Here is a 57,671-nt window from a genome sequence, read left to right on the forward strand (position 1 = left end):
AATCCTGATCGCCGAGGTCGAAGCCATGAAACGAGAAAAAGCAGAAAAAGAAGCCCGTGAAAAGGCCCAGGCTGTACAAGCCGAGAGCGCCGTATTGCCCACAATCCAGGCAACTATTGAAGACATGGGTGCCTGGGATCATCCCACTCAACAACGTTTAGACCCAAACCTAATCCGGATAAAACGCCGTAATCTCCGCCGCATATTTTTCATTCACAACGCGCCTCTTCAACTTCAGGCTCGGCGTCAGTTCGCCTCCGGCGAGCGACCACTCTTCCGGAACCACGCAAAATCTCTTGACCGTCTCAAACTGCGCCAGCGTTCCATTCACTTCGTCGACGATTGCCTGATACTTCGCTGTCACCGCCGGATCGGACACCAGCTCACGCCGCGTCGGGGCGCTGATTCCCTGCTGGCGCGCCCATTCTTCCAGCGCGGCAAAGTTAGGAGAAATCAGCGCGCTCAGAAATTTGTGCTTGTCACCCACCACTGCCGCCTGTCCGACAAATAGAAACGCCTTCAGCTTGTTCTCAATCGGCTGCGGCGCCACCAGCTTGCCGCCGGACGTTTTCAGCAGTTCCTTCTTGCGGTCGGTGATAAACAGAAACCCGTCTTCATCGATGCGCCCGATATCGCCCGTGCGAAACCAGCCCTCGGCATCGAAGACCTCAGCCGTCTGGTCGGGCTTGTGCCAGTAGCCGGAAAACACATTCGGCCCGCGCACCAGCAGCTCGCCGTCTTCAGCCATGCGGCACTCGATATTCGGGAGCGGCTTGCCCACTGATCCGATCCGGTAGGCCGCCGTCGTATTGATCGCCAGCACCGGCGAAGTCTCCGTCAACCCGTAGCCTTCGAGGATACGGATGCCGACACCGGCAAACCAGCTGGCCGTATCCATGCCCAGCGGAGCGCCACCGGCAATGTAGTAGCGCACGCGTCCGCCGAAGCCGCTCTGAATCTTGCTGAAGACCAGCTTGTTAGCTAGCTTCCAACCCAGCGACGAAGGCGTGTCGCCGCGCAGAATTTGCTCGCGATGCTTCTGGCCTGTCTTCACCGCCCAGCCGAAGATGCGCTTCTTCACGCCGGAAAGCGATGCCTGTCGCTCCGCTTCCTGTCGCACCTTTTCAAAGACGCGCGGAACAGCGACGAGCACGGTTGGCCGAATCTCCTTCAGCGCAGCCGGAAGCTTGTCGAAGTTCGGACAATACGCCACCGTGGCTTGCCGCGTGTAAATCGCATAGTCCAGATGACGCGCCGTGATGTGTGACAGCGGCAGAAATGAGATGCACGAATCATTCTGCGAAATCTCAAATCCGGCGAGCGAGTAGTTCACGTTCGACGCGATGTTCCCATGCGTCAGCATCACGCCCTTCGGCTCGCCCGTCGTGCCTGACGTGTAAATCAGTGTCGCCAGATCATCGGGAGCAACGTCATACGCTGCGCGATCAAACACCGCATCGCGTTTGGTTCCGTGGCTGTCCGCGTCCTTCAGCAGCGACGACATCAACACCGCATCGGCCACTCCCTCGTCATCCATCAGGACGATCTTCTCGACGACCGTCTTGCTGCGTACCGATGCGACCTTGTCATACTGCTGCTTCGACGAGACCACGGCCACTCGTGTACCGGAATCAGCCAGCAGCGCGCCGATCTGCTGCGCCGTCAGCGTCGGATAGATAGGCACATCCACCACGCCCATCGCCAGCGCGGCAAAGTCAGCAACGGCCCACTCCCAGCGGTTCTCGCCAAGAATGGCAACGCGATCGCCCTTCTTGATGCCCCATCCCGCCAGCGCCTCCGCAAACGCCCGCACCCGTTGATACATCTGCATGCCGGAGAACGCCTGCCACTTCCCTGCCGCATCCATGTAGAGGACGCATCGCGGCTGCGAACTCGTGGCCGTCAGGAAGAAAATGTCATTCAATGTTTTGAGCTGAAGCATCGTTCCGGTTGCGCTCCTGTGCTGACCCGACCAATCTATCGGAGCGGCAATCAATTGCCAAGCATGGCGGAAGACTCTTTACACAGAACGACAGCTGACGAAACCGTAGCGCGCAGATGCCGTTTCGATGATCCATTAATTATGTTGGATACAAGGACGATTTTGAATGAACCAATACCTTTTAGTGATGACGGCATGTATAGATCCCAGCGCTGGACAATATCCACTCACGCGCGCCGATCCCAAAATACGGCTCGAGGATTACAAAGCCGCTCTCCGGTATTGGCTCGATTTTTCCGACAACCGCATTCAAAAGATCCTCTTTATCGAAAATTCCGGATCTCCGCTTGACAGCCTAAAGACCATTGCAACGGAAGAGAATCCGAAGAAAAAGGGGGTTGAGTTTATCAGCCTTGATTGCAACTGGTACCCTCCGGGAGGCCATTATGGGTACGCGGAACTGCGCATGCTGGACTTGGGATTGAGAGAGAGCCGGCTTCGGACTTCCACATCACATATGATCAAAATATCCGGCCGGTTTAAGTTTCCGGCACTCACAAAACTGCTGAACCGCCTCCCTGAAGATTTCGACGCAGCGGCAGACACTCGCGTTTGGCAAAACCTATATCACCGGCATACTTATCCAAATGTAACGACCCAGATTATTCTCTTCAAGCATGACTTCTACAAAAAGCATCTGCAGGAGTGTTATCGAGACCTTGAATCAGGCATCGAGACCCACATGGAGTGGGTCTATTATCACAAGCTTGCCGGGTTATCCCCAACTCACAAAGTAATCTTCCGTTTTCCCTGCAACGTCAACCCCGTTGGTTTTCCAGCCCACCGCGAAAAATCGTACAATCATCCATCTCAACTCGCCATAAATGCGATTAGAGGGGCCGCGCGATGCGTGTTGCCGAACTGGTGGATATAAGAGCAGGTAGGGTTTTGTTAGATTTCCCTCAACAAAGTAATAAGCCTGCTAAATGCCTGATCACGAGCAGTCTTGTTGGCAGGGTTGGTATTCGTTGGATCTTCACCGGCGCGCATAAAGCCATGACCTGCTCCGTCATAGGTCACAGGCTCGTACTTCTTGCCGGCAGCCTTCATGTCCGCAGTAGTTGCCGGGATGGTCGCCCCGATGCGCGAATCGTTGCCGGCGTAAAAGCCATAGACAGGAGCGGTGATGGTAGACACGTCCGCGGGGCCGGGGCCATAGAAGACGAACGCGGCGGAAAGGCCTTTGCGATGCGCAGCGAAGGCAAATGATTTTCCGCCGCCCCAGCAGAAGCCGGTGACAGCAATTTTGCCGTTGCCTGCGGGAATTTGCTTCGCGTAGTCGGCTGCGGCATCGAGGTCGGCCATGACTCCGTCGGGATCAAGTCCTGATACAGCCTTGACTCGCGCATCCTGATCTGCAAACTCAGCAGAGCCGCCGCCGTTGGGTCCGAAACCGGAGAGCAGGTCGGGGGCGACCACAATGTATCCCTGCGCTGCTATTTCGTCAGCCATCTCCTTGGCCCAATCGGTAAGCCCGAAGATCTCGTGAATCAAAATCACAACCGGGACCTTGCCCTTAACCTCGGGATAGACGACGAATGCCTGCACGGTGCGATTGCCATGCTTCAGCGGCACATATTCGTGGTGACGTGGAGAGGCGTCTAGACGGGCCTTCGCCCACTCCTGCGCCTGGGTGGATATGGCGGCGGTCAGCAACACAACAGGAAGAATTTTGAGGACACTAGAGGCTGTTAATTTCATGGGGAGAAGTGTAGTAGCAGAACGGTCGCGCCACAAGATAGGAGTTACAGAACATTGCCTGTAGTCAAAAACGGCTGCGCGCTTATGGCAACAAGCCGGGAAAGAGATACGCCTGCACGCATGCAATCAGCCCAATCACCACCGCCATCAACACGCTGTGCCAAAATGTGCTGTACAGTACTTTCCCTTCCTGTCCAATCAGACCTACGGTCGTTACTCCCACCGCGATGTTCTGCGGCGAGATCATCTTGCCCGCAACTGCGCCCGAAGAATTTGTAGCAGCCAGCAGTATCGGACTCAAATGTAATTGGTGCGCCGCCGCGACCTGTAAATTGCCAAAAAGCAGGTTGGCAGCAGTGTCGCTTCCGCTGAGGAAACAGGCAACCCATCCCAAATAACTGCTCACCAACGGGAAAATGGATCCGGCTCGCGCGAGAGCGGCTCCCAATGTGAAGGCCATTCCTGAATAGTTGTAGAGATACGTCAAACCGACGATGAACAGTACGGTAAGACCGGGCACCTTCAGTTGTTGCAGCGTTCTGGCGCCTGACTCCAAAACAACCTTCGGCTTTGCCCGCAGGCAGGCTGCGGTCAACACAGTGGAAACCAGAATTCCGGTTCCTGCCGCCAGTGGCTGAAGCGCATAAACCGCCGCGTAAGATTTCTGGTAGAGCGTGATAAGCGCCCCATTGTGGAGTTTCGGAATCGGAATCAGAATCTGGCCAGTCTGAAACAGCTTGAAGTACGACCAGAACACCATCACAACGGATAGTAATGCCCAAGGCAGCCAAGCGAGAACGACTGATTTTGCGGAAAGCTTGTTTTCACCCGTGTCCCTGCTCTTTTGCGAGCCCGCAACTATGCGCCTGTATCCGACCACGGCGACGATGGAAACCAGAGAACTGAGAAGGTCGGCTGCATAGGGGCCCCATAGGTTTGCAACCAGGCATTGGACAATCGCAAAGCTACCGCCTGCTATCAACGCTTCCGGCCAACACCTTCGCAATCCTTTGCGGCCCGCTACCATCCAGGCCAGATATGCGGGCAGAATGAAGGACAAGAACGGCAACTGCCTACCGATCATAGCCGAGAGCTTGTTAATGTCGAGCCCGGTCGCGCCGGATAAAGCAATGATTGGGACGCCTATTCCGCCAAAAGCCACTGGCGCCGTGTTGGCAAGCAAGGAAAGCATGACCGCCTTGCGTGGCTCGAAGCCGAACCGCACCAGAAGAAAAGCAGTCACCGCGACGGGCGCTCCAAATCCTGTAGTGCCTTCAAGCAGCGCACCGAAACAGAAGGCCACAAGCATTGCCTGAATACAGGGGTCGCCGGATGCATGGTTTTCCATCCATTGACGCAACAAATCGAAGGATCCTGTTGCTACTGCCAGGTTGTAGAGGTACAGCCCTCCGAAGACCATCCACAAAATTGGCAAGACGGCATACGCTAGGCCAAAGAGGATACTCCAACTCAACAATGATACAGGCATGCGCCATACACCCAGCGCCAGAACGATGGTGCCAGCTAGCCCACAAGCAGAAGCCAACAAACTGCTCTTCCGCAGTCCCCCCATTAGAATAAGAACAACAATGAGGGGAATTGCCGCAACCAGTGCCGACAGCAGGAGTGAGTGGAGGGGATCCAATGGCTGCGGCCAAATCATCACAACTGCCGGAATAGATTGAACCGTTGGCAAACTCACCAGCTCCGCATTCGAGGGAGTAGTATACACAGCGCTGTTCGCATGCCTGTTAATGTCTAGTTCGGAAGCATCGAAACGGTTACATTCGAGCAGGCTATCTTACGCGGAAGCGCCGTCAATCATTCGGAGGATTTCGTCGGCTGCGTCAGCGGCTTCGCCTCTGCATCCTGTGTAACAGGCTGCCTCAGAAACGGTGCGTTGGAATGCATCTACCAATCCTGGAGACTCAGGTAGAACGTGTGGCGTGTTCTGCAATAGAGTCAAAACTGCCTCGCTTTGCGTGACAGGCGTAATGCGGAAGCTGCATTCCGGCGTATATTGGAGTGCCATAATCCAGCCTACTCGCGCAGGCGCATCTCCGATCGGAGCATCGCACTCGTCAGCGAGCATGGGATGCTGCTCAGGATGACCATTTCGGAGGAGCAGAGGCCGCGGATACGGATGCACGCATCCCCTTGCATCGACCAACGCATACTCGTCGGAAAAGTAGATGGCGCCTCTCCGCAACAACTCGGCGACCAGCGACGACTTTCCTGCATGGGACATGCCAGGTAGTAATAATGCCCGTCCCTTCCATTGCACGACGCCTGCATGCAGGGCGCGCAACGTCGTCAGGCGCTCGATCACGGCATCGTCAAGTATCTGTACCAGGCTTGTTACAAGATCGCTTGCCTGATCTGCCGAAGCGATATGAGCGTTATTTGCCTGCAACTGAAAACGATCAGCAGCTCGGTCCACGCGAAGATGAATGTCAGGCCAATCCACCATACCGGCTGATCGCGGCAAAGAAGGGAGTATGTAACGGTTGAGCATGGCGAGTGTTTCCAGAGAGTCTGTGGCCACCTGAATGTCGCAACCATAAGCATGCACTTCGAAATCGTAGTTACTGGACATGAGGCTGAATTGAACAATGCGCCATCGCGCGTGCAGCTATTAGTAACTTAGTTGTTGTTATGAACATAAATCTGCACAGGTCGCAATGTTTTGCAACCTGTCGTAAATGACACTGGAAGTGGGCTAACGAAAATGCCTGGAAAGCAATAGCTTGCCTCCCGGCACTCACGGACAAAGCGCTGTTTATTTGAGCCCCAGCAAGTGCAGGAGCCAATCAAGTAGGCTTCGCCCGCCCCCACTGCCACCATTTCCGCTGGGAGGCGCAGACTTAGCATGCTGCGCATATGCCCGCTGTTCTGTAACCGGCAAGGACGTGACAACAGGCAATGCGGCAATAACACCCAGCGCCGCGATGAACTGACGTCGGTTCGGCTGCCTTCCCAGCGTCCTCACCAGGTTCTTTTCTCGCAATTGCAGGACTGCCTCTTCAGCGAATTGCTCGGTGATCTTAGAATTAAGCGATCCTTGCATTTGTTGTGTTATCTGGGAGAGCGTTGTTGGGTCGCTGCATGCGTCCCAGGCTGCGGCAGCTGTCGCGTTCAATGCGAAAACCGTCTCGTTCTTAGCATCGACAATAATTGTTGAACCGTCGGGAAGTTTGTTTACTACCAAGGCATCTGAACTGATTCGCTCTACCTGCATCCTGACCTCTCTGTAAGCTCTTTGGCGGGGGAGGTCGCTTCACGTGCACTTGATATGTTGAAGTATTACATGTGTGTGTCTTTTATCAAGATACATCTGGGTAACCGGCTCGTACTTTCTAGTAATCAGCGTGTTAACTAAATTTCGAAATAAAAGTTGCAACTTATTGCAACTTTGCAGTAACGCTACGAGAGATAGGATGCCAGTGGATTTCGAGCTGCGTGAACTGTTGCGAACGATCATCCGCAAGGCGAGCGATGCAGAACAAATCCATCGCCTCGCAAAGCGAATCCGCGACTGGGACTCAGTCCTCCTTCTCGCGTGGGAGCATCGCATTCTGCCTATGCTTTACTCCAGGCTAGCGGGCAGCGGCTCTGCAGTTCCATTGATCGTGCAGGAACGCCTGCGGACCGAGTACGAGCGCAATCTGTTCCACAACATGGCGAATGCCGCAGAATTGCTAGCCGTGCTCAAAGCATTTGAAGACGAGAGCATTCCGGCAATGCCCTTCAAAGGCGTCGTATTAGGCGCAGTTGCCTACCACGATCTTACGGCGAGGACCGCCGGCGATTTGGACATACTTATCCATATTCATGACCTCATTAGAGCCATGACGATTCTTGTAGAAAGAGGTTATGAACGAATTACAGCAGCAAACGTCGACGGAACTCCGATTCCAGGCTGTTACGAATACCGTTTTGAGCGGCAAGTGGACGGGATGGTGCTCGAGCTTCGATGGAGGCTCGCACTTACTGAGCCGAGGTATGGACGCAACCTAGGCTTGGACTGGGTATGGTCACGGCGGCGCACGGCAACGCTTGCAGGCGCCGAGGTTCCGGACATAGATCCTGAGCTTACGCTGTTTATTCTCTGTATGCACGGAAGCCGGCACTTCTGGTCACGTCTTCTCTGGATTTGCGACGTTGCCCAACTGATTGAGTCATCGCCTGAGCTTGATTGGGAAGAAATTATCAGTGAAGCCAAAAAGCAGGGGCTATGGCGATCTCTCGCTCTCGGGGTTCTCTTTGCGCACAGAATCGTTGGCGCAACGGTCGCTCAGAGTGTTCTATGGCGCTTTGAGTCGGATGCTGTCGCATGCAAGGTGGCGCAACATATCGAGGATCACTTGTTTGACGTGCCGGGCAGTAGTCCGCCTGGATTCGTGCCTTACAATTTTCAGCTACTTGACTTCAATGATCGCGTCAGAGCCATTCTCTCGTTCGATTTTCTTAAGCCAAATGACAGAGACCGCGCAGCCCTTTCACTGCCGAAACCGCTCCATTTCCTCTATTACCTGATACGTCCCTTCCGGTTACTGAGCGATCGATCGGCTCGGTGAGCGGCGCTGCCTCATGCAGCGATTTTACGTGACAGGGCCGGCAAAAGATGCAGATGGACGGGTCGATTTTCTTCAGCCTTCACGCATTGTGAGGGTGCCTGAAGGCCATAGCATTCTGCTCAATCGAAATCTAGTCGGCTAAAAATTTCGACATAGCATATTTCACCGTGGTTAACTTGTTGTGATGTCACAAGAAATCACAGTTTCAAAAGAAGACTACCTCAAAGCCATTATTGAGGCTGAGAGCGAAGGACATACAGTAATTCCAGCTCTTTTGGCGCAGTGGCTGGATGTATCTCCTCCGGCAGTCACAAATGCAGTAAAGCGCCTGCGGCAAGATGGGTATCTTGATTCAAACCGGGAAGGCGCCCTAAAGCTGACCGCAAAAGGGCGAGAGGCGGCGCACCGGACAGCCTTGCGTCACCATCTGGTGGAACGCATGCTCACAGAGATTTTCGGGATGGAATGGCACCAGGTACACACCGAAGCTGAGCGACTGGAGCATGCTATTTCGCCAGCGTTCGAAGCCAAGCTCATTGAAAAACTTGGTAAAACCGGCGATTGTCCGCACGGCAATGGAGTTCTGCCCCTGACACCAACGCAAATGCAGCGTCGCGGATTTCAGTCTCTTTCAGAGGCGGCTGAGGGTGCGGACTATGTGGTTTCCAGCCTTTATGAGCGGGATTCTCGTCTGCTGGAGTTTTTTCATCAGCTTGGAATCGGGCCCAAGGTTCCCGTTCGGGTTTTGCGGCGGAACTACGATGAGACAGTGCTGGTGCGGACACCGAACGGACCAGTAACGCTGGGAAAATCGGCAGCCAGCAGGGTTTGGGTGCGGGCTTTAACCGCACGTGAACCGCGGCATAAAAATCTTACTAACTATAGTTAACATCTTGTGGCATACTGCATCTAAGGCGAGCCAGCCTTACAGAAGCAAATTATGCCATCCGTCGAAGAACTCGACCAACAACGAAAGCCGTCGCTGCCGGATGTCTTTTCGTCCGTCAAGCTAACGAAGTCGCCCGTTTTCTGGCGCCGGGTGCTGGGGTTTGCCGGACCGGGGTTCCTAATCTCTGTTGGCTATATGGATCCGGGAAACTGGGCGACAGATCTCGCTGGCGGATCGCGGTATGGATACACGCTGCTGTTCGTCATTATGCTCTCAAATCTGACGGCGATTCTGCTGCAAAGCCTTGCTCTTAAGCTTGGGGTGGCGACAGAGCGGGACCTGGCACAGGCTTGCCGGGAGAACTACAGCCGTCCTACGACGATTTTTCTGTGGCTCTTTGCTGAGGTGGCTATTTGCGCCTGCGACTTGGCCGAAGTCATCGGTTCAGCCATTGCCCTGGAACTGCTGTTCGGCATTCCCCTGCTGCTGGGCGTCATTCTGACGGGTACGGATGTGCTACTCATTCTCCTGCTGCAGAACCGTGGATTTCGGTATCTGGAAGCACTGGTGATTACGTTGATTGGAACAATCGCCGTGTTGTTCGGCATCGAGATTGTTCTGTCGCGCCCTGAATGGGCCGCGATGGTCTACAAGATGTTCGTGCCGTCGCCGTCGATTATTACGAACCGGGAGATGCTCTATATCGCTATTGGCATTCTGGGCGCTACGGTGATGCCACACAATCTTTATCTTCATTCGTCCATTGTGCAGACGCGTGATTATGCGCGCACACCCGAAGGCAAGCGCGAGGCGATTCGCTTTGCCAACATTGATTCGGCTGTCGCCCTGATGCTTGCATTGCTGGTAAATGCAGCGATCCTTGTGCTTGCGGCGGCGGTCTTCCATCGTGGAGGCCACTTTGAAGTAGCCGAGATTGGAGACGCATATAAGCTGCTTACGCCCATGCTCGGTTTCACTGGCGCAAGCACGATGTTTGCCTTGGCGCTGCTGGCCTCAGGCCAGAACTCGACCATTACAGGCACACTCGCCGGTCAGGTAGTGATGGAGGGCTTTATCGACATACGGCTGGCGCCGTGGCTGCGCCGTCTGATTACGCGGACGCTGGCGATTATTCCGACGGTAATCGTGACTTTTTTTTATGGCGAACAAGGTACAGCTGATCTGCTCATTCTGAGTCAGGTCATCCTCAGCATGCAGTTGAGCTTTGCGGTATTTCCGCTGGTTGCATTCACCAGCGATAAGGACAAGATGGGCGAATTTGTTAACCGACGTTGGCTCAAGAACCTGGGCTATACAGTTGCTTGTTTTATCGCGGGACTGAATGCCTGGTTGCTCGTACAGATCTTCCGGGGACATTGAACGGCAGCACTGATCACGAAACATCGTGATAGAGGCGGTATTTCTCACGCCCGATCACCCAGAAGGGTTTGAACTCTACATCGCTCATCTTCCATGTATCGGAGCCTTGCGAGAGCTGCTGAACGGCAAGTATCTGTGCGCGAGTTGTATGGATCGGTTTGTCTCCCATGGCAAAGAGCGTGAGCGGGCCGTGCATGAGCGCAACTGTGCCCGGGTGCTGCGGGTCCACGGCATCGAGACGCGTGGGCATGTCGAATTGGATCTCGATGCGATCACCATTTTTCCAGCTCCGTGAAACGGGCAGGAATTTGCCGGGTTCAAGCCCTTGCTGCATGGCCTTGCCGTTGACGGTTATGCGTGTCTTCGGACCGGCCCATGCAGGGATACGCAACATGACGGTGAAAGTCTCAGAGCGATCCAGTTGGAGTTCGATGCTGGTTTCGGGAACGAGCGGATATTGGGTGCGCTGCGTGAGGACACAGTTTGCGCTGCCCTGTTTCCAGGTGAGCTTTGATGGTACATACAGGTTGGCGTAGACTCCGCGTGGACTGCGGAAGTAGGAACTGATGCCGTAGTCGGCGGTGACTTGCGGAAAGGTTCCGGAGCAGCAGGGCCACTTGTCTTCGTGGAAAAACTTGCTGGCAGAGTCGTTGTAGTCCGAGTAGTAGAAACTGTGGCCGTCTTCCCGGATGGGCAAAGCTCCGAGAATGGTGTTGTAGAGGACCTTCTCCATGCTGTCGCCATAGCGGCTGTCGCCGGAAGCGCGCAGAAGGTAACGCGAGACCTTGAAGTGGCCGTAAGCGCCGCAGGGCGTCTCAAAGCTGGCATGTGTCCTGATGAGGCTTGCACCCATATCACCGCTGTCGGGTTTGCGGAAAGTCTCGTCTGGCCCCCAGCCGCCTGTGGCAAAGCTCTGTGTAGTGAGGACGAATTCGAAGCCATTGCGCGCGGCGCGCAGGTGCTTCTCGCTGCCTGTAGTGAGATAGCACTGAAAGGCGGAGCAGAGCGCGTTCACGTGGCTATAAGCATGCTCGCCGGGAAGTATGTTTTCGCGGGCTGCGAGCGGATCGAAGTAATCGTGGTCCTGAAGAAAGCGTGTGGCGAGCTGGCGGTAGCGGTCGCCTGCTCCGCGCTTGTAGGCAAGGTAGAGATTTTCCGGCAGCGTGTATGTCTCGTCCCATGTGAAGGCGATGTTGGGGTGCGGACGAGTGGCCTGCTCTGCGCGAGTGAGCGCTTTCTCCGGAAGGAATGGCAGGACGGCATCAGTGGCGTGATTGAGAACGGCAAGAGCTTCCGGGTCGGCTGCGAATTCGTGCGCATCGATCAAGCCGCAGTTTGTCTTGTCGAACGTGTAAGCGGGAAGGCAATATCCTTCATAAAATTTAGGAGTGACGGTCTCAGCAAAGCCGCGCACCAGCCGCTGCACCTTTTCCTGAGTTGGTTTCGAGCCGGTGACGGCATAGGAGCGAGCAAGTCCGGAGAGATATTGGCCGAAGCTATGCCCGGGAATGTAGCCAGTCATATTTTTAGGAGGATCGAAGTCGGGAGAAAAGTTGTACCAGCCGCCCATGTCCTCGCCCGGAGCAGGCAATCCGGCGCGCTGGCGGAACGGCTTGAGCAGACGGTCATCATCGAGCGCGAGAAAGAAGGCGTGATTGCGATTGAACTGGTCAAGCATAGGGCCGTCGAGCAACTGGACATTGGCATAGGCGAATTGAGAAATCTCGGGAACGACGGCGTCTTTAACCGGAAGATCGGCGAACGCACGCGCCGAGCGTCCTAGAGCAACGGCAGTTCCCACCGCCGCTCCGGTTTTCAGAAATTGTCTGCGGGATGTTTTCACTAAGAGTTATCTCCTGTGTGGCTCAGCTTTCGATGTAGGGTATCCAGACCTGCATGGACGAAGACGCGCGATTTGCCCACGCATAGTAAGGAATCAGCTTCAGCGAGGTACTGCGCGCGCTTCTTTTTATCTGACCAGCGCTGTAGAGTGCGGCTGTAGAACTTGTTTCTTCGATGGCGCCGGAATGTTCAAGAGTACCGACTCCGTCCAGCAGATTCGGCTCATATTTATAGGAGGTGTCCCCGGCCAGTTTGGCTGACATAAGCGGGAACTGATCGGGAGCCTCTTCTGCCTGATCAAGCTGCTCCATGCAGAAAATGATTGGCCCACGTTGCATGGTGATTCGTCCCGTGTCGTCGGCTACGGCGGGGTTGGCGTGGATGACCTGCGGCTCCATATCGAAGCTGATCTCAACCAGGTCATTGGCTGTCCAGGTGCGGCGCAGAGCGAGATACTCGCCTGCGACCGGCTGTCCGGCAAGCTTGCCGTTGACCTTCACTGAAGTGCGCCGGCTCCATCCTGGAATTCGCGCGGACAGTGTGAATTCTTCAGGCAGTGCCAGCGAGACGCGCATTGCTATATCGCCTTCCCACGGGTAGCGGGTGGTCTGGGTGATGGTGATGGGGTTGCCGCTGTCGAGCTTCCACCGCAGCTCAGAATTGTCGTAGAAGTGGACATAGATGCCGTCGCTGGCCGTGCTGTAGAAGTAGCCGGGCAGACTGGCAAAGGTGCGCTCAAGGTTCGGCGGGCAGCAGGTGGTGTCATACCATGGATTGCGAATCCTGCCGCTGGGCGTGTGACGGTCTCCAGCATCGGCAATGGGATCATAGGCCAGCGGATTGCGGTAGCAATACGTGCGGCCATCGAGTGACATTCCCGAGTTGATGCCGTTGTAGAGAGCACACTCCATCACGTCGGCGTGGAGGGCTTTCCCGGTTGCCGCGAGCATCCTGGCATTCCACATCATGTTGCCGATGGCGGCGCAGCTTTCCCCATAGGCACGGGCATTGGGCAATTCATAAGCGTCGCCAAAGGCCTCGCCTTCGCTGCGCGCCCCAACGCCTCCGGTGACATAAAGCTGATGCTCGATCAGATCATCTGAAAGTGTCTGCAATGTTTTGAAATAGGATGGATCGCCGGTTTCGAGGTAGTAGTCGGTGGCGCCGCAGCAGGCATACATCGCGCGAACGGCATGGCCTTCAAGATGCGTGCGCGAAGTGAAGGGAATTCCGCAGAACATGTATGTGATCTGGCGCGGATTAAGAGGCACACGCGGATCGCCTTGCAAAATGTATCCGGCGAGATCGACATACTTGTGATTGCCTGTAGTGCGGTACAGCTCGATCAGAGACATCTCGATCTCCGGATGTCCAGCGACGATAGGCTTCTGGTTCTTGCCGGGGCCGTAATTCGGCAGCAGGAAATTATCGACAAACCGCATTCCGGCTTCGAGCAGCATTGGATCGCCGGTTGCGCGATAGTAGGCGATGGAGCCCTGCAGCAGATGTCCGATGTTATAGAGCTCGTGGCCGGTGGTCTGTGTCTGCCAGAGCATCCGTTCGCTGACGCGATCCTGCACATAATAAGTGTTGAGATAGCCGCTAGGCTCCTGAACGGCGACGATTTCTCGGATGTCGGTCTGGGCGAGTTGGCGAAGCTGCGGCTGGTCTTCGGACTGCAGCACAAACCCTACTGCCTCAATCCACTTGTACATGTCGGAGTCGGAGTAAACGGGGCCGCGTTGTGGCGCGCTCGATTTGCCCGCGAGGCGCAGGAAGTTGTCCATGCGTCCGTGCTCAATCAGCTCGGCGTGCATGCTGGGAATGCTTGAGTTAACGTTCGTCGCGCGCCGCTTTGACCAGAAGCCTTCCTGAATGGTGACAGCGCGTACAGGGACTGTCTTAAGTTTTGCGTGGGGCGACGAGGCCAGGTTTATCACCCCTTGATCGCGCCAGGAATCGGCCGGCGCGTCGGAGAACAAGCCCAGAGCGCCCACAGGTGAACCGAACAATGGCCGTGCCAGATATGAGGCTCCTGCAAGGGAAGCCGCAGAAGATATGAACTGCCGCCGGGAGAGGGGGCGCTGGAACCACATGCGAAACCTCCGTTCGCGATTCCGCTGGAAACGGAACGGGTATTATAGTAGACGTTTTCTCAGGATAGCTACATACCTTTGCGTGCGGGTTTTTCTGAAACGGGTCTTGCCCCAATGATGCGGAGATGTGACAACCTGCTTGTGGAGCGGGTAAGAACCACGGTATCGAGCATACGGTTGATGCGCTGCGCATTGTTTGTGCTTTTGCTCTTTTTCATTCCCAGCACCCGGGCGCAGACCTCAGACGATCCCACCTCTTCCATCATTACCGCCCTGCGCGCTCAACAATTTGAGCAGGCTTTGCGGTTGCTTCAACCCGCGCTGGAGCGGTCTTCCAATGATCCCCGTCTGTGGTCTTTGCAGGGGGTTGCTCTTTCTGGAGAGGGACATAAGAAAGAAGCGCTGGCGGCCTATCAGCATGCATTGAGCCTGGCGCCGAACTATCTGCAGGCGCTGGAGGGAGCGGCGCAGATCGAATACGACACAGGAGGCGAAGCCGCCATTCCGCTTTTGCATCGCGTCCTGGAGCAGCGCCCGAACGATCCGACAAGCCATGCAATGCTGGCTGTTCTGGAGTACCAGCGTGGCCATTGTGAACCTGCGGTCGCCAACTTTGAAAAGGCGGGAAGCCTGCTCGACTCGCAGATTGATGCGCTCCACGCCTATTCCACCTGCCTGATGAAGCTGCGCCGTTTCGACGAGGCGGCAACTGTATTCCAGCGTGCGCTCGCCCTTCATCCCGATGATCCTGGCGAGCGTCGCCTGCTTGCTTCCATTCAGCTCACGGCACACAAGCCGCAGGATGCCCTGGCTACGCTGCAGCCGCTGATGGCCGTGAAGGATTCAGATGCTGAGACGCTGGAGCTTTTCTCATCTGCCAGCGAAGATTCCGGCGACACTCCCCGGGCGGTGAGCACGCTTCGGCAGGCCATTATTCTTGATCCGCACAATGTGAATCTCTATCTGGACTTTGCGAACCTTGCCTATAACCACCAGTCGTTTCAGGTCGGCATTGACGTCATCACGGACGGCATGGCTGTGCTGTCCACGGCATCTCCGCTCTATCTGGCGCGTGGAGTGCTATATGTGCAGTTGGCGGATTACACCAAAGCGGAAGCCGATTTCGAGAAAGCCTATGAATTGGATCCCAGCCAATCTCTGAGTTCCGCGGCACAGGGCCTGGCAGCCGTGCAGGAGCATGATTACAGCCGCGCTCTGACAACAGTGCAGGCAAAGCTGGCGCGTAAGCCCAACGACCCGCTTCTGCTCTATCTGCAAGCTGATATTCTCGTCGAGAACGGAGCAGACCCCGGCACGCAGGAGTTTGAACTGGCTATGCGTTCGGCAAAGAAGGCAGTCTCGCTGCAACCCAGCCTGGCGGATGCTCATGACGTGTTGGCGAAACTGTACCTGATAATCGGTCAGAACCAGGCCGCTGCCGAACAGTGCCGTCAGGCCATCAGTATTAATCCAAAAGATCAGACAGCCGTCTACCATCTGATTCAGGCGCTGCGCAAGAGCGGCAATACGGCCCAGATTCCCGACCTTCTCAAGCGGCTGGCGGAGTTGCGGGCCGAGAGCACAAAGGACGAGCGGGAACATAACCGGTACATGCTCGTCGAAGATAGTCCCCCCACACGGAACGCCAGCCGGCCCTCAAGCGAGCCATAATCTATGAACTCCTGCTTCTATTCTGACTGCTATGAAGGACACACTTGCGGATGACCCCCACACGGCGCAGCTTTCTGCAGTCTTCTCTCAGTTCTCTGGTCGCGTTCAGCTCGGGACGCCTGTTCGCGCAAGGCGTGGTTGACCACAAGGCCAAGCCTCTGGCCCGGCCCGCACCCTCGGGCCGCCCTTTCGATGCGCACTTTGTGGACATTGCGGCATCTGCGGGGTTGAAGGCGCCGGTGATTTACGGCGGAGACACCAGCAAGAAATATATTCTGGAGGCGACGGGCTGCGGCTGCGCCTTCATTGATTACGACAATGACGGATGGATGGATATTTTCCTGCTGACCGGTACCCGTCTGGGGGAAAACCAGCCCGACGCAGTCGCTCGTCTTTACAAAAACAACCGCGATGGAACCTTTACTGACGTTACGGAAAAAGCTGGGTTGCAGGCGACCGGCTGGGCGTCCGGAGTATGTGTAGGGGATTACAACAATGATGGCTTTGAAGACATCTTCTGCACTTACTACGGCCAGAACCGTCTCTACCGGAACAATGGCGATGGCACTTTCACGGACGCGACCAGCGCCGCAGGACTGCTGAGCAAAGAGCCTCGCTGGGGCGCGGGTTGCAGCTTTGTAGATTACAACCGCGATGGCCATCTCGACTTGTTTGTCTCCAATTACGTGCGCTTCTCTTTCGAGCACGCTCCGGTGCCGGGACAAAACGTAAATTGCAACTGGAAAGGCATTCCTGTGGAGTGCGGTCCGCGCGGCCTTCCCTTCGGTCACCATTCCCTCTACCGCAACAATGGAGACGGAACATTCACGGATGTGAGCCGGGAGGCCGGGGTCGACAAGGCCACCGAAAGTTACGGCATGACCGTAGTCGCCGCAGATTTGGATGAAGACGGATGGCAGGACATTTATGTAGCCTGCGACTCCACCCCTAGCCTTCTATTTATGAATAACCGCGACGGCACGTTCCGCGAAGAAGGAGTTGTACGCGGAGTGGCCCTGAGCGATGACGGGGCCGAGCAGGCGGGCATGGGCGTGGGCATCGGAGATTACGATCTCGACGGTCACCTGGACCTGTTCAAAACGCACTTCGCCGACGATGCCAATGGCCTCTACCACAACGATGGAAAGGGCAACTTCGACGAAGTGACCCGTTCCACCCGAGTCGGCGTCGAGACCCGCTATATCTGCTGGGGTACGGGGATTGTGGACCTCGACAACGATGGCTGGCCGGACATCTTCATTGCGACCGGCAACGTATATCCCGAGGTCGAGCGGAAGCTGCCGCAGTACCCCAATAAAATGCCGCGCGTGATCTTCCGTAACCTTGGCAATGGGCGATTCGAAGAGCTGCTCAATAAGGAAGCAGGTCCAGCCATTCACGAGGCGCATTGCAGCAGGGGTTGTGCATTTGGCGATTTCGACAACGATGGGGACCTTGACATCCTGATCGTCAATCTCAACGAGCCACCGTCACTTTTACGCAATGACATGGCCGGGAAGCATAACTGGCTCAAAGTGAAACTCGAAGGCGTCAAGTCCAATCGCAGCGCGGTGGGAGCGCGCGTGATCGTGCGCTATGGAGGCAAAGCGCAGGCGCAGGCATTGACCAGCCAATCCAGTTTTTACTCCGTGAATGATCCGCGTCTGCACTTCGGTTTAGGGCCATCAACGTCGGCAGATATCGAAGTCTTCTGGCCAAATGGCCTGCATGAGAAATTTGCAGGCGTCGCTGCAAACCAGCTTCTCACTTTGCGAGAAGGAGTCGGCGCGGTTCCCGGCAAAGGCTGGCAGAAGACGTGATGCTGAGAACTTGTAAGGCTCACGAAAGCTTTTTGTAACTATGCTGTAAACGGCAAATCAGCAATCCAGAAAGTTCTTGACAGTGAGGATGTTGGCACAGTATATGTGTTTCTCCATCAGAGTAAACGTTTGCTAGGAGGCCCGATATGCGAGGCCGTCTTTCCCCTCTACTCGTTTGCGTCCGTCTGCTGCTCTTCCTCCTATTTGCCTCCCCTGTCTGCTTCGCGCAGTTCTCTGGCAGCATCCAGGGTGTGGTACGCGACGAAACCGGTGCGGTTTTGCCGCACGCCAGGATAACCCTCGTCAATCAATCCACCGGGGTCACCGCCACGACTACTTCAGACGAGTCAGGGAACTACCGTTTCGTGAGTCTTGCTCCTGACCCATACAAGATCACGGTGGAAGCGTCCGGTTTTGCCAAAACCGAGGCCGAAGTCAATCTGCTTACAGAACAGAACCTGAGCATTCCATTGACGCTGAAAGTCGGCACGGCAACGGAAGCCATCACTGTGACTGGAGAAACGCCAATAGTTGATACGGCTGACAGCCGCAACCAACTCACACTCGACAACAGTGCGGTGAGCGAACTACCGATCCCCGGCCGCAACCTCGTCACTTTGACGACGCTGGCTCCCGGCGTTTCCGGCCTTGGCACTATGGGCGGCGGACAACCCGGCAAAGCCGGCACTCCAGGTTCGGGCGTGGATAACTACTCCACCGAGACTCAGGTCGATGCGAGCGCCAATGGCCAGGGGCAGATGTCGAACATGTATGTGATTGACGGCCTCGATGTCACCAGTGGAATCCGCCAGGGCGTTCTGAATCTCACTCCGGATCCTGCATCCATCCAGGAAACAAGCGTCCAGGTCAACACTTATTCAAGCGAATACAGCCGCGCCACCGGCGTGCAGGAGGTAATGACTACCAAGTCGGGCACCGACACGTTCCACGGTTCGGCCGCCGATTGGTATTACTACCAGAACATGTTCGCCACCACACACTTCACTGGTCACAAGTACCTGCCGTTCCACGGCAATAACATGTCATTCTCTGTTGGCGGACCGATTATTCCTCACCACCAGTTCTTCTTCTTCTTTTCCATCGAGCCTTTGCGGTCTTCGCTGGCCACGAATTCGCTGATTACCTTTGCCGATCCGCAATTCATCACCTGGGCAACTCAGAATTACCTAAATACCGTAGGCACACATGTGCTCTCCACCTATTTGCCGACCAATGTAAGCGGCATAAGCGCGATATCCACGGGATCGAGCATTCCGGGATGCGGCACACCTTCCACGAACAACCTGCCATGCGATTTGCCCCTTGTCGATCAGGGCAGTTTCAGCGCACCTCAGGTCCGCAATGGGACCCAGTATTTCGTGCGAGCCGACAAGTATTTCCAGAACGATCGCATCTATGGCAGCTTTTACCGCACGGTGTTGACGTATGGCGCGGCGTCCGCTATTCCGGATTTTTCAGCGTTAAACAATAACTGGCAGCGCGCTTTCCAGGTCAACTGGACCCACAACTTTTCCGCCACAACGGTCAATGAGGCGATCTTTGGCGCCAACCGAGTAGAAGGTGTTCTGGGCAGCGGAGCAAAGGATTACTCCATTCCCTCCATCGGCGTAACCGGCATCAACACTGAGGGCGGCCAGGCGTTCGGCGTAGGTTTTGCGCAGGGCGATTTCATCCAGCATAACTATCACTGGCGCGATGTGCTGACCCATGTGCGTGGCGCGCACACCCTGAAATTTGGCTATGAAGGCTGGTATGGCGATGACGTGGAGCCCTTCCAGGGGCCCTGGTCTCAACCCACGTTCAGCTTCAACAATTTGCTGACGCTTGCCCAGGATGCTCCTACGAGCGAAAACCATGTAATGTATGACCCGATTGCAGGCAAACCCGTGCTCTGGTCCTGGGACGCTGCTTCCCGCACATGGGGACTCTTTGCCGAGGACACCTGGAAGGCGCGGAAAAATCTCACCTTGACAGTGGGACTGCGCTGGGATGACGAAGGCAATCCCTGGTCGAAGAGCGCAACCACCGTATTTGGGAACTTCTATCTTGGGCCTGGCCAGACGCCCCAGGAGCAAGTGGCAACCGGCTTTGCCAAGGCAACGCACAATGCACTCAACCATGCCATCAACAATCTGTTGAGTCCCCGCGCCGGCGTCGCCTGGGACATCACAGGGCAAGGCGCAACCGTTATTCGTGGTGGAATCGGCCTGTTTAACAACTGGCTGACACAAGCCAACGTGCAGGAAGAATTTCGTGGCAGCCCGCCGGGGCCGATTACACCGAACTTTACTCAGGGCACGGCCACTCCTCCGCTCTTTGTGCTGGGCACCGGAGGCAAGCCTCCCTTTGGGTTCACGTATCCGGCGCTGGCAGGTTCGCCGATTTGTCCAACCCTTGGGACGAATGGATGTCTGAATTCACAAGGGGGTATCGTTGGCGCGAATTTCGGGATTGGGGCGATCAACCCAAATCTGGACTCCCCGCGGGCCCTCATCTGGTCGCTTGGCGTGGAGCAGAAGCTCGGGAACAACCTTTCCGCAGGCGTGGGCTATTCAGGGTCACACGGCTATAACATGGTTGGCGGCGGCAACCAGGCGGGCATTGTCAGTTACGGTCAGGACATCAATGCCTTCGCCGGAGACCTGATTCAAAACAATAGTCTCGCCCCCACACGCCTGAATCACAGCTTCGGCTCGATTGGATATACGACCAACGACCGCTATAGCAACTATGAGAGCATCTACTTCGAATTCAAAGGGCGGTTCGCCCGACGCAGCTTCTTCGATGCTTCATACACACATTCCAGTTCCAAAGACGATGCATCGGCCTATCCGGCGGAAGCCGATCCGTCGCAGTATTACGGACCGTCACCGTGGAATGTCCCAAACCGTTTTTCTCTTGCGTTGAACTACGAACTCCCCGGCATGAATAACGGGAAAGGCGCCATTGGACTCCTGACTGGTGGCTGGGGGACTAGCGGTGTGGTCGTCGCTCAGAGTGGCTATCCCTCGATGGTATGGACGACGGCCTCCTTCCAGCCTGTCTGCAGCAACACGAGCGCAGGCGCTCCACCGTGTCCATCGCCGTCGAATCCAGCGGTAGGCTTTGCACCTGGCAGCGGCGACTACAATGCTGACGGCGATACCAGCGGAGTTGCGGGCGTTGGCCTGGACTACCCGGATGTGGCCAACTACAACATGCACACATCCAAGGCAGCCTATCTTGCCGGAGCTTTTTCGGCCGGACAGTTCGCGCAGCCGGCCTTCGGCACGCAGGGCAACGAAAAAGCCAACCAGTTCGGGTCGCCCGATTTCTTCGAGACCGATCTGAATTTTTACAAGAACACCCCGATTACTGAGCGGGTCAGTTTCCAGGTGCGCTTCGAGTTCTACAACATCTTCAATCGGGTGAATCTTACAGGGTTTGACATTAACCAGGCTGACGGCACATTCGGCCGGGCGACGGCGCAGCAACTGCCGCGTAACTGGCAAATTGGAGGCCGATTGACCTTCTAGCGGTAGAAGGTCGAGCACAAAAGACCGGACGGACCGGGAAAAATATGATCGGAAGCGCAGAAGCGGAGTTTCATATAGCGCTTGGTTAGTAATCGTTTACTCATTCTGCACGATTTGAGGTGAGGTCATGATTGCGCATGTCTCTTTGCATCGGTTCGCGAGACTATCCCTCCTGCTGTTCCTGGTCTCGAGCCTGAGTGTCTATGCCCAATACAACAGCAATATCCAGGGGATTGTCTCTGACCCAACCGGGGCCGTCATCAATGGGGCGTCGATTCAGTTACGCAATGTGGATACAGGCGTAGTTGCAGCCACCACGACCAGCGACGCCGGCAATTACCGCTTCAGCAGCCTTCAGCCCGGTCACTATATCGTCACGGCAGAAGCCAGCGGCTTCAATAAGACTGAGGTCAGCTTGACGCTGGGGACTTCAGAGACTCAAGGCATCAATGTCCGTCTCGCCGTTGGGTCGAGCTCTCAAATGGTCACTGTGACCAGCCAAGCGCCAACGCTGGATCCGGATGAGACTCGCCTGCAGACAACGCTGCCTGCTGCCACTGTGCGCGATCTGCCTCAATTGAACCGGAATCTCTGGGATGTGCTGGCCGTGACTCCCGGTGTCGTGGGAGCAGGTGTGCGCGCTGCGGGTACTGCGCCAGGCGGAGGGAATGACAACTTTGGCACGCAGACGCCACAACTGAGTGCGAACGGTCGCAGCTATACAGGCAACCTGGTCATGGTGGATGGGATGAACGTGACCAGTCCCGTTCAGAATGGCAACATCATTCTGGCGCCAGTTCCAGACGCTGTTCAGGAAGCCTCTTTGCAAACGAATTCATGGGACGCGGAAAATTCACTTGGCAGTTCCATTCTTATCCAGGTAACTACCAAATCAGGAACCAACCAGTTTCACGGAACGGGCAGCTTGCTTTTCACCAATCAGGATTTACAGGCGACTCCTGATTTCCAAACCACAGTTGCGTCATTCTCGCGCAAAGACCTTGTAGGAACGCTCGGTGGTCCCGTCATCAAGAATCGAGTGTTCTTCTTTGCCGATTTTGAGAAGTTATGGTCGAGCACTCCTGAACAGCAGGGCACGCAGACCTTCGAGGCCCCGGAATTTGTTTCATGGGCGCAGCAGAATTTTACTAATTCGGTTGGGACACAGGCTCTCACGCAATACCCAGCCATCTATCTGAAGTCCACGGGTGTGGCTACCACTGCCTCTAACTATCTACTGGGCAGCAATGGATGCGCGCCAGGACAGACAAGCATTCCCGTCAACGGCTCAACTACCATTCCATGCAGTCTGCCTGTGCTGGATTCAGGCAGCTTTGTGTTCAGTCCTTATTACAATGCTCTGCAATATAACTTCCGCGGCGATTTTTATGCCACCGACAACGACCGCATCTACCTGAGCTACTACAACGATTCTTTCGACCAGCAGCAGGCTTCACCGCGCAAGGGATTAGGCGCGCTGGATATCATGAGGAACCGCTACGGCCAGGCGGACTATACCCACACGTTCAGTCCTCATCTCCTGGCGGAAGGCAGTTTCGCCTTTGCCAGCGTCGGCGGGGCAAATGGTCAGGATGCCAACCTGAAAGTCCCTGAGATTACAGTGAGCCAGGGCAGCGAAGGCTTTCACATCGGCGGAGGATGGGGACCGGGCGAGTATAGAGGACCCAACTACAACTGGCGGGCCATTTTGAACTGGGCGCATGGCAAACACAGCTTCAAGTTTGGATATACCGGGGACCATGCTATTGAGCACGGTGACTTCACGCCAGTCAATGTGCGCCCTGGCTTCGTCTTCGCCGACCTTGTGCAACTGGTGCAAGACAATCCCGTCAACGAGACGGTTGGCGCCTATGATCCTTTGACTGGGATGGCAGGAAAGGTCGTCTTTGGCGGGCAAACCAACCCCTTCGGCTTTTACGCGCAGGACGATTGGAAGGTGAGATCGAACGTGCTGCTCACTCTCAGTTTGCGCTGGGACAATTTCACGAATCACACCGCCTGGGGGAATAGCGGCTTCCAGTTCAGCAGCCTGCTTCTGGGCTCCGGCAGCACTTTCCCCGAGCAGGTGGCCAATGCGATTGTGCGTCCAGTTTCAGGCGTGTTTGCCAACTCGATGTCGAATTTCTGGAGCCCACGAATCGGCGTTGCATGGGATCCCTCGAACTCCGGCCTATGGAGCATACGCGGCGGAGTCGGCGTGTTTCGCGACTGGGTCGTGCTCGGCCAGAGCGTCGACGAGATGCGGAACAACCCGCCAGGTGTCATCAGCCCGACCTTTACAACTGGCTGCCCGAACCCACCCGACTGCCCTGTGCAGCCTATTTTCGCGCTCGCGCCATCGGGAACCTATCCTTTCAACTATCCTCTTCCCCCGATTCCCGCGAACTCTCTGAACCCCGCGGGAGGCATCACGGGCATTCAATCGGCAGTTGACTCCCTGGCGCGAAACCTTACCGCTCCACTGGCCGTGAATTTTGTGATCGGCGTTGAGCGACAGTTGCCCTGGAACCTCGTAGCCGGCGCCAATTATTCGGGGTCACAAAGTTACAACGGACTGAGTGGCGCCGACGTAAACCGCTATGCCGGCGGAGCGGTAATCGGCGGAGGTGGAGAAACCATCAACCGTCTGAACCCTAACTTTGGAACTATAACGTACGTAAACAATCCTAATGCTGCCAGTTATCACGCTATGATTCTGAGCGTGCGCGGTCGATATGGGCAGCGGGCCAATTTCCAGGCTTCTTACACGCTTTCCCACGCGCAGAGCTACCCGGAGGCGAATACTCGCTTCGATCAGGATGCCGGTCTCAATATTCCCGACCAGAATGCCTATTTCAGCTATTGGGGCGATGCCAACTGGGATGTCCGCCAGCGGTTCTCTCTATCTGGCCTCTACGTAATACCTGGTCTCCAGAGTGGCATAGGACGCGTGCTGACTTCAGGGTGGGAGCTTTCCAGCATTATGGCGCTACAGAGTGGGACTCCATTCTGGGTGTATAACACCAATCCGCCTACAGCCGCGGTTAATCCGGGGGACTACAATCTCGATGGCCTCAACTGGGACATACCGAACGCGCCGGCCAAAGACTTTACCGGCTCCCACGGCAGATCCAGTTATAAGAATGGAATCTTCACGGCCACCGATTTCCCAGCGCCAGCCACAGGCCAGGAGGGCAGCCTCAAGCGCAACATCTACCGCAATCCTGGACTCACGCAGATTGATGCCAGCCTCCTGAAGAACACCCATCTACCATGGTTGGGAGAGCAATCGAATCTGCAATTCCGGTTCGATTTCCTGAACCTGTTCAACCACCCAAATCTAGGACCGGTCAACGCAGATATGGCAAACAGCAACCTCTTCGGTACAGTCTCAACCGCGCTGGCAGCAAGGCAAATTCAACTAGGGATTCGTGTGTCTTTCTAAAGATTTCCCAGCCGTGAAACTGTAGTCGCAGCTTCCCTGCGACCATTTCTGGTCAGTGCCTTCAAGTACACTCCAAGATTAGGAGTGCTCCATGGATCCACATGAGTTTCGAGGAATTGGCCAGCAGGTAGTGGACCTGCTGGCGGACTACTTCGAACATATTCAGGAGATGCCGGTTTTTCCAGATGTGCAGCCTAAGTTTCTCACCAGTTTGTTTGACGAGCCTCTGCCGGAGACTTCAAGTCCCACTGCGCAAGTCTTGAAGGAAATTAAGGAAAAGCTGCTTCCGTTTTGTACACATGTTGGGCACCCGGGCTACATGGGATTGATTACACCTTCGCCGAATCCTGTGGGCGTAATTGCTGATTTCATCTGTTCGGCTCTTAACCAGAACATTGGCGCCTATTCAATCGGCCCCGCTGGAGTGGCCATGGAGCGGCAGACGATATCCTGGCTTACTGGCCTTGTCGGTTATGGTCAGCAAGCGGGTGGCAATCTCACAAGCGGAGGCATGATGGCCAACTTCATTGGATTGAAGTTGGCCCGCGACTGGGCTTCTGGCGATCGTGCACAACAAGATGGCATCGAGGGCCGCTGGGCAGTATACACATCGGAAGAACGGCATGTCTCAGTAGACAAGGCCGTGGATGCTGTGGGTTTAGGTCGAACGGCGTTGCGGGCGCTGCCTGCAGATGCAGAGTTTCGTGTGCGTCTGGATGCACTCGAAGCTGCCATCGCTGAGGACAAAAAGCGGAGTGTTCGTCCGATGTGTATTGTGGGAATCTTCGGAACCACCAATACTGGGGCAGTCGATTCGATTCGCGAGTTGCGCAAAATTGCCGACCGAGAATCGATGTGGCTCCATGCTGACGCGGCCTATGGTGGAGGAATGCTGTTATCGAACGAACATCCGTTTCGTGACAGGGGCCTGGAGTTGGCTGACTCAATCACGATCGATCCTCACAAGTGGTTCTATGCGCCTCTGGACGCGGGAGCATTGCTGGTTAAGGATGAGACGCGCTTGACGGCTTCCTTTGGAATGAAGCCGTCCTACCTGACCGACGAGATGGATCAGGGCAAGGAGCGCTATCAATATTATGTGCACAGCTTTGAGCAATCGCGACGCTTCCGTGGCCTGAAGGTATGGATGAGCTTCAAGAGGTACGGGGCTCGACTAATCGGCGAATGGATTGACAATAATGTGCGACAGGCACAGCACTTGTATTCACTTGTTGCCAATCATGCGGAGTTTGAAGCGGCAAGTAATCCTCCGATGTCTGCTATTTGCATTCGTTATCGCGCTGGGAATTTGAATCAAGGAGATTCAAAGAGGCTGCATGCGCTGGTGGTAGAAAGAGTGGAGAAGAGCGGAAAGTTTTGGATTTCGACAACAGAATTGAAAGGCAAAACATGGTTCCGGATCAATCCTGTGAATTTCCGAACTCAAATGATACATATAGAGCAGTTATTGACGCTGTTGGAAGTAGAATGCCGTGCGACGCTACAGAGTGTAGCAAACTAGTCGATGCCCTCAGTTGGAAACGGGCTGACCGGTCTTAAGGGTTTACAAAGCTACCTGGTTCGTTAGCTGAGTCGCTGAACACTTATCAAATTCTGCCCTTTGCCGGCAATTTTCAGGGTATTTCTCAATGGTCTTCCGAAAGTTGGGAAGCTGACTTCCATTACATCGCCATCCTGCAGGCGCACATTCTCTCCAAAGCTGAAGGCATCGGCGCCAAAGAAATGAATGTGCGCATCTCCGGGTCTTCGATGCAATTCATATTTGAAGTGGTGGTGTTCGATATTGGCGATCGAGTGGCACATGTTGTTCCCGCCTGAATAGATTTTGGCCTTCCACAGAATTGCATTCTGGCGTTCGATGGCAATAGTACCTGCAACATCCGCAAATGGTTCCGGATCGATCCACAATGCCGGACCGAGCGAACATTCTCGCAGCTTCGATGGCGCCAGATAGAGATAATTTTTCCGCTCCATAACATGGTCGGAAAATTCGTTCCCGATGGTCAGCCCAACGCGGTATGGTTGGCCATCCCGCGCAATGACATATGTACCGGCAATCTCGGGCTCTTCGCCGCCATCATCGGCAAATGACGGCACCATCAGCTCGTCCCCGTGGGCCTTCAGAATCGATCCATCGCCCTTGTAAAACCACTCAGGCTGCACACCGATACTGCCTTGTGGCGGACGCCCGCCCTCCATGCCGAGTTGATACATGCGCATGCTGTCTGTGACAGTAACCGCCTCTTTTTGATGCATGGCCGCGCGATTTTCTGCACTGGCCTTATGAGTCAGGCCGGTTCCGGAGACGGTTAGATGAGCAGGATCTGAAGGATGATCGAAGGATGGCAACAATCGCCACGAGGATTTCCCTTCATACACTTCGTCATAGTTCAGCGCTGATTCCATTCCGGCATTTTGCAATAACTCCGGAATCGTTCGCGCTCTATCGATGGCGGTAAAAGCGAGCTGGTATATCGAGCGGTACTGCGAGAGCGGCAGAAGCGCATTGCCGTCTACGATGGCCACAACTCTGTTTTCTTGACCTGCCAACTGAACAAGGTGCATAAATTGACTCGACAGCGCCCTCCAATTATCCTCGCTGCACAGTAAGCAGGCAATCTGGAGAAAGGTCAGGGCTTCTACTTTCTTGCCATCTCTCCGTTGGCGAATTTCTCTCCTGGTGTCTTTGGGAATTGCGGTCAGCTACTTTGACCGGCAGACGCTTCCTGTCGCCGTAGCTGCTATTCAGCGAGACATCCCTCTCTCCAACACAGCGTATTCGGAATTGCAGGGAGCATTTCTCGCTGCTTATGCCGTCATGTATGCAGCCGGCGGAAAGCTTATCGATACATTGGGCACGCGACGCGGCTTTCTCCTCATCATGATCTGGTGGTCACTCGCCTGCGCCAGCCACGGCATCGCTACGAGTTTCGGCATGCTTCTGTTGAGCCGCCTGCTTTTAGGAATGGGCGAAGGTGGAGGTTTCCCGGCGGCCACGCGCGTCGTAGCAGAGTGGTGTTCGCTCGATCAGCGATCCATCGCAATGGGCATTATGAATGCCGGCACCGCAGTCGGCGCAGTTCTGGCTCCCCCATTGATCGCTATTGTGCTGGGCATTGCCAGTTGGCGCTGGGTATTTTTTCTCTCCGGAGCGCTTGGCCTGCTCTGGTCTCTCGCCTGGTGGCGCGAATATTTCCCGCCATCACTGCATCCTCGTCTTTCAGACGAAGCGCGCCATGAAGTTCTCGCTTCTCTTCCGGAACCGGTAGAAAGCGAAAACGGACCGCAGATACCCTGGATTCAATTGCTCGGCCATATAGAAACATGGGCGCTGGTGATTGCGAAATTTCTCAGCGATGCGGCATGGTACTTCTACCTGTTCTGGCTTCCCAAGTATTTGTATGACGCGCGAGGATTCAACATAAAAGAGGTTGGCTACTATGCCTGGATTCCCTATGCGGCTTCGGGCATTGGATGTCTTGCCGGCGGATGGTTTTCAGCCTGGCTGCTGCGCCGGGGTAAGTCATTGAATGTGTCCCGTAAGGTTGCCCTGGGACTCAGCGCTGCAGTCATGCCATCGATCCTTCTCGTCACTCATGTTCCGGTGGAATTCGCCCTGCTGTTGTTCAGCATTGCATTCTTTGGACAGCAATCCTGGTCAACCCTCATCATGATTCTTCCTGCTGATCTCTTTCCGCGTTCCACTGTTGGATCAGTCGCAGGTCTCGTCGGCTTTGGCGGCGCTATCGGAGGCATGCTCTTCGGATTCGTCGTAGGATATTTGCTCGATCATGGATTCGGCTACGGCACAGTCTTCTGCGCAGTCAGTACATTCCATATCATGGCATTCCTGCTTATCATGGTTACGATCCCTGTCATAACTCCCATTTCACGGCCTTTGAAAGCGAATGCCTAACATGAAGATCATTGAAGTTCGCACACGCGTCGTGGAATGGCGCGGCTCGACTGTTCCGCCGCAGCCTCATTTCTGCACCAACCCCATGGATCTTCTGCAACTGCCGGCTGACTCAATGGCAGGATTTCGCTTTCATGGCTGGGTCATTGTCGAGCTGTTCACAGACAGTGGCCATGTTGGAATCGGCAATGCCGCGCTGGCGCCGCGCGTAACCAAACAGGCGATTGACACTTATCTCACGCCGATTCTGCTGGGCAAGGACCCTTTCGACACAGAGTTCCTGTGGCAGCACATGTATCGCCTCACCATGGCCTTCGGACGCAAGGGCGTGGGCATGGTTGCGATCAGCGCCGTCGATATCGCCATATGGGACTTGCTGGGCAAAGCGACGAACCAGCCTGTCTTTCGATTACTAGGCGGACGCACTAAAGAGAAAATCCCGGTCTACGCCAGCCGGCTTTACAGTCAGCCTTTGGACGAACTGGCAAAAGAAGCCCAGCTTTATAGGGACCAAGGCTACAAGGCCATGAAGCTGCGCTTCGGATGGGGTCCAACTGACGGCGCAGCGGGAATGCAGCGAAATGTAGAGCTGCTGCGCACGGTAAGAGAAGTCATCGGCTACGAAATCGACTTGATGGCCGATGCTTACATGGGCTGGAATCTCGACTATGCGCGGCGCATGTTGCCGCTGATCGAGCCATTCCAATTGCGCTGGCTCGAAGAACCGGTCATTCCCGACGATATTGCCGGATATGCCGAGCTGAAGGCGCAGGGCCGCGTTCCCATTGCAGGCGGCGAGCATGAATTCACGCTTTACGGCTTCCGCCAGATGCTGGAAGCAAAGGCGCTGGATTACATCCAATTCGACACAAATCGAGTGGGCGGCATTTCCCAGGCGCGAAAGATCGCAGCGCTCGCAGAAGCCTATTCAGTGCCCGTCATTCCACACGCCGGGCAAATGCATAACTTTCACATTGTCATGGCCAGTTTCAATTCACCTATGGCCGAGTACTTCCCGCCGGTTGACGTCGAGATTGGTAATGAGCTGTTCTGGTATATCTTTGACGGCGAACCACAAGCGAAGGACGGATTCGTCAACCTGGACGATGATGTGTCCGGCCTTGGCTTGACAATCAATGAAGAGGGCCTGAAGCGGTTTGAGATTATCGAATGAACCGGCCAGATCCTATTGATTGCTTTCTACAAGTGAATACTCAATTCTTTTCCATCGAACGTAACTACCCGTTCCGGACCATTGGCAAGAGCAATACGAAATCTCTGGCTGCGAGCAGATGTCCCGCCGCAGGGCTTGATGTGCAGGCTCCGGCTTGACTCCGTCCATCGCAGTTCCAGGCAGCTAAAGTCGCCACGCTCGTATGCGAAGCTTTGTCCATCATCTTCATAGAGAGAGGCCTGTCCGTCTGCTCCGGAATAGACAGTGAGCTTGATTGGCTCGGTCGAAGGTTCAAGCGCGAATTGTTTCACCGGGCCAGTGTGCACAATGCTACCGGCCTTTATATAAACCGGCAATGTTTCCAAATCCACACTGCGGTTTACCAGCTTTCCCCCATCGACCTTCTCCGATGTCCAGAAGTCCCACCACAAACCCTGCGGCAGATACGCCTGTCTCTTTTCAGCCGCCGGCTCCAACACCGGAGCCACCATCAAGCTGTCGCCAAACATATAAGCATCTTCGATGGCTGCGGCTTTCGCATCATCTGGATAGGTAAGCCACAATGCACGCATCAGAGGCATTCCGGTTCGATGCCCTTCCTCTACTGCGGAATAGATATATGGCAGAAGCTGATACCGAAGGTTGAGATATTTCCTGCAGATACGCTCAACCTCGGGATTGTGCAGGTCCTCCGCCTTCGGCAGCACTGCCGCCGCATATTCCGGATCCAATTCTGCAGGGCCATAATCGCCGGTGTTCCATCCCCACGGCAGACGCAGTTTCCATGCTCGTCCATGCGACCGGAACAGCGGACAAAAGGCGCTGAACTGGAACCAGCGCACAAACAGCTCTGCAGTAAACTCCTTTGTTGGCACAAACCCGCCGGTGTCCGTGCCCCAATAAGGAATGCCGCAAAGTCCCGCGTTGATACCCACCATGACCTGGGCGGCAAGAGTCTTCCATGTAGAAAAGATGTCACCCGACCAAAGCCACCCATAACGCTGCAACCCGACATATCCATTCCTATGCAAGGCATATGGCCGCCTGTCCGGTCGAGTCTGCCGTTGTCCTTCCCAGTACATCTCATTTCGGGCCAGCCGTGACGCGACAGGAAGCACATCTCCTTCATCAGGCCACCATCCATCTATACCCATGCGCATCAGCGGAACATGTCTGCTCCAATAGGCTGCGGCATCACCCGGCTCTTCCGCCGCCGTGCCTGCATCTGCAACCTTTCCGTGAAGGTCCTCCGGAGGATTCACCACATGCAGCACCACCTTGAAGTGGTCTTCATGCAATTTGTTGATCATGACTTCCGGATCGGGAAAGACCGCGTCGTTAAATGTGAACGACCCATGCCCTGTATTCCAGCCGGAGGGGCAGAATCCTGTGCCCAGATAAATCAGAGCGTCACACGGCAGCCTTTTTTCGCGAAAAGTCTTCGCCTCCGCCAGCACTTCCTGCCGGTTCGCCAGGGTGCGATGCGACTGCTGGTATCCCAATGCCCACAGCGGCGGCATATGCGGATAGCCGGTTAGCTCTGCCCATTCACGCATCAGTTGCGCTGGAGTATCACCCAGCATCAGAAAAATGTCATGTCCTCGCGCGCTTTCTCCCGGAGTGAAAATCCCAGCTTCTCCGGTCAGATCAAAACTTCCCCACGGCTCATGGAAAAACAGTCCCCACCCACTCGCGCCAATCAGCAGCGGAAACGGCGCCCGCGCACCATACACCCGCAACTCTTCCCCATGCTGGCCATTCCGCATGGCGTCGGTCGTACCGCGCCGGTTCAGCGGATGAACGCCCTCACCCAACCCGAAAACCGGTCCATCCCCGTATGAAAAACTAACCTTGCCTGTGCGCGTATCGAGACTCAGTTCTTGTCGAGGACGCCCTCCAGCATCTTTAACAGCGAGATGAAAAGGATCAGTAGATGCCTGAATGCTGTATTTGCCCCACGCCACCGATGCCTCGCCCGGTTTTAGTTCCTTGTGCACAAGTGGTGGCGGCCACGCGCGAGGCATAAGGCTGTCGTCGGTAAAAGTCTGCGCAAGGTCCACATCGACTGCCGCAACAGTGATGCGCAACGTGTTCTCGCTCAGGGCCGTTAGCGAAAGTTCAAGCACGGCGTCACCTGCGACTGTTCGGTCTGCGAACACAGCGCTTAGAAACGGCATGCAGGCGAAACGTTCGCGCAACAATAGGCGCGCCGCGCCGGCGCTCATTCCCCGCAGCACTTCCCTTCTGGAAAAATCATTGGCCATTCCATCATCCTCACGCGCAAAGCAGGCGATAGCAAAAAAAGCCTATGGTATCTGTATCGTATGCTCTCAATAGCCCCGCCCGCATCTGCTCATCGCCCCCTAAACATTCATAGGCGAGGACAGAGGACAGGTGGTTACAGTTGGGACCGTCCCAGTTGAAGAAGATTATGGCTGCGCTGGAAGAGTCGACATGGCATTACCAACAACTTGGTTAAAACGCCTCACACGTACGCTATAATTGGAGACTTCCAATGCACTCGTTCCGGTGCGTTGTGTTACTACGCGTTTGCGCGTGCCTAAAGACGAAAGGCATTGGGCATCGATGATAGGATTTTGCGGAAGGAGTTGTCCTGATGGAACCAGCTTCTCTTGCGCTTGAGTTTATTGATGACCGGGACAGCATGCTGCCGCACCCATCCTTTGCCGCAATCTATATACAAAGCTCTTCACGTCGGCCTGGTGGCACGCGCGACACGATTACCGCGGACTGCATCAAGTTTCTGAACTGGAATTCGAGGTTAACCGCCTGAAGGCCGAACTCGATTCAATTTTGACTGAGGCACGCGCCAGATTTGAGGCAGGAAAAAGAGGGTGAACCAGTAAATGGCGGAGAGGGAGGGATTCGAACCCCCGATACCCGTAAAGGTATGCCTGATTTCGAGTCAGGTGCATTCAACCGGGCTCTGCCACCTCTCCGTACTATGAAGAGTGTATCATTCCGTATTCTTAACTCCGGCCGGAGACGAAGGCGACTAGCCAGTGGGCGCGGTTGCTCTTTCGATCAGTTTGCTAGTGCTGAATCCTTCTACTGTGGGCACGATTTTTACGCGACCTCCCCAGGAGCGAACCTCCTGCGCGCCCACAACCTTATCCTCGGTATAATCGCCACCCTTTACGATGACATCGGGATGTAGCTCCTTTATCAAGTCAAGCGGGGTGCTTTCACCAAAGATCACAACAGCATTGACAACGCCGAGTGCAGCAAGCACATATGCCCGTTCGCGCTCACTTACGATGGGGCGAGTCGGGCCTTTGAGGCAGCTAACCGATTCGTCACTATTGATGGCGACGATGAGGCGGTCGCCTTCACGCCGGGCCTGTTGTAGAAGACTGATGTGGCCAATATGCAGCAGATCGAAGCAGCCATTGGTAAATACGATCTTTTCGCCTCTGGATCTCCAGGCAGAAATTCGTCTCTTGAGCTGATTGAGATCTACGACCTTTTCATCAGTATTTAATTCGATCTCGGGCATCAGGCTTGCGAGCAGATCATTGCTGGTAACAGGCACCGTCCCGACCTTACTGACTACGACGCCCGCAGCAATATTTGCCAACTGTACGGCTGTGCCTATTTCAAGCCCGCTGGCAAGTGAGAGAGTGAGAGTCGCGATGACCGTATCTCCTGCTCCCGAAACATCGAAAACCTGACGGGCCACGGCAGGGTAGGTCTCTTTGCGGTCTTTTCGTAAAACGGCAATTCCCTTCTCGCTCAATGTGACCGTCAGATAATCCAGTTCAAGTTCCGGCACGAGACCCTGCCCCGCCGCAAGAACGTGCTCGACGCTTTCGTCAGACATGCCCGTTGCTGCCGAGAGTTCGTGGAGATTGGGACAAATCATAGTTGCACCGCGATAACACTCAAACTTCTTCTGCTTGGGATCGACGAGGACTGGAACTCTAGCCTTGCGCGCCATTGTAATAATGGACCGGCAGACTGTTTTCGTAAGCACACCTTTCGCATAATCAGAAAGGATGATGGCGTCAATCTCGGGCAGTACGTCAGCCACTTTCTGCTGTAGTTGCAGATATGCTTCTTCAACGAATGTGCTTGTCGTCTCGACATCGAGCCGGAGAATCTGCTGATTGCCACCAAGTATTCTCAGCTTGGACGTAGTTGGATGGCTGGCAACGTCTATGAAACGTTCTGCCACGCCTGCCTCGGCCAGACACTTGCGCAGACGTTGTCCATCCTCATCCATACCGATGAAACCAATCAAAGTGCTGGCAGCTCCCAGTCCGGCAATATTGGCCGCGACGTTCGCCGCTCCTCCCGCCTGATCGCTGCGATGAGCAGCACGAACAACAGGAACGGGGGCTTCGGGAGAAATACGTTTCACATCGCCCCAGATATACCGGTCGAGCATAACATCGCCCACTACGAGGACGTGCTTGTTCTTCCAGTCTCCTTCAATGAGCCGGACTACACGGTGCAGATCTTCGATCATTCCTGTTCGTTCCTATGTGCTGATGCTGACTCCGCGCATACCGCCAGTTCTACCCAATCGCACAGCATGTGGCCGCAGAGGATGTGCCCTTCCTGGATGCGCGCCGTGTCCTTTGCCGGTATGCAGAGTGCGGCATGAGCGATGGATGCCAGCGCGCCGCCTCCAGCTCCGGTCATGGCGACAGTAAAGGCGCCGGCCTCGCGAGCCGCACGTAGCCCGGCGCAAACGTTCTGACTGTTCCCTGAAGTAGATATGCCCACGGCTACATCGCCGGCTGCACAGAGAGCTTCGATCTGGCGACGAAATACATTTTCATAGCCGTAGTCGTTGGCAATTGCGGTCAGCGCTGAGGTGTCGGTAGTCAATGCGATGGATGGCAGGCCGCGCCGTTCACGGCGAAATCTTCCGATAAATTCTGCGGCGAGATGCTGCGAATCGGCTGCGCTGCCGCCATTCCCAAACCAGAAAACAGTGCTTCCGGCGAGTGCCGCGCGGGTCATTTCACGCGCGATTCGTTCGATAAGGGGTAATTGCGCCTGTATTTGCCGGATGACCGCAAGATGCTCGTCAATTGCCGGTGAAAAGACAGTTGCTGCGTTCAATTCAAGCATATCTAATTAGAGAGTACAGCAATCATGAAGCTAAATGATGACTGGAAATAACGTGATATGGAGGGCGCGCGACTCGTGCCTGAACAGTCGGAAATTGCTCCGTTTACACAAGTTGTGAATGTCTTTCTTGATCGCGATGGCGTTATTAACCGCAAAGCGCCTGAAGGGCGCTATGTGTTCCGCTGGAGCGATTTTCATCTGGTGCCTGGTGTAGAAGAGGCCATTGCACGGCTTAACGCTTTGGGTCACAAAGTCATCGTCGTGACCAACCAGCGCGGCGTGGCGCTTGGACTCTATACCGCGGAAGACATCGCAAAATTGCATGACCAGCTGGCCGCGCACCTTGCATTGTTTGATGCGCACATCGATGCAATCTACTACTGTCCACATGACAAAAACAAATGTGATTGCAGAAAACCAGGCACTGCATTATTCGAAGAGGCGTTCCGCGATTTTCCCGGCGCCTCTCCGGCAAATAGCGTTATGATTGGTGACTCGATCTCTGATATTAAAGCGGGCATCCGGCTGGGTATGCCTACTATTTTTATCAAAGGCGACCTGGAGCTCCAAAAACCTAGGGCCGAACGAGGCGCCTCTTTAGCGGACGCAGTTGCCGAGACACTGCTGGATGCCGTGAACCGATATATCGCGCATTAAAACATCGTTCGTCAGACAGGCACTGCTTCCATGGCTGCAAATGTCTTGTGAATGCCTTCTTCAATCTGTGTCATTTCAATGTCACAACCTTGCGCGCGCAGGCCGCTGAGATCAGCCTCAGTAAAGTGCTGATAACCCCGTGGAGATCAGCCGAGAATGGGATGTATTCAATTCTGGCTTCGCCGTGAACCCCGCATCAATGTGAATGCGACCTCTTCCCGAGCCGGCATTGACCACGCCCTGAAATGTCTTTCGTCCTGCGCCGCTTTCAGGTGCATAGGGTGTCGCTACTGTCTTTCAGAGTCGATAACCCGCTGGTAAAGCTCAGAGTAACGACTGATCGTTTTATTCTTCGCAAAGCGAGTCAGATTTCTAAATCCAGCAGCACGCAGAGAGGGAAGATCGGTGGCATGTTCGGCGATCAATTCAGCCGCGCGAAGAGGGTCACTGGGATCGATAAAAAGTGCGGCGTCTCCGGCAATCTCAGTCATCGGAGGACGACTGCTAGTAATGACGGGGCAGCCGCATGCCTGTGCTTCAAGCACAGGCCACCCAAATCCCTCTTCGACCGATGGAAAAAGCAGCGCTGTGGTACCGCTGTAGAGCGCCTCCAATTCGTCATTGGAGACTTCCGCGCGCTCGATGATTTCACCCGCGAGACCAGACGATATGCAATATCTGCGCATTTCTACTGTCCACGGCTTGCCTGCCATAATCAGCTTGGTTTGCTGAAAGCGTGGGTGTTTTCGTAAGACGAAAAATATCCGCATCACTCCGAGGCGGTTTTTGTACCACTGATTTCCGCCTACATGAAGCAGATATTCATCTTCCGGCGAAAGTCCAGCTTCGCTCTTGGCTTTGGTTACCGCATAGGAATCCGCAGGAGAATAGTTCCAGTTGAGATGATGGTGAATCACTGTTGTTCTGGGGCGGATTCCAGGCACGAGAGATTCGAGATCGTCCTGCGTCTTTGCCGAGACACAAACAATGTGTTTCGCTCGAGATAGACTTGCCGCAATCCAACGCTGCTGGATTCTTCCGGTGAAACCAATCCTGATCCCGGGAAATATGCCGCGCGCTGCAAAAACAGCAAGCAAATCGTGGCAGGTGATCACAGTGGGTCGGTTTTTAGCGCATTTGAGATACATTGCGTTGGAATGGTCACATATGTGAATGACATCTGTATGGCGGACCTGCTTTTGCAGATAAGCAGGAGCCAAGAGATACTTGTCAATATATCCGATCCATTTTTGCAAAAGGCCGGGAAAGAAAGAGAGCCGGCCAAATACGACAGGCGGATAGATAATCCGCACTTCATGTCCCTGACTGTTAAGTTCCTGTTGGAGCATGTCTGCATAGCGAAGCATGCTTTGCTGCTTATCTGGCCGATAATTAGAGATCAGCAGAACTTTCATTATTTTCGAAATATTTCGGCATTAGTATGCGGCACAATGGAGGCAGAAAAATGGCCTGAAAATATATTTCTCAGGCCATTGTAGGCGGGATGCTTATTTTGCGACGGTTGCCAGCATTTGGCTTTCAATCCATTCATAGGTCTTGGCCATGCCATCTTTGAGGCGGATCGACGGTTCCCAGCCAAGATATTGCAGGATTTTGGTATTGTCGCTGTTTCGGCCGTTCACACCCTTGGGTGCGTCGAGTTTGTAGGTCCTCTCCAGCTTTACGCCGGCAATCTCTTCCACAATGTCTACAAGCTTGTTGATGGTCACAAGCTCATTGCTGCCAAGGTTAATCGGTTCGTGAATGTCGCTTTCCAGAATTGCTTGTGTTCCCTTTGTGCAATCGTCGATGTACATGAAACTGCGCGTTTGATGGCCATCGCCCCAGATTTCAATTTCGTGCCTGCCGGACGCTTTTGCCTGGATGACTTTGCGGCAAATTGCAGCGGGCGCCTTCTCGCGACCTCCATCGTAGGTGCCCAAGGGCCCATAGACGTTGTGGTATCGGGCTACGCACGTTTGTAATCCGAAGTCTTCTTCAAAGTGACGGCACATGCGCTCGCTGAACAGCTTTTCCCATCCATAGCCGTCTTCTGGCAATGCGGGATATGCGTCTTCTTCGCTGAGCGGTATCACCTCAGGAGACTTCTGTCTTTCACCATTGTAGACGCAGGCAGAGGAGGAGTAGAAAAACCGCTCGACGCCGCAGTCCCTGGCAGCCATAAGCATATGTGTGTTGGTGAGCACGCTTAACATGCAGAGGGCCTTGTTATTCTCGATGAAACCCATGCCACCCATATCGGCGGCAAGCTGAAATACGACCTGCATATCTTCCGCGGTCTTGTAGCAATTGTCCTTATCCCTGAGGTCAAGCGAGAGGTTTTCGACTTCTCTGTTTTTCTGATACCACTCGTCGAGTGGTTTTACATCCACCGCGCGCACAACATTGATGCCCTTATCTAACAATGCTTTAATTAGATGGCCGCCTATAAAGCCGCCGCCGCCACAGACAACCACTCGCTCATTAGTCAAGCGCATGCTTTGTGCTCCTGATGCAGACTTGGATTCACAACATCCAGCTTCAGTTTTTGTGACCGTGGCAGACATCCGAGGATGCAAATATGAAACTCATCCATTGATTGGGCCTTTAGGGGGCCTCTGGCCTTATGCATGATCTATGGAGCAATAAGAAGTGAAAAAGACAGATGTCACATTCAACCTATCTATCTCATATTATGACTTCTCATCGAATGCCGGTCAAGAAAAGCAAGGTCATATTCTGCGCAAAAGAAACTGCATCAGTTACAAATGTATTGCCGTAGCGAAGCGCCATAGGTCCATCGATCATGGAAGCCTATTTGAGAGGACCGCATTCTTCACCTGCGTAGCGCCGGGTCTCCCTATGCTTAAATAAGTGAAGCCGCGCCGTACCATCATCTCCCGATCAAAGAGGTTGCGGCCGTCGATGACAATTGGGTAGCGCAGAGTGTAATGGAGACGGTCCAGGTCAAGCTCGGCAAACTCCTGCCATTCAGTAAGAACCAAAAGAGCATCGGCGTCGCGTGCTGCTTCATAGGGATCTTTTGCGTAACTCAATGTTCCGGAAGGAGGAAGCACTTGCTTTGTCCGCTCCATGGCTGCGGGATCATAGGCTGAAATAATGCAGCCCTCTTTCAAAAACTGCGCGATAAGATCAATCGCAGGTGACTCGCGAATATCGTCGGTCCCCCCTTTGAAGGCAAGACCCAATACCCCTAGCTTTTTCCCGCGGAAAGTCCAGAGGGCGGAACGGACTTTCTGAAAGAATCGCCGCTTTTGTTCAGAATTGATTTTTTCGACTTCCCTGAGCAACCCGAAATCAACGCCCAGTTGTTCCGCAACATAACGGAACGCAGCAACGTCCTTTGGAAAACATGAACCCCCATAGCCAATCCCCGCCTTAAGAAACTTTGGGCCGATTCTGCCGTCGGTTCCAATGCCCTTGGAAACCTCCTCTACGTCAGCGCCAGCGGCTTCACAAAGAGTGGAAACTACATTAATGAAAGAAATCTTCATCGCGAGAAAAGCGTTTGACGCGTGCTTGATAAGTTCCGCCGCCTTTGTGGACGTTTGAAGCAGCGGAGGTGGGTCGATCGTTGAACGCGATCCGGGCACTGCATCTGCAGACTGGTAATAGCTTCCGGACGTCAGCGGCTCATAGATTGCGCGCAACACGTTACCCGCACGCTCGTTATCCACACCGATCACGATGCGGTCCGCATGGAGAAAATCAGCAACTGCGGTGCCCTCTCTCAGAAATTCCGGATTAGAAGCAACATCGAAAAGCTCGCGCGAAACACCGTTGCGCTCAATTACCCTGCTAATCCACTCATTCGTGTATACAGGAACTGTACTTTTTTCAACAATGAGTTTGTATTCCGTAATTGAGCGCGCGATCTGGCTTGCAACCGCATCCACGTATGAGAGATCAGCACTGCCTGTCTGGCTTTGGGGAGTACCCACGGCAACAATGATTATCTGAGATTTCTGCGTGGCGGCGTGAAGATCCGTTGTGAAGGCAATGGACTTGTTGCGATGGCGCGCCAACAGTTCCGGAAGGTACTCCTCGAAAATCGGCACCTCACCGTCGCTGAGCTGTGACACCTTCGATTCGTCGTTATCCACACAGATGACGTTGTGACCGATCTCTGCAAAGCAGACGGCCGCAACCAGCCCCACGTATCCCGAACCTACAACAGCAATCGTACTTTTTTCACTCATATCATTTCCTGACCAGATGTTTTCACTCCGCAGTACGGTTGTATACTCTTCCGTTTCGCACCAAATCAATCTCGTGCTCAAACATTACACGAATCGCTTTGGCCGTGCCTCTCATAGAGTATCGTCTTACGAAACACTTCGATGCCTTTTGCGACATCTCACTACGTTCATTTTCCGGCATTTCCAACCATTTTGTAAGCAGCCTGTGCGTTCCCTCGGCAGTATCTTCGTCGACAATGCCGGCACCGTCCGCTATTACATCTTCCCAGATATTAACTTTATCGGAAATAAGCACGGGCCTGCCGCATGCCAGAGCTTCCGCCACACCAATGCCGAAGTTTTCCTGATGCGATGGGAGGATGAATGCCTCGGAGGCGTAGATGGCGCCCCACTTTGCACCCTTCTGCAACAACCCGGGCCAGTGGACCCGATCGTCTACTCCCAGGCGTCGTGCTTGCTTTTGAAGAGCCGCTGTCCATCCCACCTGGTCGGGACCTGCCATCACAAGATGCAGGCCACATGCTCTGGATCGGACACGCGAAAATGCGTCGATAAGCAAATCACATCCCTTTTTTTCATGAATGCGCGCCATGAAAAGAAGAAAGGAGTGATTTCGCACGGCTGGACAGGCTGCGAAAAACTCCTCTTTTTGCGCATCAGGATTACCGGTCGGTTGGCTTGTTCCATATGGAACTACGACCCCGTTCCACCGGTTTAACTGAAAGCTCAGCAACGCCTGCTCTTTTTCTGTCTCGGTGGTGAATAGAACAGCCAGAGCATCACGCAAGACCGGATATTGAAAGGGCCGCCAATACAATAACTTCTTCACGTGCTTAAGTGGATATTTCTTTTTAAACCATGGGTCGAGCGCGCCGTGAACAAACACAGCAAAGGGCAATTTGTTGCGGGCTGCCCGCCATGCGGCAAAACAGTGATACTGCCAGATGCCGTTAATCACGAGGGCGTCATAATCCTTGAGATGCTCCTGCAGCCAGGGGAAAAGTCGAGACGAATATCCATAGCCTGACTTCGCCGGTCCCAGAGCATGCGTGACGAACGGAAGTTCGCCCAGGAAAGCTTCACGAGGATCATCCAGCGACGCAACCTCCAGGTGAATGCCTTCCTGGCAGTAGCCCTCGGCGAGTTGCCTCAATCCCTCGGGCGGCCCACCATGTTTGAGGGAGAGCGAATGGATCACGTGCAAAATACGCAGGGGCGAGCGCACCTTGTCGATTCTGCCGGCAACCTGTGTAAGTTCAGCGCTCTCACTCAAACTGTATCCACTCATCTTTGATGCAGAAAAACCCAAACCACAAAGGGTTCTGTCACGGTTGGCCGCATTTTTGAACATGCCCCGGCGTTGTGACTTGAATATCGACGCTGTTGTTCGTCCCTCCAAAAGGAGGGCACAGATTGCTGAAATCTTTGGCTCCGACTGAAGGTGCAACATTGGCGGCGGCTCTCACGTTGGGCGTAGCTCTGAGAGGGGCGGCTTTGGCCCAGTTGTTGAGATTTACTTTGACATTCTTTATCACAATCTGATTGCTCGAAGCATCCCGCGTGCCCCAGATCGGCAATTGTTTTGTGGCTGGAGCCTTATCCGTCAGAGTAACGTTTTCTAATGTTACATGCTGATACGGTGGCTGAACAAAGCGGATGCCAGGGTATTGGTCATTCAGAAAAGAGGAATCGTAAGTACCGGTGATGTTGGATATTGTCAGGTTGCTGCTCGTCAGCAAGTCGAGCAGTCCGTCGGGGCGATAAGAAGTATATCCATCCACAACGCTGTCGATTGCGCCGATCTTAAGCGAATTCGCGTATCCGCTGTGACTGTCGGTAGCTCCCAGGTCGCGCGCTGTGCCGACTCGCTGGCCATAATCAATCACATCCGTTATTCGGATGTTCTGGTTGACGATTCCGCTTTTCGGGTCGTAGTTAAGATAAAACAGGTGAGGGGGAGCAAACCATTTGCCGACTCCACCTACTTTCCCGCCGTCCACACCCTCCAGATCTCCATATCGGTAGGCGCGCACGTGCTGAAAAGTGGTGTTTTGAATTCGCCCTTGCCATCCCATATAATACACATCAAATGTAATGTTCGAAAACGTGAAATTACTCGGGCCTGAGCAATACTGCGCAATAAGGGGCGTCTGGCGCGTAACGCTTTGATTGCTGTTGTAGCCCACTGTAAATGAAAAAACCATTGGAATGAACTGGCTACCTTTAGCATTGGATGGAACGGATATGCTGAAGTTCTGAATCGTCACATCGCGCGCGCGGCCAATGATGTAAAAGACTGATGAGGTATTGGTAGGCCCAGCCCAAGGCGACGACGCGCCAGTAAAATGAATTCCCTTATGCGCCGTGAGCCACTGGGTTATCGCGCCGTCGTTGAAGGCAAAGGACGGCTGGGCGTAGCCATTTGGCTTTTTGATAAAAACGCCATTGTCATAGTAACCTCCAACATTTGGATCCGAAGGCAGCCCGCCCTGATACAGGATGCGCCAGCTGGTCAGACGAATGTTGGCGGCGTTGGCGATAACAAAAGCGGGGACAAAAACATTGTCAACCGTAAACTGGCCGCCCTTTGTGAACTCGACCTTGGTTCCGTCATCAATAAAAATCGGACGGCGGATATCCGTGCCGATGTGGATAAAGACCGGGCAATCCACTACCAGGGTGAAGGCGCTATTCTTTGCCGCATCAAATGCGGCGGCAACTTTGGCGGCATCATCTGTTTTGCCGTCGCAACGGGCCCAGTTGCGTATCGAACGGCTTTGCGAGGCGTTCGTGTTCTGCGCTGCAACAGTTAAGACAAAACCGGGGAAGAAGAGAGAAATGAGGAAACAGCACCAGGTGATTTTCCGTTGAAACATTTTGTTTGCTCCAATCTACTCGCCCCCACCAGTTTAAATTGCTGAATTGTTCTCCAGATCACTGCTGATTGGGGTTTGCCCCACTTTCCCATTGTTGCAGGATCGGATTATGCCATTTGGGTTTCGCCGCTTCTCTTCCCGGCGACAATTTCGTCAACCGGGATTGATCGGGCGACATTTCCCTGTCCTTCATCGACCGGTTTGTTGATTGCCGTCCCGTACGCGACCGAATGGAGAATTCCTGCCCTGACTGCGAAGCGGCTAACATCTTCTCCCGGGATGGTATCTTCTCTCTCCTGGTGGACAAGAAACGAAGAGGCGAAGCCAGGGTGACGTCCGGATTGAGAAAGCTGCGTTGGTCCAGGCCTTCGAAGGGACTATCCGCCACTGTGGTCAAGCCCTGGTCTCCGTACGCAGGCGCTTCAAGCGGGCTCCTGCTATAGTCAGCGGTCTTGTCCGTCGATTGGGCTTGGACGTTGGATCCCACGCCATGGACTGCATCTTTATCTTTCTTTTTCAGGACGAGGCCATTACTTTTAATGGAATCTTTAATGGTGGTTTGGCTTAAATCTGAAGACTGGCCGGGTTGCTGCTGCGTTGTTTCCGTGGGAGCCTGGAGAGAGTTGATTGCCGCCAACGCCGCCATGGAGCCGCCTGCTCTCCAATAGGATTGCGGCGCGGTCGCCTTGGACAGATCGCCGCTCGCGCCCGGCGTCAGTTTTCCCTGCAATGCGGTGGAGAGGGCTGACGCAACACCGAAAGAGAGTGTTGGTATAGTCTGCCCCACTTTCTGGGGTTTTCGGGTGATAACGTCTGTGATGTTGGCAGCGATCACCTGTGGGATGCCAGTAAGAAATGTCGCATCTTTCAGCGTGCTGTCAATCTGGTATGGAGAGCGGCTCAACAGTAACAGATAAAACTGGGTGATTGAGGGGCTCATGGATGTAGCCACGATGCTCGCCCCGATAGCATCGTAAGGCAAAACGCGTTCCTCGGGAGTCAGCAGGTTGTTTGCACCTGGCTCAATTTCCTGAGATGTTGTCGGAGCAACATTTGAATTAAGGCCAGAGCTAAGTGATGGAGATAGTGGTGTGGAAAGCTCCTGCCCATAAATCATTAAAGCCGAAACAGCCCATGCACCAAGCAACAAAAATAATTTATTAACACTTGCCTGTCGACTCATTAATTCGGCCCTCACAAGGTACTGTCACGTTGCCTAACGGTCGACAACGCAGTCAAAGCCTTCTCTGGAATCTGGCGAAATGTAAGCCAACGATACATTTTCATTAAAAGTAGCAATATCAAACACATAAGAGGGATGTATCGAAAGATAAACCCAATGAAACCCGACAGGTCACTTTCCTGGATATGAACAACGTCAATACAAAAGATATAAATGGCTACTATATTTTGATGTAAACTCCATCCAACCTTTTTGAGCACCAGCATGCAAGCTAAGAAAACTAGAAAAGGAACGTAAATTACGCCGTTCATTCCGAACGCCACATAAATCTCGCCTGCAAAAGGTAGCGTTGGGTATGCTCCATGAGATGCATTGGTTAAGCCATCGTGAACCAAAATCATAAATGCGTTTGTGGTTTTTGGTTTATTCGGGTCTACAAATGTTGGTAGTTGTCTGCGTAGAGCAGAAACAACCAAATCGCTCCCCATTGGTTCGCTCGCCTCAGTTGCAGCTATCGCAGGATCTATTTGCTGTACAGAAACGTATCGACCTAAGATAATTTGTGCTTTGTTTCCACCAAAGTAATAGTAATAGCCGCTTGGTTGCCGATCAAGCTCGCCTGTTTTAAATGAAAATTCCTCAGGGCTTAAAATAAGAGGAATCGTATACTCGAAAGCCTGTATTTCTTCGGTCAAGGTCAGGTTCCGCAGGCCCATGTTACGAAATACATGTATTGCCGGAGCGATGGCTGAGGCAAACACAACAACTCCACAAGCCAAACCGATGATATATCGCCAAGGCAAGCTTCCCTTAAAAAAAAGAATTGTTGCAAAAAAGCTAATCCATGGAGCGGCTGTAGTGGTCTTACCATTCCCCAAAATGCCAACGGCTGTTGCTAGAAAAAGCATCGCCACAAGCACACTATCGAAATAGCGGCGGCCCTTACTTCGCGTAAGTACGTAGGATGTCCGAGCGATTATCCCCATGCTCACGAAATCGCCCAAGAATGTTATTCCACCATATTCGACATTGTTGCGAGTGTCCACATATTGATGAAAAAGCAAAACAGCGATTCCAATGGTGAAGCATACCCATGATAGAAAACTTAATACACCTAAATCGGTGATTGGTGTAAAGATAGGCTCCCCTACATTAATCCATGTGGAAATAAGCAAAGCGCAGAGAAATGAAAAGGAACAGATCGCTTCAACTACAAATGAACTAAGTGGAGTATATAAATTTGAGTCTAGCGTCTGTCCGAAGATAGTCTTTGCATAGAGTGCAATTAAGACATTGCCTAAGGTATAAGCCAGGCACCACCACGCAGCTAGGTTATACGCACCCAGCATAGCAAAGCCTAGGAGGCCGGCTGCTATCGAACAAAGCGCAAATGCAAGGACGCCAAACGACACCCCCAGCATGATCTGTACTAAGGCAGACACAATTGCAGCGATTCCCAACACAAATACGATCTTGCGCGTGCTAACTAATGTGATAGAGTTAAATCGCATTTCTCGTCCAGCATGAGTCGGTGAAACCGCAAACTTTGTTTCTTGCCGTTGTACGTTTCATTGTGTCCGATGGCGCGCTTATAGCTACACTCCGGGTGACTTAATGCAAATAGAGCAACAGGCTGCTTGTAAGACTGATGGCCGCCTCTATCCCGCGATATGTCATTGTCTTGCTGACACTCGATGGAACAAAAATAATATCTCCGTCTTGCACGCTCATGTCCGCCTGTGAACCGTAGGCGACATGCTTTAGATCAAGATCGATCTCTTCCCTGCCCTCGGAAGTCTTACGGATAAGTTTGGTCTTGCTCAGGGCGGCTGTCTTGTCCCATCCTCCGGCGAGCGAAAGCGACTGCATCAGAGAGATGGGAGTGTTGTTGTCAATCAGAAATCCGCCTGGTTTCAGCACATCGCCAATCACGTAAACGACGCCGGCCTTCGCCACGACGATGGTATCGCCCGGCAGGATGATGGGATTCTCCTGGGCATACATCGTTGCCGACCCGGACTGCAATGGAATGGTTACAGGGTGCTGCGGATCGTCGCGATGTACAATGGAAACGGTTTTCCCTGCCGTTGTCTGCAGCCCACCGGCGACGGAAAGCATATCGAGTAGACGGCGCGTGCCGAGGGTCGGATAGGCCCCCGGAGTTCTCACTTCGCCCATCACGGTCGCTCCCTGAGAAGCGTATTCAGTGATAAAGACGGTGACGTGTGGTTCAAGAATAAGATGCCGGGAGCGCAGCTCATCTTCGATCTTTCGCGCCGCTTCGATGGTGTTCAGGCCGGCCAGCTTCATCATGCCGAGGACAGGCAGATTTACATCGCCGTCCTGGGTAACACGCACGGAAGTCGTCAACTCCGGCGTGTCAAAAACGACAATGTTCAGAAGATCACCTGCGCCTATAGCGATATTCGGCGCGGCGGAGCGCTGTTGATCTTGTGAAGGCCCGGGTGCCGGCTCCTGAGAAAACGCGCATTGCCCAAACGCAGTCAAAACGGCAAGCATAACTACGAAGAGAACCTGAGTCTTACTTTTCGTCATTCGTCGCCCCGTAGCCTGCTCCATAGCTCTTGTTGTAGTCGTAGTCGTAGCGCTTCGAATAGGTGTAGTAATTTTCCAGCCGCAGGTCGACGTCGTTGACCAGCGTTCCCAGGACTCTTGCGTTGGCGCGCTTCAGCAAGTCGCGTACGCGGGAGAGCGCTTTTTTACGAGTGATGCCGGACCGCACCAGGATAAAGACCGAGTCCACCAGCGGCGCAAGGCTCAGAGTGTCTGCGACGGCAAGCACAGGCGAGGTATCGAAAATGACGTGGTCGTATTCGAGCCGCCACTGCAGAAGCAGGTCTTCCATGCTCCGTGATGCAAGCATCTCGCCGGGGTTGGGAGCAATGGGGCCGCGGGTGATGACAGTCAGGTTGGGAAGGTCGGGCAATGGCTGCTCATATGCCTCGCTGCCGGACTCGCGAGAGAGCAGTGTGGACAGGCCCGCCCGGTTGGAGGTCTTAAATTTGAGATGCAGCGTGCCCCTGCGCAGATCGGCGTCCACCAGCAGCACCCGCGCCGAACGGCGGGCGAAAGATATGGCGAGGTTGGCTGCGCAGGTTGATTTGCCTTCCGCGGCAAAACTGCTGGTGAGCAGGATGAGCCGTGGCTCCCGGTCGACAGCCGATAGCAGGAGCGATGAGCGGAGCGTCCGAAAGCCCTCGGCAATGATCGATTGCGGGTCGGTATAGGAGAGGAGGTCAGGCGAAACCCTGGAGTTGCGCTCTTTCTCGATGGCAGTGGATTCCGCTGCGGCTGTACCAATCTTCTTGAGAACATCAAAGTGCGGAATAACCGCGAGCGCAGGCAGACCGGTGATAGCTTCGGCATCATCGGAGGTACGGATGGTATCGTCAAGCGACTCAAGAAAGAGCGCGGCGATGATGCCAATCAATAGGCCGCCTGCCAGGCCAAGGAGCAGGTCACGGCGTTTTCTTGGCGCAACCGGCAACGCCGGAATCGCCGCCCTGTCAACCACGTCAATGTCGTTTGAATTCAACCCCGCCGTGATGCCGGCCTCTTTCAGCTTCGTTTGCAGCGCATCGTACAGGTCGGATGCCGATTCGGCTCCGTGCTTCAGGATTTCGAATTCGGCAGTGGACTCATTGGCGCGATAGGCCTCTGATTTGATCTGCTCCAGGCGGTCACGCAGCAGGTTTTCCGTCTTAACCGAGGCGTTATATTCCTCTTCGAAACGGTTCGTCAGGTTGTTGATTTCCGTATCGATGCTGGATTGCACATCGGTGAGCTGTTTTTCGGCTTCTTTCACCTTCGGCCAGTTTGGCCCGTACTTCGATTTCAGCTGCGCGTATTGCACCATCAATTCACTTTGCTGCTCGCGCAGAGAGGTCAGCGTCGTACCTGGGGCAACCGAGACGAGCAGCTCAGGATTTCTGGTCTGAGCCAGCCTGTAGCGGGCTTCTTTTACGATGCGATCAGCCTGCGCCTCCGCAAGCTGTTGGTTTACAGTCTGCAGGCTGTCGGTAACTAGCGTTTGGCCATCTGCGTTGAGGCCAATAAGATTGTTTGCCTTCTGATACTGCGCTACCTGCTGCTGCGAGTCTTCCACCTGCTTTTTCAAGGCGCTCAACTGTTGCGACAGCCAGTTCGAGATGCGGTTTGTGCCCTCGAAGCGTGCGCGCAGGTCGCGCTCCATATACGCATCCAAAACCGCATTTGTAATGGTTGTCGCTACTTTTGGGTCAGGGTTCGTGAAGCGGATTTCCACCAGATTCGTACCCGGAACAAGCATGATCTTCAGATTTCCGGCGAACATGTCCAGTAAGGCGGTGCGCTGGGCAGGGGTAAGGTGTCCGTTATAGGGAGATCCTTTGAACGCCTGTGAAAACGGCTCCTTATGGTACAGGTCGAGCGTATTGATCACATCCAGCGCGACTGTGTTGCTGCGCATGATCGATACCTCAGTTTGCAACCGTTCCGATGTCGCGTCTTCGCCGGTGAGGTTCTGCTCGATTAGATCGTTGATGCCGATGTTGGTGGAGCGGCCCAGATCGATGTCGACCTGCGCTACGGCTTCATAGAGTGGCACCGTCAAAAACGCAAAATAGCTGGCCACGAGAAGACCAACAAGGACGCAGCCAAGAATGACCCATTTCCGCTTGATGATGATTTTGCGGACATCGCCCGGAGTCAGGACGGAATGTTCCAACGTGCCGCTTACAGGGGGTGCCAGAGGCAATTCCGGCCGTTGCGGCGTAATCGCTTGTCCTTGCATTCCTGGTATAAGCTCCTTCTTTCCCTCAAACTTTACTTTGTGTCTTCCATCAGTCAGTGGCAGGAGTGAATTTCTCCCGACGATTCTTGCCTTGCGAATGAGGGCTTAGATGCACTTCCGGCATCTGATATGTACGAATTCTTCAATGCTTAACGGAGTAAAGAGTCGTTCTGAACTCATCCGTCTCACATCCTACTTCAGTAAGCTGGCCAAATATCTTAGCCTGAGTCAAACAGCTTGTGACCTCTGCATTTCCGTCAAATCTCCTCGTTGTGCATGCGCCCTTGATTGTCCGGAATCAGAGAGAGTGATCTAGCATTTTGCGGAAATGTAGAATCCGCAGCTTTGGACAGATTGGACTGTCAACAGTTGCGCCATCAGGGCTCAAGCCGTCACACTCTTCCAAGATACCGGAGCGAGCAGGGCCGGTCAACGAAAAGCGCCGAGTCAGTGAATGGGAAGCAGCTAGAAAAATGGCCGGAGTCCCTGTCGACTCCGGCCCTGAATCCAGCGAACTTGAGATTTAGCTGCCGTGCGAGTAATCCAGGCGGACTGCAAGGATTTCATATGGGTGAATTGGAACCGTCACATGGTCGCCAGTGACGGTCAGAGGGGAACCCTCCGGCTTTTCCATCAGATTAGTTTCCGTGGCTGCCGTCGCTCCCGGCGGAACAGCGATTTCGACGTTCGCCTGTTTCCCTGCCCATTCGTACATGTGCAGAATCAGCGAATCACTGTCCTCCGCCTTCTTCATGGCCGTCAGCACCACATTTTCTGGCTTAACAGTCAGGAAGGAGTGCTCCAGCGGCAGAGTTCCATTGTGAGCTTCTACCTGAACGGCCCTCAGCCGATAGTTGTATTCGTAGCCATGACGGACAGTTAACGCCTGCTTCCAGTCTCCGGCGTGAGGATACAGTGCGAAGGTGAAGTGCTGATGACCGCGATCCGCAACAGGATCGGGCCATGTCGGCGAACGCAGCAGTGAGAGCCGCAGAACGCTGCCGGCATCGTCGTAGCCATACTTTGAGTTGTTGATGAGACTGAAGCCGTGCTGGCTGTCGCTCAGGTCGGCCCAGCGCAGCGCCGGAACTTCAAACTGCGCCTTGTCCCAGCTGTTGTTGCGGGTGGTCGGACGTTCAATACTACCGTACGGAATTTCATAGGTGGCCTTGTCGTTCTTGACCGCCAGCGGGAAGGCCGCCTTCAGCAGGATGTGGTCCTCATGCCAGTCGATGTCGTTGACAACGTTGACCTCATCCGAATTGGCCGCAAGCTGGATTTCCTGCACAAACTTCGACTTCGACCAGTGGCGCGTGATCTTGATCGAAGCGCGCGCCGGGCCTTTTTCGACCAGCTCGACTGAATCAGCGTCGGTCAGCTTTGTCGGAGGAACATCCAGCGTGCCGGGATCAATGTTCCATGCGTCGTAGTCCTTCGGTGTGTCCTTGAACGCTTGCAGTTCATTGCCGCAGGCGCCCTGGGAGAGCGTCTCGAAGTTCGTCTTCTTGTCAAATAGGCTGGTGATGCAGCCTGTGGTCTTGTCCACGGTGACGCGAAGATCAGCGTTTTCCAGCGTCAGTCCGTTCACCTTCAGGTCGCTGGTGAATGGCCTGTCACTGGGAACCACATGCAGCACTTCATAGCCCATTGACGGAACATTCTTCGCATCGACAAGCAGTTTGAACGAATTTGTCTTTTCGTCTTTGGAAAGCTGAACAGCAGGCAGAACATGACCCACCGGGTCGAGGACTGAGACGCCGTTCGACGCGGCATTCGGCATCTGTACCGACACTTCAGCCCAGCCGGAACGTTCCCATGCCAGCGGATTGAAGACCAGCACTGGAACTTCATTCGCGCCCTTGACTGCGGATGCCGTGTTGATTCGCGCAGAGATGGTCTTCAGGGAATCCTGCGAAATCTTGTCTGTCTCCAGATGGGTCTTGTCGAATTGCTCCTGCGCTTCCTTGTAGATGATGCCGATACCAGAACCGGCCGCCAAATCGTGGAAGTCATTAAACGTGATCGTCCTCCATGCATCGGTCAGCTGATCATTGGGATAGGACTTGCCGTCGAGCCATGCCAGCGAGGCATACTTTTCGGCGTTGAGTGCCCATTCCTCGCTATTGCGCATGTTCCACTTGTGATGGGCCTGCGTGGTCATCACTCCGCGGTGGTACTCGAAGTACATTTCGGTCTTCCAGGTCGGAATGGCAATCTGACCCGCGGACGGCGTGGGCGGCTCCTTATAGCCGTTCATGATCGAGAAGTAATCCCATGTCGGCGACTCAGGCGCAATTTCCTTCTCGACGGTGCTGAAGAAGCTCTGCGCCGTCCCAAATTTGTAGCTTGGGACGATCTTGTCCGGCTGCGACCAGTGGTCACCTTCGTCCAGCACTGCGCGAGTCGGACCGCCGCCGTGATCGCCGATGCCGTAGAGGTCCATCATCTCGGTCATGCCGGGTGAAAACTTGCGGGCTGACGCCAGATCATACGACAGGCGGACCGGATTCAGATTGTTGTTCGCGTAATCATGCGGGAAATAGGTCAGCACCTTGCTACCGTCCGGCGACTCCCACCAGAAGAGCTTGAATGGAAGCTGGTTGGTGTCATTCCAAGCCATCTTCTGCGTCACGAAATAATCGATGCCGGACTTCTTGTAAATCTGCGGCAACTGCCAGTTGTAACCGAATGAATCGGGGTTCCAGCCAATCCGGACATCGACGCCGTATTCCTGCTGGTAAAACCGCTTGCCCAGCAGAATCGAACGCGCAGTCGCCTCGCCGGAAGGCATGTTCAGGTCAGGCTCAACCCACATGCCACCCACCACTTCCCAGCGGCCTTCCTTGATGCGCTTCTTGATCTCGTCGTTTATCTCCGGATACTTGGTCGCCATCCAGTAGTTGTATGCAGCGGCGGACTGCGTATAGGTGTAGTTTGGATACTCGTTCATCAACTGCAATGCGGTCGAGAAGGTGCGCTTGACCACGTCAACAGTCTCCGTCCAGGGCCAGAGCCATGCGGCGTCAATGTGCGAGTTACCGGTGAGGTGGAATGTGCCCTGCTGCAGAAGCGGTTTAAGCGCTTCGAGCTCACTGGATGCCTGTTTGAGAGAGGCGTCAAACTTCGTCTGGTCGGCCGCATCAAGGGCCTTCAAGTCAACCGTCTCGATGGATTTCTCCAGCGTCGCTTCGTCGGCTTGCGGGTTCTTCGACAGGCTGGGAACAAGCAGCGTGGCTGAGAGGAATTCCTTGCGCAGATCATCCGGATTCGGGCGGCTCTCAGAAAAATCAATATTAAATTCCGCATTGCGGAAGCGCTTCCGATCGACAGTCTGCATCAGCTTGACAGCGATGAGGACTTTGTCACCCGGTTTTGCATGATCGAACACTACAATCGGCTCTAGATCATCACCCAGGGCCACGCGGCTGCCATTGAAGTAGATGATCTGGGGCATCGGCCCATTTGCTTCGGCTGAGAAGCGGAACCAGATGCGGGTTCCGGTCAGATCATATCCGTCAAGCGTTTTGGGCACTTCGACCCAGCAGCGAAACCATGCGGCGTCGCCCGACGCCGTGAAACCAGGCTTCACCGTCTGCCAGCTCGAATCGTCAAGGCTGGTGCTTTCGCCGTGCGGCACGTCGCCGGCATGGAAGCGCCACTCACCCGCGGGCAGGTGGTCCAGCTCGCCAAGCCGCTGCACAACCTGTTGCGCATCACTGGGCATCGATTTAACAATCTGTGCCGTTTCCCGCGCATTTTGCGCATGCACAACAGACGAAAATAACAACGCGGCGGCGCAAATCGTTCCAACTGCCACACCGCGACCCAATCCAGTCTTCACCTGCAATCTCCTAGCTCTTGATTCCCGCGTTACCGTAGCAGAAGCCTGTCTGAGAACAACGGGGAGAGACGGTCGGATTATATCCTTAAAAAACGAAAAGTGGAAACGATTCCATTTTTAAGGCCGGTGGTCGGCTACCAAACAGCCATTTACGCCCAAGCAGTGAAGACTCAATCGATCTGAGCGACTCAATGAGCGACCTGCTCTGAATGCAACAGTCCCGGCGGCCATGGGACGGAAATCCCTCAAAAAGCTTCCGCCATTCCGGCATTATCCCGGTCTTCAAAACCACGTTTGAGGTATTCGCCAGGGCTGGCCCCGACAACTCGCTTGAACGCCTTACTGAACGCAGCGTCGGACTCGTAACCGACCGACCGAGCGACCTCTATGAGCTTTTTGTCACGCTGTTCGAGTAACTGCATCGCCTTCTGCATCCGCCACTCGGTTACATACTCTAGTGGTGTTTGTTCGAGTAGCTCTTTAAAACGCGCTGCGAATGCGGAGCGAGACATAGCAGCCGTTTCTGCCAGGGACTCGACCGTCCAGCGTATATCCACACTGTCGTGAATGGCACTCAGGGCAATGCCTATTTGAGGATCGAAAATCGCACGAAGCCATCCTTTGTTGCGCCATCCTACTCCCGACGCGATATGCGCCCGGAGTGCCTGGATAAACAGAACCTCGCCCAGCCGAGTCGCGACTACTTCAGATCCCGGCGCCTGTTCTGCCATTTCTGACGCCAGCGCCTGCATTGTGTTGTGAAGAGCAAGCGTGTGGGCCTGATCGGCTTTAATCAAAATGAAGCTCGGCAATAACTGAGTGATCGGCTTCAGGCTGGCGCGATCGAAACTCAAGGACCCACAGACGATTGTCGTCGGCGCGCCACCACCTCCATAATGAGCTACATTGCTGCCATCCCTGGCCGCGACCTCGCGGAAACTTCTCTTCGGACGTGTTCGCAGGCTGTCGCGCATAACAAACGAAGTCCCCCGGGCCAACAAAATGCAATCACCGCCGGTTAGAGGAATCGGCTCCGGAATCCCTTCCACACTCAGCCAGCAGTTGCCGCGCGAAAGCATGGCGAAGTGCGCCAAATCTGTGGGTGAAATCTTTTTGCCTCTTTTTTCGGTCTGACCCTCCTGTATCAAGCCCCACGGGGCAGTGGCTTCGAGCCTGTGCTGACCGAAAGCGGTTACGTGCATCGTTCTGAAGATGTCTGTCATCGGGTCCAACTCAGCCTCCATCTTTTTGGACGAATAGACAAAAGATTAGGACTCCCGAGCAGTTCTCGTCCACTGCTAGGGGAATCTACTCCTCTGTACGGAATGCTACACATCTACCGAAGGGAGCAGTTATGGGAAAGCTTGAGGGTAAAGTTGCGGTCATCACGGGTGGATCGAGCGGCATGGCGCTCGCGAGCGCCATGCGGTTCGTTGAAGAAGGCGCCTACGTTTTCATCACGGGCCGGAGGCAGCAGGCGCTTGATGAGGCCGTCAAATTGATTGGCCGGAACGTGACCGGCGTGCGCGGCGACGCGGCCAATCTCGACGACCTCGACCGCCTGTTCGATACGGTCAAGCGGGAAAAGGACAAGATCGACGTCCTGTACGCGAGCGCTGGCTGGGGCGAGGCAGCCAAACTCGGCGAGATTGCCGAGCAGCACTTCGATACGATCTTCGGCCTGAACGTGCGCGGCACGCTGTTTGCGGTTCAGAAGGCGTTGCCGCTGTTCAACGATGGCGGATCGATTTTCATGACCGGGTCAGTTGCTTCGGTGAAAGGTTTTCCTGGTTTCGGCGCGTATTCGGCGAGCAAGGCGGCGTTGCGCTCATTCGCACGCACTTGGCTCAACGAACTGAAGGGCAGGAATATCCGGGTGAACGTGCTGAGCCCGGGACCGATCGCCACACCGATGCAGGACCAGGTTCTCAACGAGGAGGCGAAGCAGATGTTCGAATCCCTGATCCCGCGGGGAAAGATGGGTCGTCCTGAGGAAATTGCGACGGCCGCGCTGTTTCTTGCTTCGGACGATTCTAGCTTCGTGAATGGGGTGGAGTTGTCCGTCGACGGCGGTATGTCGGCTATCTGAATCGGCGGATCTCGGTGAGTGCATAACCCAATGCACTCATCGAAACCAGCTCGAGGCCTGAAATCGACAATTGAGATAAGTTGTATACCCGAAAGGTGATAGGGATGGTTAAATTTATAGCGAACAAGACACTCACCCTTTTGCTGCTTGCAGCGCTGGCGATCGCTTCAGCCAGTGCGCTTGCGCCTGTAAGAGCTAGGCAGGCATCGCCGTCTGTACCGTCCACTTCCAAGGCAGGCCAAAACGAAGTGCTCGCCCGGGAAATTGTCCGATTGTTCAATGAAGACCAAGCGCTTTTGGCGGAGCTCCAAAACGCTAAGAAAAATCCTGCATTTCAGCAGACCCTTGAGTCCTATGTCGATCGTTCTAAAGTGAAAAAATATAATCCCAATTTCTACGATTCGGTGGTTTATGCACTTTGGGCCCAGGTGCCTGATGCTCCCGAGATTGTTCGGCGCTATGTCAAGTTCCGCAAGGCTACGGATGCGCGCGTCCAGTCGATCGTCGCAGAAAATGGCTGGCCACAGAGGGCCGCCGTAGGTGATGAAGCCGCGGCGGATTTCTTCTTTCTCTTCGGACACGCCGATGGCGACAACGTCTGGAGAATGACTCAACTCGCGACTCTCAAAAGAGTTTTCCGGGAAGATCATGTCAACCCCCGGCTCTATGCCCACCTATGCGACCGCCTTGCCAACGTGGCTGGCGAGCCCCAGATTTACGGCTCTGTCATGGGACCGGGCGATATCCCGGGCAGCGCAAAGCTTTACTGGCCGCTGATTGATAACATGGCGGCCGCGGACAAACGTAGAGCTCAGATTGGTCTGCCCTCTATTGAAAGCGACCTTGAAAAATTCCGCCAGGGTGCCGAGATCGGCCCGTATATGACACCAATTGAGAAGGGTAAGGGTTGGAGTATAGCTGACGTTTACATGACACCCTAGTGTGCATCGTTACCTATTCCTTCACCAAACCGATCGGATCTGCCTAGTTTGTGGAATCAACTCACTTGAATGGCATGCGCCTCGAACATTTTCTCTCCGACATCAAGCGACAGAACTAGCACCAATGTGGACGAACAGTTTGCCGACTTCCTCTCTAAAGATATTCACCCGCTACTGAAGGGCTTTATCATCCCTCATCAAGGCTCGATAGCGCCGTCGTGAAACACAGGTAACTATAAACGCGCTTCAATCCATCGATCTACCTTCACAGCTTCTCAATGAGCGCATTATCCCGATGCGCTTATCGTGAGCTAAGAATCACATGACCGATTAAAGTCGACAGCATTTCGCATCCTGCAAACGGAAAATACTGCCCTGCTTGACTCGACTTATCCACGCCCCATCATCTGTGCAGCAGGAGCGGGCTATTTAGTAGACTCAACATCAGCATGATCCGCCGCCTATCCGCCACTCTAGTCTTCTGCTGCCTGTCTGCTTCCCTTGCAGCCGCCCAAGGCACGCGCCTCTGGACGCAGCAGCGCTTTGATGAATTTGAAAAAGGCACGCCGAAGGGCGTGGCCGTTCGCAGTGACGGAATGTTGGAGCCAGGCCCGGAGAGCAAGCAGATTGCGGTCACGCCTTCCACCTATGTCTGGGCAATTGCGGCTGACAGCGCGGGCAATGCTTATGTGGCTACCGGTTCTCCGGCAACGGTGCTGCGCATTACATCGGATGGCAAGAGCACCAAGCTGTTTTCCAGCAAAGATCTCACCGTGCAGGCTGTCTGCGTGGCGAAGGACGGCTCTGTTTATGCAGCTACCCTGCCCTCAGGCAAGGTCTACAAGATTCCCCCAGGAGCCACAGATCTGGATGAGACCAAAGCCGAGGTGGTCTTCGATCCCGCGCAGACAACGGAAAAACCGAAATACATCTGGGACCTGGCGTTCGACAGCGAGGGACGTTTGTACATCGCCACAGGCGGGCCGGCGGCGGTCTACAGGCTTGAAGTTGCAAAAGCCGGGGCCAAGCCATCCCTGTTCTTCAGGAGTGATGAGCAGCACATTCGTACCATTGCTTTTGACAAAGCGGGAAACCTGATTGCCGGTTCGGATGGAAGCGGCCTTATCTATCGCGTGGACGGCAGTGGCAAAGGATACGTCCTCTACGACGCGCCCAAGCGCGAGATTACTTCGGTCGCGATTGCAGGCAACGGCACGGTCTATGCGTCGGCCGTCGGCAGCAAGGGACAGACTACGCTGCCTCCTTTGCCGGTACAGGGCATTCCTGCTGTGTCCGCTACGATTACGCTTGTCCAACCCGGTTCAGTCCAGGCATTCAATGGCAACACGGTGATTCCCGACGGCTCTGAGGTCTATGCGATTCCACCGCAGGGCGCGCCACACAAAATCTGGTCGGATCACGATGACATCGTCTACGCCTTGCACTGGACGCCACAGGGTCTGCTGGCCGCCTCGGGTAATCGCGGACGCATTTACCGGATTCATGACGATAGCCAGTATGCCGACATTGCCCATCTTGAAGCGTCGCAGGCGGTAGGATTTGCCGACTCACCGCAAGGGCTGTATGTCGGCACGGCAAATACCGGCAAAGTCTATCTCTTGAGTCACTCCGAAGCTGCGGAAGGAACTTACCTGAGCGACGTTTTTGATGCAGGCGTCTTCTCGCGCTGGGGCCGCGCTGAAGTCGATTCAGCTTCGCAGAACTACGAACTCTACGCGCGAGCGGGCAATATTGAAAATCCGGAGCGGGCGTGGAGCGATTGGAAAAAAGTCACGCCCAACAGCGGACCAATCGGCCTCGACATGTCGCGTTTCGTACAGTGGAAGGTCGTCCTGCATCCGGGTGCGATAGTGGGCGCGGTTGGTATCAATTATCTCCCTG

38 protein-coding genes and 1 tRNA gene (1 of these 39 running past the window's edge) are annotated in these 57,671 nt (G+C 54.5%); 16 read left to right on the forward strand and 23 right to left on the reverse strand.

The genetic code is table 11. The features are described 5' to 3' along the window. Positions 1-169: 169 nt before the first annotated feature. A complete protein-coding gene (locus tag VEV40_RS03325) occupies positions 170-1,942 on the reverse strand; it encodes a long-chain fatty acid--CoA ligase (RefSeq protein WP_324830147.1) in 1,773 nt (590 codons plus the stop codon). A 166-nt stretch (positions 1,943-2,108) separates the two neighbouring features. Between VEV40_RS03325 and VEV40_RS03330 the strand changes: the two genes are divergently transcribed. Further along, positions 2,109-2,876 (forward strand): hypothetical protein, encoded by a 768-nt coding sequence (locus tag VEV40_RS03330; RefSeq protein ID WP_324830149.1) that lies wholly within the window; start codon positions 2,109-2,111, stop codon positions 2,874-2,876. Between the two features lie 17 nt (positions 2,877-2,893). Here the strand turns inward: VEV40_RS03330 and VEV40_RS03335 are convergent, their stop codons facing one another. The 4 genes from VEV40_RS03335 to VEV40_RS03350 all read right to left on the reverse strand — a co-directional run bounded on the left by VEV40_RS03335 (position 2,894) and on the right by VEV40_RS03350 (position 6,941). Continuing rightward, positions 2,894-3,703 carry a dienelactone hydrolase family protein gene (locus tag VEV40_RS03335; RefSeq protein ID WP_324830150.1) on the reverse strand — a complete coding sequence of 270 codons (810 nt, stop codon included), beginning with the start codon at positions 3,701-3,703 and terminating at the stop codon, positions 2,894-2,896. Positions 3,704-3,785: 82 nt separating this feature from the next. Further along, positions 3,786-5,366: an L-lactate permease gene (locus VEV40_RS03340; protein WP_324830252.1), complete on the reverse strand. Its 1,581-nt coding sequence runs from the start codon at positions 5,364-5,366 to the stop codon at positions 3,786-3,788. 138 nt (positions 5,367-5,504) lie between these two features. Continuing rightward, positions 5,505-6,299 (reverse strand): hypothetical protein, encoded by a 795-nt coding sequence (locus VEV40_RS03345; RefSeq protein WP_324830151.1) that lies wholly within the window; start codon positions 6,297-6,299, stop codon positions 5,505-5,507. A 183-nt stretch (positions 6,300-6,482) separates the two neighbouring features. After that, positions 6,483-6,941 carry a PqqD family peptide modification chaperone gene (locus VEV40_RS03350; RefSeq protein WP_324830152.1) on the reverse strand — a complete coding sequence of 153 codons (459 nt, stop codon included), beginning with the start codon at positions 6,939-6,941 and terminating at the stop codon, positions 6,483-6,485. Positions 6,942-7,140: 199 nt separating this feature from the next. On the opposite strand from VEV40_RS03350, the gene VEV40_RS03355 reads away from it, so the two are divergent. The 3 genes from VEV40_RS03355 to VEV40_RS03365 all read left to right on the forward strand — a co-directional run bounded on the left by VEV40_RS03355 (position 7,141) and on the right by VEV40_RS03365 (position 10,549). After that, positions 7,141-8,280: a nucleotidyltransferase family protein gene (locus tag VEV40_RS03355; RefSeq protein WP_324830153.1), complete on the forward strand. Its 1,140-nt coding sequence runs from the start codon at positions 7,141-7,143 to the stop codon at positions 8,278-8,280. A 184-nt stretch (positions 8,281-8,464) separates the two neighbouring features. Continuing rightward, positions 8,465-9,169, forward strand: a complete 705-nt coding sequence (locus tag VEV40_RS03360) for a metal-dependent transcriptional regulator (RefSeq protein ID WP_324830154.1) — start codon at positions 8,465-8,467, stop codon at positions 9,167-9,169. 51 nt (positions 9,170-9,220) lie between these two features. Further along, positions 9,221-10,549: an Nramp family divalent metal transporter gene (locus VEV40_RS03365; RefSeq protein WP_324830156.1), complete on the forward strand. Its 1,329-nt coding sequence runs from the start codon at positions 9,221-9,223 to the stop codon at positions 10,547-10,549. Positions 10,550-10,562: 13 nt separating this feature from the next. Here VEV40_RS03365 and VEV40_RS03370 read toward each other — a convergent pair whose 3' ends face one another. Both VEV40_RS03370 and VEV40_RS03375 read right to left on the reverse strand, forming a co-directional pair. After that, positions 10,563-12,392, reverse strand: coding sequence for a beta-L-arabinofuranosidase domain-containing protein (locus VEV40_RS03370; protein WP_324830158.1), 1,830 nt, complete (start codon positions 12,390-12,392; stop codon positions 10,563-10,565). Positions 12,393-12,414: 22 nt separating this feature from the next. Then, positions 12,415-14,487: a glycoside hydrolase family 127 protein gene (locus VEV40_RS03375; protein WP_324830160.1), complete on the reverse strand. Its 2,073-nt coding sequence runs from the start codon at positions 14,485-14,487 to the stop codon at positions 12,415-12,417. A gap of 114 nt (positions 14,488-14,601) precedes the next feature. Here VEV40_RS03375 and VEV40_RS03380 point away from each other — a divergent pair, with 114 nt between their 5' ends. The 5 genes from VEV40_RS03380 (at position 14,602) to VEV40_RS03400 (ending at position 26,481) form a co-directional block, all read left to right on the forward strand. Continuing rightward, entirely contained in the window at positions 14,602-16,158 is a 1,557-nt protein-coding gene (locus VEV40_RS03380) for a tetratricopeptide repeat protein (protein ID WP_324830161.1), read from the forward strand. Between the two features lie 50 nt (positions 16,159-16,208). Then, entirely contained in the window at positions 16,209-17,978 is a 1,770-nt protein-coding gene (locus VEV40_RS03385) for a CRTAC1 family protein (RefSeq protein WP_324830163.1), read from the forward strand. A 146-nt stretch (positions 17,979-18,124) separates the two neighbouring features. Beyond that, positions 18,125-21,514, forward strand: coding sequence for a TonB-dependent receptor (locus VEV40_RS03390; RefSeq protein WP_324830164.1), 3,390 nt, complete (start codon positions 18,125-18,127; stop codon positions 21,512-21,514). A gap of 127 nt (positions 21,515-21,641) precedes the next feature. Continuing rightward, positions 21,642-24,959 carry a TonB-dependent receptor gene (locus VEV40_RS03395; RefSeq protein WP_324830165.1) on the forward strand — a complete coding sequence of 1,106 codons (3,318 nt, stop codon included), beginning with the start codon at positions 21,642-21,644 and terminating at the stop codon, positions 24,957-24,959. A 130-nt stretch (positions 24,960-25,089) separates the two neighbouring features. Next, positions 25,090-26,481: an aspartate aminotransferase family protein gene (locus VEV40_RS03400; RefSeq protein WP_324830167.1), complete on the forward strand. Its 1,392-nt coding sequence runs from the start codon at positions 25,090-25,092 to the stop codon at positions 26,479-26,481. A 62-nt stretch (positions 26,482-26,543) separates the two neighbouring features. On the opposite strand, the gene araD1 is transcribed toward VEV40_RS03400, so the two are convergent. Then, on the reverse strand, positions 26,544-27,545 hold the full coding sequence (gene araD1, locus VEV40_RS03405; RefSeq protein ID WP_324830168.1) for an AraD1 family protein: 1,002 nt from the start codon (positions 27,543-27,545) through the stop codon (positions 26,544-26,546). A 115-nt stretch (positions 27,546-27,660) separates the two neighbouring features. On the opposite strand from araD1, the gene VEV40_RS03410 reads away from it, so the two are divergent. Further along, positions 27,661-28,896 carry an MFS transporter gene (locus VEV40_RS03410; RefSeq protein ID WP_324830169.1) on the forward strand — a complete coding sequence of 412 codons (1,236 nt, stop codon included), beginning with the start codon at positions 27,661-27,663 and terminating at the stop codon, positions 28,894-28,896. 1 nt (position 28,897) lies between these two features. Then, positions 28,898-30,070, forward strand: a complete 1,173-nt coding sequence (locus VEV40_RS03415) for an L-rhamnonate dehydratase (RefSeq protein ID WP_324830170.1) — start codon at positions 28,898-28,900, stop codon at positions 30,068-30,070. Between the two features lie 26 nt (positions 30,071-30,096). Here the strand turns inward: VEV40_RS03415 and VEV40_RS03420 are convergent, their stop codons facing one another. Then, on the reverse strand, positions 30,097-32,334 hold the full coding sequence (locus VEV40_RS03420; RefSeq protein ID WP_324830171.1) for a TIM-barrel domain-containing protein: 2,238 nt from the start codon (positions 32,332-32,334) through the stop codon (positions 30,097-30,099). 353 nt (positions 32,335-32,687) lie between these two features. On the opposite strand from VEV40_RS03420, the gene VEV40_RS03425 reads away from it, so the two are divergent. Beyond that, complete coding sequence (locus tag VEV40_RS03425) at positions 32,688-32,864, forward strand: hypothetical protein (protein ID WP_324830173.1); 177 nt, start codon at positions 32,688-32,690, stop codon at positions 32,862-32,864. Positions 32,865-32,938: 74 nt separating this feature from the next. On the opposite strand, the gene VEV40_RS03430 is transcribed toward VEV40_RS03425, so the two are convergent. From VEV40_RS03430 to VEV40_RS03440, 3 genes are all read right to left on the reverse strand, one after another. Then, positions 32,939-33,030: transfer RNA gene (locus tag VEV40_RS03430), tRNA-Ser, on the reverse strand. A 56-nt stretch (positions 33,031-33,086) separates the two neighbouring features. Beyond that, a complete protein-coding gene (gene hldE, locus VEV40_RS03435) occupies positions 33,087-34,559 on the reverse strand; it encodes a bifunctional D-glycero-beta-D-manno-heptose-7-phosphate kinase/D-glycero-beta-D-manno-heptose 1-phosphate adenylyltransferase HldE (RefSeq protein ID WP_324830174.1) in 1,473 nt (490 codons plus the stop codon). After that, positions 34,556-35,170, reverse strand: a complete 615-nt coding sequence (locus tag VEV40_RS03440) for a D-sedoheptulose-7-phosphate isomerase (RefSeq protein WP_324830176.1) — start codon at positions 35,168-35,170, stop codon at positions 34,556-34,558. Before VEV40_RS03440 ends, hldE begins: the two co-directional genes overlap by 4 nt. A 75-nt stretch (positions 35,171-35,245) precedes the next feature. Here VEV40_RS03440 and VEV40_RS03445 point away from each other — a divergent pair, with 75 nt between their 5' ends. Next, entirely contained in the window at positions 35,246-35,827 is a 582-nt protein-coding gene (locus VEV40_RS03445; protein ID WP_324830178.1) for an HAD family hydrolase, read from the forward strand. A gap of 287 nt (positions 35,828-36,114) precedes the next feature. Here the strand turns inward: VEV40_RS03445 and VEV40_RS03450 are convergent, their stop codons facing one another. The 11 genes from VEV40_RS03450 to VEV40_RS03500 all read right to left on the reverse strand — a co-directional run bounded on the left by VEV40_RS03450 (position 36,115) and on the right by VEV40_RS03500 (position 53,971). Next, entirely contained in the window at positions 36,115-37,194 is a 1,080-nt protein-coding gene (locus VEV40_RS03450) for a glycosyltransferase family 1 protein (protein ID WP_324830180.1), read from the reverse strand. A 141-nt stretch (positions 37,195-37,335) separates the two neighbouring features. After that, entirely contained in the window at positions 37,336-38,325 is a 990-nt protein-coding gene (locus VEV40_RS03455) for an NAD-dependent epimerase/dehydratase family protein (RefSeq protein ID WP_324830182.1), read from the reverse strand. A 306-nt stretch (positions 38,326-38,631) separates the two neighbouring features. Further along, positions 38,632-40,047, reverse strand: coding sequence for a UDP-glucose/GDP-mannose dehydrogenase family protein (locus tag VEV40_RS03460; RefSeq protein WP_324830184.1), 1,416 nt, complete (start codon positions 40,045-40,047; stop codon positions 38,632-38,634). Between the two features lie 22 nt (positions 40,048-40,069). Then, positions 40,070-41,398 carry a glycosyltransferase gene (locus VEV40_RS03465; RefSeq protein WP_324830185.1) on the reverse strand — a complete coding sequence of 443 codons (1,329 nt, stop codon included), beginning with the start codon at positions 41,396-41,398 and terminating at the stop codon, positions 40,070-40,072. Then, a complete protein-coding gene (locus VEV40_RS03470; protein ID WP_324830186.1) occupies positions 41,373-42,923 on the reverse strand; it encodes a hypothetical protein in 1,551 nt (516 codons plus the stop codon). Before VEV40_RS03470 ends, VEV40_RS03465 begins: the two co-directional genes overlap by 26 nt. A gap of 58 nt (positions 42,924-42,981) precedes the next feature. After that, entirely contained in the window at positions 42,982-44,106 is a 1,125-nt protein-coding gene (locus tag VEV40_RS03475; RefSeq protein WP_324830187.1) for a hypothetical protein, read from the reverse strand. A gap of 11 nt (positions 44,107-44,117) precedes the next feature. Then, complete coding sequence (locus VEV40_RS03480) at positions 44,118-45,617, reverse strand: hypothetical protein (protein ID WP_324830189.1); 1,500 nt, start codon at positions 45,615-45,617, stop codon at positions 44,118-44,120. A 100-nt stretch (positions 45,618-45,717) separates the two neighbouring features. After that, on the reverse strand, positions 45,718-46,662 hold the full coding sequence (locus tag VEV40_RS03485) for a polysaccharide biosynthesis/export family protein (protein ID WP_324830191.1): 945 nt from the start codon (positions 46,660-46,662) through the stop codon (positions 45,718-45,720). Further along, a complete protein-coding gene (locus VEV40_RS03490; RefSeq protein WP_324830192.1) occupies positions 46,649-48,898 on the reverse strand; it encodes a GumC family protein in 2,250 nt (749 codons plus the stop codon). The genes VEV40_RS03485 and VEV40_RS03490 overlap by 14 nt, the downstream gene beginning before the upstream one ends. A gap of 523 nt (positions 48,899-49,421) precedes the next feature. Beyond that, positions 49,422-52,739: an alpha-mannosidase gene (locus VEV40_RS03495; protein WP_324830194.1), complete on the reverse strand. Its 3,318-nt coding sequence runs from the start codon at positions 52,737-52,739 to the stop codon at positions 49,422-49,424. A gap of 245 nt (positions 52,740-52,984) precedes the next feature. Next, entirely contained in the window at positions 52,985-53,971 is a 987-nt protein-coding gene (locus VEV40_RS03500) for an AraC family transcriptional regulator (protein WP_324830196.1), read from the reverse strand. Between the two features lie 122 nt (positions 53,972-54,093). Here VEV40_RS03500 and VEV40_RS03505 point away from each other — a divergent pair, with 122 nt between their 5' ends. The 3 genes from VEV40_RS03505 to VEV40_RS03515 form a co-directional block, all read left to right on the forward strand. Beyond that, a complete protein-coding gene (locus VEV40_RS03505; protein WP_324830197.1) occupies positions 54,094-54,828 on the forward strand; it encodes an SDR family NAD(P)-dependent oxidoreductase in 735 nt (244 codons plus the stop codon). Positions 54,829-54,932: 104 nt separating this feature from the next. After that, positions 54,933-55,769, forward strand: coding sequence for a DUF6624 domain-containing protein (locus VEV40_RS03510; protein WP_324830198.1), 837 nt, complete (start codon positions 54,933-54,935; stop codon positions 55,767-55,769). A gap of 449 nt (positions 55,770-56,218) precedes the next feature. Continuing rightward, positions 56,219-57,671: the 5' portion of a hypothetical protein gene (locus VEV40_RS03515; protein ID WP_324830199.1), read on the forward strand. Its footprint extends 746 nt past the window's final position; only the first 1,453 of its 2,199 coding nucleotides appear in the window; its start codon is at positions 56,219-56,221; its stop codon lies off the right edge, out of view.

It is taken from the genome of Alloacidobacterium sp., assembly GCF_035631355.1.
In the GTDB taxonomy this organism is placed as follows: Bacteria; Acidobacteriota; Terriglobia; order Terriglobales; family Acidobacteriaceae; genus Alloacidobacterium.

Excerpts from the sequence above, each read along its gene's own strand:
- VEV40_RS03325 (WP_324830147.1), bottom strand. The coding sequence starts at position 1,942 with ATGCTTCAGCTCAAAACATTGAATGACATTTTCTTCCTGACGGCCACG.
- VEV40_RS03330 (WP_324830149.1), top strand. The coding sequence starts at position 2,109 with ATGAACCAATACCTTTTAGTGATGACGGCATGTATAGATCCCAGCGCT.
- VEV40_RS03335 (WP_324830150.1), bottom strand. The coding sequence starts at position 3,703 with ATGAAATTAACAGCCTCTAGTGTCCTCAAAATTCTTCCTGTTGTGTTG.
- VEV40_RS03340 (WP_324830252.1), bottom strand. The coding sequence starts at position 5,366 with ATGATTTGGCCGCAGCCATTGGATCCCCTCCACTCACTCCTGCTGTCG.
- VEV40_RS03345 (WP_324830151.1), bottom strand. The coding sequence starts at position 6,299 with ATGTCCAGTAACTACGATTTCGAAGTGCATGCTTATGGTTGCGACATT.
- VEV40_RS03350 (WP_324830152.1), bottom strand. The coding sequence starts at position 6,941 with ATGCAGGTAGAGCGAATCAGTTCAGATGCCTTGGTAGTAAACAAACTT.
- VEV40_RS03355 (WP_324830153.1), top strand. The coding sequence starts at position 7,141 with ATGCCAGTGGATTTCGAGCTGCGTGAACTGTTGCGAACGATCATCCGC.
- VEV40_RS03360 (WP_324830154.1), top strand. The coding sequence starts at position 8,465 with ATGTCACAAGAAATCACAGTTTCAAAAGAAGACTACCTCAAAGCCATT.
- VEV40_RS03365 (WP_324830156.1), top strand. The coding sequence starts at position 9,221 with ATGCCATCCGTCGAAGAACTCGACCAACAACGAAAGCCGTCGCTGCCG.
- VEV40_RS03375 (WP_324830160.1), bottom strand. The coding sequence starts at position 14,487 with ATGTGGTTCCAGCGCCCCCTCTCCCGGCGGCAGTTCATATCTTCTGCG.
- VEV40_RS03380 (WP_324830161.1), top strand. The coding sequence starts at position 14,602 with ATGATGCGGAGATGTGACAACCTGCTTGTGGAGCGGGTAAGAACCACG.
- VEV40_RS03385 (WP_324830163.1), top strand. The coding sequence starts at position 16,209 with ATGACCCCCACACGGCGCAGCTTTCTGCAGTCTTCTCTCAGTTCTCTG.
- VEV40_RS03390 (WP_324830164.1), top strand. The coding sequence starts at position 18,125 with ATGCGAGGCCGTCTTTCCCCTCTACTCGTTTGCGTCCGTCTGCTGCTC.
- VEV40_RS03395 (WP_324830165.1), top strand. The coding sequence starts at position 21,642 with ATGATTGCGCATGTCTCTTTGCATCGGTTCGCGAGACTATCCCTCCTG.
- araD1 (WP_324830168.1), bottom strand. The coding sequence starts at position 27,545 with ATGCACCTTGTTCAGTTGGCAGGTCAAGAAAACAGAGTTGTGGCCATC.
- VEV40_RS03415 (WP_324830170.1), top strand. The coding sequence starts at position 28,898 with ATGAAGATCATTGAAGTTCGCACACGCGTCGTGGAATGGCGCGGCTCG.
- VEV40_RS03420 (WP_324830171.1), bottom strand. The coding sequence starts at position 32,334 with ATGGCCAATGATTTTTCCAGAAGGGAAGTGCTGCGGGGAATGAGCGCC.
- VEV40_RS03425 (WP_324830173.1), top strand. The coding sequence starts at position 32,688 with ATGGAACCAGCTTCTCTTGCGCTTGAGTTTATTGATGACCGGGACAGC.
- hldE (WP_324830174.1), bottom strand. The coding sequence starts at position 34,559 with ATGATCGAAGATCTGCACCGTGTAGTCCGGCTCATTGAAGGAGACTGG.
- VEV40_RS03440 (WP_324830176.1), bottom strand. The coding sequence starts at position 35,170 with ATGCTTGAATTGAACGCAGCAACTGTCTTTTCACCGGCAATTGACGAG.
- VEV40_RS03450 (WP_324830180.1), bottom strand. The coding sequence starts at position 37,194 with ATGCTTCGCTATGCAGACATGCTCCAACAGGAACTTAACAGTCAGGGA.
- VEV40_RS03455 (WP_324830182.1), bottom strand. The coding sequence starts at position 38,325 with ATGCGCTTGACTAATGAGCGAGTGGTTGTCTGTGGCGGCGGCGGCTTT.
- VEV40_RS03460 (WP_324830184.1), bottom strand. The coding sequence starts at position 40,047 with ATGAGTGAAAAAAGTACGATTGCTGTTGTAGGTTCGGGATACGTGGGG.
- VEV40_RS03465 (WP_324830185.1), bottom strand. The coding sequence starts at position 41,398 with ATGTTCAAAAATGCGGCCAACCGTGACAGAACCCTTTGTGGTTTGGGT.
- VEV40_RS03470 (WP_324830186.1), bottom strand. The coding sequence starts at position 42,923 with ATGTTTCAACGGAAAATCACCTGGTGCTGTTTCCTCATTTCTCTCTTC.
- VEV40_RS03475 (WP_324830187.1), bottom strand. The coding sequence starts at position 44,106 with ATGAGTCGACAGGCAAGTGTTAATAAATTATTTTTGTTGCTTGGTGCA.
- VEV40_RS03480 (WP_324830189.1), bottom strand. The coding sequence starts at position 45,617 with ATGCGATTTAACTCTATCACATTAGTTAGCACGCGCAAGATCGTATTT.
- VEV40_RS03485 (WP_324830191.1), bottom strand. The coding sequence starts at position 46,662 with ATGACGAAAAGTAAGACTCAGGTTCTCTTCGTAGTTATGCTTGCCGTT.
- VEV40_RS03490 (WP_324830192.1), bottom strand. The coding sequence starts at position 48,898 with ATGCAAGGACAAGCGATTACGCCGCAACGGCCGGAATTGCCTCTGGCA.
- VEV40_RS03505 (WP_324830197.1), top strand. The coding sequence starts at position 54,094 with ATGGGAAAGCTTGAGGGTAAAGTTGCGGTCATCACGGGTGGATCGAGC.
- VEV40_RS03510 (WP_324830198.1), top strand. The coding sequence starts at position 54,933 with ATGGTTAAATTTATAGCGAACAAGACACTCACCCTTTTGCTGCTTGCA.